Annotated in this window: 39 protein-coding genes and 3 tRNA genes; 21 read left to right on the forward strand and 21 right to left on the reverse strand. The window is 67.5% G+C overall.

The genetic code is table 11. The features are described 5' to 3' along the window. On the forward strand, nucleotides 1-207 hold a 207-nt coding region (locus VQ042_RS15310; protein ID WP_331820798.1), incomplete at its 5' end, for an EAL domain-containing protein. A gap of 151 nt (nucleotides 208-358) precedes the next feature. Then, a complete protein-coding gene (locus VQ042_RS15315) occupies nucleotides 359-583 on the forward strand; it encodes a hypothetical protein (protein ID WP_331820800.1) in 225 nt (74 codons plus the stop codon). 1447 nt (nucleotides 584-2030) lie between these two features. On the opposite strand, the gene VQ042_RS15320 is transcribed toward VQ042_RS15315, so the two are convergent. Then, nucleotides 2031-2106 (reverse strand) — tRNA-Phe (locus VQ042_RS15320). Between the two features lie 380 nt (nucleotides 2107-2486). Here VQ042_RS15320 and VQ042_RS15325 point away from each other — a divergent pair. Next, nucleotides 2487-2561, forward strand: a tRNA-Thr gene (locus tag VQ042_RS15325). Between the two features lie 12 nt (nucleotides 2562-2573). On the opposite strand, the gene VQ042_RS15330 is transcribed toward VQ042_RS15325, so the two are convergent. Further along, entirely contained in the window at nucleotides 2574-3737 is a 1164-nt protein-coding gene (locus VQ042_RS15330; RefSeq protein WP_331820801.1) for a glycosyltransferase family 4 protein, read from the reverse strand. 227 nt (nucleotides 3738-3964) lie between these two features. On the opposite strand from VQ042_RS15330, the gene VQ042_RS15335 reads away from it, so the two are divergent. Further along, the gene (locus VQ042_RS15335) at nucleotides 3965-5395 is read left to right on the forward strand and encodes a phosphomannomutase (protein WP_331820803.1); all 1431 of its coding nucleotides are present in this window, start codon (nucleotides 3965-3967) and stop codon (nucleotides 5393-5395) included. Nucleotides 5396-5517: 122 nt separating this feature from the next. Here VQ042_RS15335 and VQ042_RS15340 read toward each other — a convergent pair whose 3' ends face one another. Then, on the reverse strand, nucleotides 5518-6939 hold the full coding sequence (locus VQ042_RS15340; RefSeq protein WP_442880096.1) for a mannose-1-phosphate guanylyltransferase/mannose-6-phosphate isomerase: 1422 nt from the start codon (nucleotides 6937-6939) through the stop codon (nucleotides 5518-5520). 278 nt (nucleotides 6940-7217) lie between these two features. On the opposite strand from VQ042_RS15340, the gene VQ042_RS15345 reads away from it, so the two are divergent. The 3 genes from VQ042_RS15345 (at nucleotide 7218) to VQ042_RS15355 (ending at nucleotide 10577) form a co-directional block, all read left to right on the forward strand. Beyond that, nucleotides 7218-8276: a sugar phosphate isomerase/epimerase family protein gene (locus VQ042_RS15345; protein WP_331820807.1), complete on the forward strand. Its 1059-nt coding sequence runs from the start codon at nucleotides 7218-7220 to the stop codon at nucleotides 8274-8276. A gap of 13 nt (nucleotides 8277-8289) precedes the next feature. Then, nucleotides 8290-9459, forward strand: coding sequence for a Gfo/Idh/MocA family protein (locus VQ042_RS15350; protein ID WP_331820809.1), 1170 nt, complete (start codon nucleotides 8290-8292; stop codon nucleotides 9457-9459). Between the two features lie 89 nt (nucleotides 9460-9548). After that, nucleotides 9549-10577 (forward strand): LacI family DNA-binding transcriptional regulator, encoded by a 1029-nt coding sequence (locus VQ042_RS15355; protein ID WP_331820811.1) that lies wholly within the window; start codon nucleotides 9549-9551, stop codon nucleotides 10575-10577. 392 nt (nucleotides 10578-10969) lie between these two features. On the opposite strand, the gene VQ042_RS15360 is transcribed toward VQ042_RS15355, so the two are convergent. The 3 genes from VQ042_RS15360 to cpdR form a co-directional block, all read right to left on the reverse strand. Beyond that, on the reverse strand, nucleotides 10970-11110 hold the full coding sequence (locus tag VQ042_RS15360) for a hypothetical protein (protein WP_331820813.1): 141 nt from the start codon (nucleotides 11108-11110) through the stop codon (nucleotides 10970-10972). Between the two features lie 268 nt (nucleotides 11111-11378). Next, nucleotides 11379-11453, reverse strand: a tRNA-Val gene (locus tag VQ042_RS15365). A 244-nt stretch (nucleotides 11454-11697) separates the two neighbouring features. After that, nucleotides 11698-12063: a cell cycle two-component system response regulator CpdR gene (gene cpdR / locus VQ042_RS15370; RefSeq protein WP_009208652.1), complete on the reverse strand. Its 366-nt coding sequence runs from the start codon at nucleotides 12061-12063 to the stop codon at nucleotides 11698-11700. Nucleotides 12064-12220: 157 nt separating this feature from the next. Here cpdR and VQ042_RS15375 point away from each other — a divergent pair, with 157 nt between their 5' ends. Beyond that, complete coding sequence (locus VQ042_RS15375) at nucleotides 12221-13120, forward strand: N-formylglutamate amidohydrolase (RefSeq protein ID WP_331820821.1); 900 nt, start codon at nucleotides 12221-12223, stop codon at nucleotides 13118-13120. 644 nt (nucleotides 13121-13764) lie between these two features. Beyond that, nucleotides 13765-14538 (forward strand): histidinol-phosphatase, encoded by a 774-nt coding sequence (hisN, locus tag VQ042_RS15380; RefSeq protein WP_331820823.1) that lies wholly within the window; start codon nucleotides 13765-13767, stop codon nucleotides 14536-14538. 117 nt (nucleotides 14539-14655) lie between these two features. On the opposite strand, the gene VQ042_RS15385 is transcribed toward hisN, so the two are convergent. Then, a complete protein-coding gene (locus tag VQ042_RS15385) occupies nucleotides 14656-15630 on the reverse strand; it encodes an alpha/beta hydrolase (RefSeq protein ID WP_331820825.1) in 975 nt (324 codons plus the stop codon). A gap of 739 nt (nucleotides 15631-16369) precedes the next feature. On the opposite strand from VQ042_RS15385, the gene VQ042_RS15390 reads away from it, so the two are divergent. Beyond that, nucleotides 16370-16837, forward strand: coding sequence for an Hsp20 family protein (locus VQ042_RS15390; RefSeq protein ID WP_331820827.1), 468 nt, complete (start codon nucleotides 16370-16372; stop codon nucleotides 16835-16837). 94 nt (nucleotides 16838-16931) lie between these two features. On the opposite strand, the gene VQ042_RS15395 is transcribed toward VQ042_RS15390, so the two are convergent. From VQ042_RS15395 to VQ042_RS15405, 3 genes are all read right to left on the reverse strand, one after another. Further along, nucleotides 16932-17333, reverse strand: a complete 402-nt coding sequence (locus VQ042_RS15395; RefSeq protein WP_331820829.1) for a DUF5615 family PIN-like protein — start codon at nucleotides 17331-17333, stop codon at nucleotides 16932-16934. Continuing rightward, a complete protein-coding gene (locus VQ042_RS15400) occupies nucleotides 17330-17974 on the reverse strand; it encodes a DUF433 domain-containing protein (RefSeq protein ID WP_331820831.1) in 645 nt (214 codons plus the stop codon). Before VQ042_RS15400 ends, VQ042_RS15395 begins: the two co-directional genes overlap by 4 nt. Before the next feature lie 460 nt (nucleotides 17975-18434). Further along, the gene (locus VQ042_RS15405; protein ID WP_331820833.1) at nucleotides 18435-18608 is read right to left on the reverse strand and encodes a hypothetical protein; all 174 of its coding nucleotides are present in this window, start codon (nucleotides 18606-18608) and stop codon (nucleotides 18435-18437) included. Nucleotides 18609-18748: 140 nt separating this feature from the next. Here VQ042_RS15405 and VQ042_RS15410 point away from each other — a divergent pair, with 140 nt between their 5' ends. The 3 genes from VQ042_RS15410 to VQ042_RS15420 are packed head-to-tail and all read left to right on the forward strand — an operon-like array spanning nucleotide 18749 to nucleotide 21845. After that, complete coding sequence (locus tag VQ042_RS15410; protein ID WP_331820835.1) at nucleotides 18749-19969, forward strand: HlyD family efflux transporter periplasmic adaptor subunit; 1221 nt, start codon at nucleotides 18749-18751, stop codon at nucleotides 19967-19969. Continuing rightward, a complete protein-coding gene (locus tag VQ042_RS15415) occupies nucleotides 19966-21138 on the forward strand; it encodes an FtsX-like permease family protein (RefSeq protein WP_331820837.1) in 1173 nt (390 codons plus the stop codon). Before VQ042_RS15410 ends, VQ042_RS15415 begins: the two co-directional genes overlap by 4 nt. Continuing rightward, the gene (locus VQ042_RS15420; protein WP_331820839.1) at nucleotides 21138-21845 is read left to right on the forward strand and encodes an ATP-binding cassette domain-containing protein; all 708 of its coding nucleotides are present in this window, start codon (nucleotides 21138-21140) and stop codon (nucleotides 21843-21845) included. The genes VQ042_RS15415 and VQ042_RS15420 overlap by 1 nt, the downstream gene beginning before the upstream one ends. A 77-nt stretch (nucleotides 21846-21922) precedes the next feature. Here VQ042_RS15420 and VQ042_RS15425 read toward each other — a convergent pair whose 3' ends face one another. Together VQ042_RS15425 and VQ042_RS15430 are read right to left on the reverse strand one after the other, a co-directional pair. Next, nucleotides 21923-22147, reverse strand: a complete 225-nt coding sequence (locus tag VQ042_RS15425; protein WP_331820841.1) for a ribosome modulation factor — start codon at nucleotides 22145-22147, stop codon at nucleotides 21923-21925. A 113-nt stretch (nucleotides 22148-22260) separates the two neighbouring features. Then, on the reverse strand, nucleotides 22261-23310 hold the full coding sequence (locus tag VQ042_RS15430; protein ID WP_331820843.1) for a threonine aldolase family protein: 1050 nt from the start codon (nucleotides 23308-23310) through the stop codon (nucleotides 22261-22263). Between the two features lie 538 nt (nucleotides 23311-23848). Between VQ042_RS15430 and gltB the strand changes: the two genes are divergently transcribed. The 4 genes from gltB to VQ042_RS15450 all read left to right on the forward strand — a co-directional run bounded on the left by gltB (nucleotide 23849) and on the right by VQ042_RS15450 (nucleotide 30799). Next, on the forward strand, nucleotides 23849-28561 hold the full coding sequence (gltB, locus tag VQ042_RS15435) for a glutamate synthase large subunit (protein ID WP_442880097.1): 4713 nt from the start codon (nucleotides 23849-23851) through the stop codon (nucleotides 28559-28561). 94 nt (nucleotides 28562-28655) lie between these two features. Then, entirely contained in the window at nucleotides 28656-28910 is a 255-nt protein-coding gene (locus VQ042_RS15440) for an antitoxin (protein WP_331820847.1), read from the forward strand. A gap of 9 nt (nucleotides 28911-28919) precedes the next feature. Continuing rightward, complete coding sequence (locus VQ042_RS15445) at nucleotides 28920-29321, forward strand: PIN domain-containing protein (RefSeq protein ID WP_331820849.1); 402 nt, start codon at nucleotides 28920-28922, stop codon at nucleotides 29319-29321. A 23-nt stretch (nucleotides 29322-29344) separates the two neighbouring features. Next, complete coding sequence (locus VQ042_RS15450) at nucleotides 29345-30799, forward strand: glutamate synthase subunit beta (RefSeq protein ID WP_331820851.1); 1455 nt, start codon at nucleotides 29345-29347, stop codon at nucleotides 30797-30799. A 274-nt stretch (nucleotides 30800-31073) separates the two neighbouring features. Here the strand turns inward: VQ042_RS15450 and VQ042_RS15455 are convergent, their stop codons facing one another. Beyond that, nucleotides 31074-32477 carry an SGNH/GDSL hydrolase family protein gene (locus tag VQ042_RS15455; protein WP_331820853.1) on the reverse strand — a complete coding sequence of 468 codons (1404 nt, stop codon included), beginning with the start codon at nucleotides 32475-32477 and terminating at the stop codon, nucleotides 31074-31076. A gap of 35 nt (nucleotides 32478-32512) precedes the next feature. Beyond that, nucleotides 32513-33742, reverse strand: a complete 1230-nt coding sequence (locus tag VQ042_RS15460; protein ID WP_331820855.1) for a lytic murein transglycosylase — start codon at nucleotides 33740-33742, stop codon at nucleotides 32513-32515. A 239-nt stretch (nucleotides 33743-33981) separates the two neighbouring features. Here VQ042_RS15460 and galU point away from each other — a divergent pair, with 239 nt between their 5' ends. After that, on the forward strand, nucleotides 33982-34887 hold the full coding sequence (galU, locus tag VQ042_RS15465; RefSeq protein ID WP_331820877.1) for a UTP--glucose-1-phosphate uridylyltransferase GalU: 906 nt from the start codon (nucleotides 33982-33984) through the stop codon (nucleotides 34885-34887). 89 nt (nucleotides 34888-34976) lie between these two features. Here the strand turns inward: galU and VQ042_RS15470 are convergent, their stop codons facing one another. Beyond that, entirely contained in the window at nucleotides 34977-36803 is a 1827-nt protein-coding gene (locus tag VQ042_RS15470; protein WP_331820857.1) for an outer membrane beta-barrel protein, read from the reverse strand. A gap of 203 nt (nucleotides 36804-37006) precedes the next feature. Here VQ042_RS15470 and VQ042_RS15475 point away from each other — a divergent pair, with 203 nt between their 5' ends. Beyond that, the gene (locus tag VQ042_RS15475; protein ID WP_331820859.1) at nucleotides 37007-37990 is read left to right on the forward strand and encodes a KpsF/GutQ family sugar-phosphate isomerase; all 984 of its coding nucleotides are present in this window, start codon (nucleotides 37007-37009) and stop codon (nucleotides 37988-37990) included. On the opposite strand, the gene VQ042_RS15480 is transcribed toward VQ042_RS15475, so the two are convergent. Continuing rightward, nucleotides 37991-38434: an NfeD family protein gene (locus tag VQ042_RS15480; RefSeq protein ID WP_331820861.1), complete on the reverse strand. Its 444-nt coding sequence runs from the start codon at nucleotides 38432-38434 to the stop codon at nucleotides 37991-37993. Nucleotides 38435-38439: 5 nt separating this feature from the next. Beyond that, nucleotides 38440-39468, reverse strand: coding sequence for an SPFH domain-containing protein (locus VQ042_RS15485; RefSeq protein ID WP_331820863.1), 1029 nt, complete (start codon nucleotides 39466-39468; stop codon nucleotides 38440-38442). A gap of 261 nt (nucleotides 39469-39729) precedes the next feature. Here VQ042_RS15485 and VQ042_RS15490 point away from each other — a divergent pair, with 261 nt between their 5' ends. Continuing rightward, the gene (locus VQ042_RS15490) at nucleotides 39730-40128 is read left to right on the forward strand and encodes a response regulator (RefSeq protein WP_331820865.1); all 399 of its coding nucleotides are present in this window, start codon (nucleotides 39730-39732) and stop codon (nucleotides 40126-40128) included. 83 nt (nucleotides 40129-40211) lie between these two features. Here VQ042_RS15490 and hemH read toward each other — a convergent pair whose 3' ends face one another. The 4 genes from hemH to VQ042_RS15510 all read right to left on the reverse strand — a co-directional run bounded on the left by hemH (nucleotide 40212) and on the right by VQ042_RS15510 (nucleotide 44289). Next, nucleotides 40212-41273 (reverse strand): ferrochelatase, encoded by a 1062-nt coding sequence (gene hemH / locus VQ042_RS15495; protein ID WP_331820867.1) that lies wholly within the window; start codon nucleotides 41271-41273, stop codon nucleotides 40212-40214. Nucleotides 41274-41430: 157 nt separating this feature from the next. Further along, the gene (locus VQ042_RS15500; RefSeq protein WP_331820869.1) at nucleotides 41431-41805 is read right to left on the reverse strand and encodes a hypothetical protein; all 375 of its coding nucleotides are present in this window, start codon (nucleotides 41803-41805) and stop codon (nucleotides 41431-41433) included. A gap of 162 nt (nucleotides 41806-41967) precedes the next feature. Beyond that, nucleotides 41968-42414 (reverse strand): nuclear transport factor 2 family protein, encoded by a 447-nt coding sequence (locus VQ042_RS15505; RefSeq protein WP_331820871.1) that lies wholly within the window; start codon nucleotides 42412-42414, stop codon nucleotides 41968-41970. Between the two features lie 429 nt (nucleotides 42415-42843). Then, complete coding sequence (locus VQ042_RS15510) at nucleotides 42844-44289, reverse strand: homospermidine synthase (protein WP_331820873.1); 1446 nt, start codon at nucleotides 44287-44289, stop codon at nucleotides 42844-42846. A gap of 202 nt (nucleotides 44290-44491) precedes the next feature. Here VQ042_RS15510 and VQ042_RS15515 point away from each other — a divergent pair, with 202 nt between their 5' ends. After that, a complete protein-coding gene (locus VQ042_RS15515) occupies nucleotides 44492-45481 on the forward strand; it encodes a small ribosomal subunit Rsm22 family protein (RefSeq protein WP_331820875.1) in 990 nt (329 codons plus the stop codon). Nucleotides 45482-45678 lie beyond the last annotated feature (197 nt).

The following is a 45678-nucleotide window of genomic DNA, read 5'->3' on the forward strand; positions in this document are numbered from 1 at the left end:
AAGACCCAGACAATCGTCGCAGGGGTAATCGAGACGGCTCGCGCTCTGGGGTTCACGGTAGTGGCTGAAGGAATCGAGGAGCAGGAAGTACTGGCAGTGCTCCGAGAGATGCGTTGCGACTTCGGCCAAGGCTATTATATTTCGCATCCCCTCTGGGACGACGATTTGTTGGGCTGGCTCGCTGAAAAACAGGCGCTTACGACGTAACCTGTCTCTCTGGCGCGCATCCGCTCTTTGCGCCTTGGCTCTGCGCGTCGGGCCCTAAGCGCAACTGGGAGTCCTCTTGCTCACTAGGCGATGTCAACTTCTTAGCAGTGAAAAAAAGTTTAGCAATAAACTTTTATACAGAAAGAGGCCGGTGCTGCAGCCAATCCGGCGTCAGCGTGCTGATGCTGCTGGTGGGGACGAACTTGGAATAGAACCGATCAATCATCTGCGTGGACGTGCCCGCGTTGCGGGCCAGCATGTGGACATCGACGCCACCATGGATCTGCTCGGTGATGTAGAGGTGGCGGAAGGAGAAACTGTCACGGCGACGACCCTCGCGGTTGAAGCGCAGTTTGGCCGCCTCCAGAAGCTCTAGCAGGCCCTTCTTGTAGGACGCGGCGCGAGCACCTTCACGATTGGTGAAGACGGGATCGTCGCTCTCGACGTCACGGCCCAGCNTTTGGCCGCCTCCAGAAGCTCTAGCAGGCCCTTCTTGTAGGACGCGGCGCGAGCACCTTCACGATTGGTGAAGACGGGATCGTCGCTCTCGACGTCACGGCCCAGCTCCATCGCGCAGATATTGCGGAGCACATTGAAGTAGGTGAGCGCTTCCGGCTGCGAGACCATCTCACGGCTTTTGCCCTTCCCTCGGACCTGCAGAACGATCGCGTCGGTTTTTGTCCCGCCTTTGATATCGAAGCGCCTGGCCTGGACATCACCCCAGTCCAAATTCTTCAATTCCGTGGGACGTAGCCCGGTGAAACCCGCGATCATGCAATACGCGTGCAGCTTGATGCGATCGAAATAGACACGCTGGTTACGGCCGCGTTCATCGTCTGCTTTGATCCTTTTCCCAGGCTTCCAATTTGGGTTAGCGGCGTACTCGGCGACCCGCGCCTCGCTCACCTTGGTGAGATGCGCAAATTCCTCCAGCGTGAAGCCCGGACGTGATCGATCTTTGCGGCTGGTGTCCTTTGGTGGCGCAATGACGGGTAGATGCTTCACATAGCCCGTACGCTTGCCGTGCTCGAACACCTGCCTGAGCAGCCAGCCCTCAAGCTTCAACGTCGAATGGGCGGGGGATTTCTCCTTCACCGGACGCACAATGCGCGCTGGTGGCCCTACATCGTCGCGCTTGCGGCGGTAGTAGACGATGCTGGGGTCCTTTGAGCCCGGACCGGTCAGCCAATACTCCCTGCGCCACTCCCAAAATTTCTCGATGTCAGCACTGGTGATCGCGCTCATCAGGCGCTTTCCAAAATAGGGGATGAAGAAGCGGCGAATCACCCCCGGATAGCCCTTCACCTGATATTCCGGCTTGTCCCCGCGCTCCACGGCACGGTGCAGCCCATCGATGAACTCCTGCGCGATGTCCTCGAACTTTTTGTTCGTCACCACCAAGCCGGCTTCGGCCAACGCCCTGCATTTGTAGAGCTCTGCCTGCGCCTTGGCGTGCGCGACGGTGATGTCCGCAGTTTTGAGAGAGACCCGTTTTTGGCCTTGGTCCGCAATCGAGAAGCGTACATTGATTTGCGGATTGCCCTGACGAGTAAACAGTTGGTACTCGTCACCGCTGTAAATGGTTGTCATAAGCAGAACCTGGCATGAAATCATGGGATGGGGCGCGTGATTGCGCCCCTATTGGCCAGGATAATTCCGAGTTATTTGCTAATCAAATGCGTTAACGCTGTGCTACCCAGTATTACGCTGGACAGCCTAACGCTTTGATGGAAAACGTGGTTAAAATCGAGCTGTGCTAGGCTGTGCTAGCAAAAAAGCCTTTCCTGGGACTAAGCGAAACGCAGCTAAGTGCTTGAAAGTAATGGTGCCCAGGGACGGAGTCGAACCGCCGACACTGCGATTTTCAGTCGCATGCTCTACCAACTGAGCTACCTGGGCGCCTGCTACCGGCGACGGCCTCGTGAGGCGTCCGGCGAAAGCTCGGGCCTTATAGAAAAGCTCCCGCCCCCTGTCCAGCGATCTTGCGGGCCCAAGGCGAAAAAGTCTCGGGGGCTTCCCAAGGACGTGTCAGTGGTGTCCGTGGGGCGGCAGGTCGGCTGGCCGCCAAGGGTCTGCCGCGGTGCCCCGCGACCGTCGCTCACGGGTGATCGCCGGTCGGCCGATGCGCCGGTGCCGGAATTCGGCGGGGCCGGGTCATGCCTCCAGCGTGGCGGCAGCGACGCAAAGCGCGGGCGGGCCGGATGCGGTGCAAAATCAATCGCCGAGACGCCAAGATGACGGTTGACGCGCGCACGGAAATCAAGGAAACAGCGCCCATCGCTGCCGTAGCTCAGGGGTAGAGCACTCCCTTGGTAAGGGAGAGGCCCGGGGTTCAAATCCCCGCGGCAGCACCATTTCCCAAAAATTCATTTCGTCCGTGACAGATCGCGGTAGAGGCCGGCGACCGCTCGCTTGAGGTCGGCGATCGTGTAGCCGTTCTCGACGCGGATGCGGGCGGAGGCGCCCATGCGGGCGGCGAGGTCCGGCTCCGCCGCGAAGCGCGCCAAAGCGGCGGCGAAGGCCCGCGGGTCGCCGGCCGGCAGCACGAACCCGTCCTGACCGTCCCGCACGAAGTCGCGGCAGCCCGGCACGTCGCTGGTCAGGAGCGGCCGGCCGCAGGCGGCGGCCTCCAGCAACGTGCGCGGCAGGCCCTCGCCGCCGCGCGAGGGCAGGCAGGCGATATGGTGCGCCGCCCAGACCGCGGCCACGTCCTCGGTGCGGCCATGCCACTGGATGAAGGGCTCGGCCGACCATGCGGCGAGGGTCTCGGCCGGAAAGGCGCGGGGATTGGACGGGTCGGGCGTGCCGTAGAGCGACAGGGTGACGTCGACGCCGCGGCGCCTGGCGAGCCGCACCGCCTCGACGATGGTGTCGATGCCCTTGGACCACAGCATGCGGGCGACGACGGCGACCTTCAGCGGCGGGGCGGGGGGCAGCGGCGCGGCGGCATAGACGGCCGGGTCGATGCCCGCGCCACCGACGAGGACGATGCGCGGCGTATCGGCGGGCAGGCCGAGAAAGCCGGCATCGCCGGTGTTTTCCAGGAGGAAGCGCGTGCGCCGGCCCGACAGCAGGCGGCGGATGGCAAGGCCGATGGCGAAGCGGATGGCGCGGCCCGTCCCGTCGCGGCGGGCGCCGAGATAGCCCAGGCCGGTGACGGCATAGATCCGCCGATGAATGCCGGCGAGCCGGGCCGCCGCGCCGCCGACGAGGATCGAGCGCAGTGCGATGCAATGGACGATGGCCGGCTTCTCGCGCCTCAGGATCGTCGTCATGCGGGCAAGGGCCGAGGCGACGGCGACGATGCCGACCTCGCGGCGCTCGGCGTCGAGCGGCACGATGCGCGCGCCCACCGCCGCGATCGCCGCGGCGTGGTTGCGCACACGGGTGACGACGACCGGCTCGAAGCCGGCCTCGCGCGCAGCCTCGGCCATCGGCAGGAAATGCGACACGAAAAACCAGTCCTCGGTGATGACGAAGAGCACCTTGGGGCGCGCGGGGGACGGCGTCGTGAGGTCGGGGCTTTCCAAGAAACGGGCTTCCCGTGCTATCGCCGCAGGGCGCGGCAGGTTTTATTCGGGCCGGCGCTGCGCGGGCCGTGCCGTCTGGCCCATAGATCAGTGCGGCGGTCCGGGCAAACCGGGGCGGCATGCGAGAGGTCGTTCGACGGGGCGCGGGACCTGCCGCAGGATGAGAGCGCAATGCGGGGCGCCGCATCGGCGGGGGCGCGCGGGCGCCGGGCAAGCGGGGACGTGAGATGGATTCGCTGAAATTCGGGACGAGCGGGCTGCGCGGGCTGGTGAGGGATCTCACCGGCTGGCCGAGCTTCGGCTACACGCTGGCCTTCCTGCGCCATGTGCGGGCGGGCGACACGGGCGGCGCCGAGCAGATGGTGTTCTTCGGCCGCGACCTGCGCGCCAGCAGCCCGGAGATCCTTCGGGCCTGCATCGCGGCGGCGCATCATGCCGGGTTCCGGGCGGTCGATTGCGGCGCGGTGCCGACGCCGGCCCTGGCGCTGGCGGCGATGCACCATCGCTGCCCGGCGGTGATGATCACCGGCAGCCACATTCCCGACGACCGCAACGGGCTGAAATTCTACAGCCGCGCCGGCGAGATCACCAAGGACGACGAAGCCGGCATCGCCGCGCAGTTCGCGGCGATCGCGGCCGCCACGCCGCGCCCGGACGCCGCGGCCGGCGGTCAGGCGGCGGCGAGCGACGCCATGGCGGCGTTTGCCGAGCGCTATACCGGCTTCTTTGTGCCCGATGCGCTTGCCGGGCTGTCGGTCGGGGTCTTCCAGCACAGTTCGGTGGCGCGCGACCTCCTGGTCGATCTCGTCACCGCGCTAGGCGGGACGGCGGCTCCGCTCGCCCGCTCGGACAGTTTCGTGCCGGTGGACACCGAGGCGCACCGACCCGAGGACGTGAAGCAGATCTGCGACTGGGCGGCGGCGGGGGACTTCGACGCGATCGTCTCCACCGATGGCGACGGGGACCGGCCGCTGGTCGCCGATGCGCAGGGCACGATCCTGCGCGGCGACGTGCTGGGGCTGCTGACGACCCGGGCGCTGGGGCTGCGGACCATCGTGACGCCGGTGACGTCGAGCTCGGCGATCGAGAGTTCGGGCATTGCGGAGAAGGTGGTGCGCACCAAGGTCGGCTCGCCCTTCGTCATTGCCGGCATGGCCGAGGCGGCCGGCGAAGGCGCCGAGGGAATCGTCGGCTTCGAGGCCAATGGCGGCCTGCTGCTGGGGTCAGCCGTGACGCGCGACGGGCGCAGCCTGCCGGCGCTGCCGACCCGCGACAGCGTGCTGCCGATCCTGGCCACGCTGGCGATGGTGCGCAGCCGCGGCACCGGGCTCAAAGGGCTGGTGGCGGAACTCAATGCCGGCCACGCGGCGGCGCACCGGCTGCAGGAGGTGCCCCAAGGGCAGAGCGCGGCGTTCCTGCGCCGGCTTTGCGAGGATCGCGCCTTCCGCGACGACTTCTTCGCGCCGGCCGGGACGGTGGCTTCCTTGGACGCGCTCGACGGGGTGCGGGTGATCCTAAGCGACGGGCCGGTGGTGCATTTCCGCGCCTCGGGCAACGCGCCGGAGCTGCGCTGCTACGTGGAGGCCGGGTCCGAGGCGAAGGCGGCGGAGCTGTTGGCCTGGGGGCTCGCCGCGGCGGAGGCGAAGGTGCGGGGGTGATCGCGCCGGCCGGAGGTCTGGCGGGCGCGATCGTCGGGGGCTCGGCGCCCGGCGCCTGGCTGTCGCCGGAGGGTGCCGGGCCGGCTGAAGGTCCGGCGGGACGCCGCCAGTGACGCCGACGGTCAGCCGCGGGCGTAGATGTCCTCGATGCGCACGATGTCGTCCTCGCCCGTATAGCTGCCGACCTGCACCTCGATGAGCTTGAGGTCGATCTTGCCGGGATTGTGCAGGCGGTGGACGCAGCCGATCGGCAGATAGGCGGCCTCGTTCTCGTGATAGAGCCGGACGTCCTCGTCGATGGTGACCTCGGCGGTGCCGTGGACGACGACCCAGTGCTCGGCGCGGTGGTGGTGGCGCTGCAGGCTGAGGCGGCCGCCCGGCTTGACGCAGATATGCTTGACCTGGAAGCGCGCGCCGATGTCGATGCGCTGGTACCAGCCCCAGGGACGGTGGATGCGCAGATGCTCGCTCGCCTCGCTGCGGCCGGACTGGCGCAGCAGCGTGACCAGCCGCTTGACGTCGGGCGCGGCATCCTTGGCGGCGACCAGCACCGCGTCGTCGGTGGTCACGACGACGATGTTGTCGAGGCCGAGGACGGTGGTCAGCACGTCGTCGCTGCGCACGAAGCTGTTGGTGGTGTCGAGGGCGGCGACATTGCCTTCGAAGACGTTGCCGTCGGCATCCTTGGCCTTGATGGCATGGAGCGAATCCCACGAGCCGATGTCCGACCAGCCGAAATCGGCGGCCAGCACGCCGCCGAGCCGGGTGTGCTCCATGACGGCATAGTCGATGGACAGGGTCGGCGAGGCGGTGAAGGCGTCGCGGTCGAGGCGGATGAAGTCGAGATCGGCCACGGCCTTGTCGAGGGCGCCCGTGGCCGCCGCCAGCACGGCGGGCGCATGGCTGCGCAATTCGTCGAGCATGACGTTGGAGCGGAATGCGAAATTGCCGCTGTTCCAGACGAAGCCCTCGGCCAGATAGGTTTCGGCCGTCTCACGGTCGGGCTTCTCGACGAACCGGTCGAGGACGTGTGCGCCTTCGGCGAGTTCCTCGTCGCCGGGGCGGATGTAGCCATAGGCGGTGGAGGGATGGTCGGGGGTGATGCCCAGCGTCATGATCCGTCCGCTCGCCGCCAGGCACGAAGCCGTCTGGACGGCAGACAGGAAGTCCGGCTCGTCGCCGATCACGTGGTCGGAGGCGAGCACGAGGCAGATCGTGCCCGGGCCGCGGCGCTCGGCCATCAGCGCGCCGATCGCCACGGCCGGCGCACTGTCGCGGCGCTCGGGCTCCAGCACGATGTCGGCCGCCACGCCGAGCGCGGCGAGCTGTTCGGCGCAGATGAAGCGGAAATCGATGTTGGTGACGATGATCGGCCGGGAAAAGCCCGCGCCGGCGACGCGCCGCACCGTGGCCTGGAACGGCGAGATGCCGTTCTCCAGAAGCGCGATGAACTGCTTGGGCATGGTGTCGCGGGAGATCGGCCAGAGCCGGGTGCCAGAGCCCCCGGCCATGATGATCGGCAGGACCTGATCGCACTGTTCCATCGCTTCCCCCATGGTACCCGGCGTTCGGGTAGCGCTGCCGCGCCCGCCGCCGGCGCCCGGCACGGCAGTCTTCGAAGATTGTCCTCTCGTATCACGTCGGGGCAAGGGCCGGGGCGAGGATTGCGAGGCATGGTTGATGGCGGGCAGGGCGCGGCCCGTCGATCGCGGGCGGCGGCGGGGCGTTTTGACACTCGTACCTCAAACGGCTTCTATGGCGCCGGGCCGGGGACCGGCGCAGGACCGACGGCGCGGGGAGGCGCCGGACACGGGAGGTTGGAATGAAGACCATGCAGGGGCCCGGGATCTTCCTGGCGCAGTTTCTCGGCGATTCGCCGCCGTTCGACGATCTGGCCTCCATCGCCGGATGGGCGGCGGGCCACGGCTACAGGGGCGTGCAGTTGCCGACCTGGGACACGCGGCTGATCGACCTGGAGAAGGCCGCCGGATCGAAGGATTATTGCGACGAGATCACCGGCATCTGCCGCGAGGCCGGCGTCGAGATCACCGATCTGTCGACGCATCTTCAGGGGCAGCTCGTCGCCGTGCATCCGGCCTTCGACGAGGCGTTCGACGGCTTCGCCGTGCCCGAGGTGCGGGGCAACCCGGCCGCGCGCCAGGCCTGGGCGGTCGAACAGATGAAGCTGGCGGCAAAAGCCTCGGCGAATTTCGGCTTCACCAGCCACGTGACGTTTCCGGGCGCACTGGCCTGGCCGTTTCTCTATCCCTGGCCGCAGCGGCCGGCGGGGCTGGTCGACACGGCCTTCGAGGAACTGGCCAGGCGCTGGGTGCCGATCCTCGACGCCTTTGACGCGGCCGGCTGCAATGTCGGCTACGAGATCCATCCCGGCGAGGACGTCTTCGACGGCGCGACCTTCGAGATGTTCCTGGAGGCCTGCGGCAACCATCCGCGCTGCCAGATCAATTACGACCCGTCGCATTTCGTGCTGCAGCAGCTCGACTATGTCGCCTTCATCGACATCTATCACGAGCGGATCTGCGCCTTTCACGTCAAGGACGCCGAGTTCAACCCGACCGGACGGCAGGGCGTCTATTCGGGCTACCAGCCCTGGACGAAGCGGGCCGGACGGTTCCGCTCGCTGGGCGACGGCCAGGTGGATTTCGCCGCGATCTTCTCCAAGCTCGCCGAATACGACTATGATTCCTGGGCGGTGCTGGAATGGGAGTGCTGCCTGAAGAGCCCCGAGCAGGGGGCGGCCGAGGGCGCACCGTTCATCGCGGCCCACATCATCGAGGTCACCGACAAGGCCTTCGACGATTTTGCGTCCGGCGGCACGGACGCGGCGGCGAACCGGCGCATGCTGGGCATCGAAGGCTAGAGGGGAACGAGCCATGACCATCGAGGGACGCGACGAGACGCGCGGACGGCGCATACGCCTGGGTATGGTGGGCGGCGGGCAGGGCGCCTTCATCGGCGGGGTGCACCGCATCGCCGCGCGCATCGACGACCGGTTCGAGCTGGTGGCGGGCGCGCTGTCGTCGACGCCGGACAAGTCGCAGGCGTCTGCCGCCGAGATCGGCCTCGACCCGGTGCGCAGCTACGGCTCTTACGTGGAAATGGCGGCGACGGAGGCGGAGCGGCCGGACGGCATCGAGGCAGTGGCGATCGTCACCCCGAACCACATGCATTTTCCGGTTTCCAAGACGTTTCTGGAGGTCGGCATCCACGTCATCTGCGACAAGCCGATGACGACGACGCTGGCCGAGGCGCGCGAGCTCGCCGAGATTACGGAGGCGTCCGGAAGACAGTTCGTGCTGACCCACAATTATACCGGCTACCCGATGATCCGGCAGGCGCAGGCCATGGTCGCCGCCGGCGACCTCGGCACGATCCGGGTGGTCAACGCCGAATACATCCAGGACTGGCTGGCCGAGAAGGCCGAGGATTCGGGCTCCAAGCAGGCGGGATGGCGGGTCGACCCGGCCAAGGCCGGCGCCGGCGGCGCGATCGGCGATATCGGCACCCATGCCCACAACCTCGCCTGCTTCGTGACCGGGCAGCGGGTGGAGAGCCTGTCGGCGGATCTGTCCTCCTTCGTGGAGGGCCGCCAGCTCGACGACAATGCCCATATGCTGCTGCGCTTTTCCGGCGGGGCGAAGGGCATGCTGTGGGCGAGCCAGGTTGCGGTCGGCAACGAGAACGGGCTGACCTTGCGCGTCTATGGCGACAAGGGCGGGCTGGAATGGCGGCAGGAGGAGCCGAACCGCCTGTGGTTCACGCCGCTGGGCGAGCCGAAGCGGCTGCTGACCCGCGGGGGCGCCGGCGCGAACGACGCCGCGGCGGCGGTGTCGCGCATTCCGGCCGGCCATCCGGAGGGCTATCTGGAAGGCTTTGCGACGATCTATGCCGAGGCGGCCGAGCTGATTCGCGCCGCCGACGAAGGCCGCGCCCCGCCGGACGGACTGGCGCTGCCGACGATCGCGGACGGGGTGGACGGGCTTGCCTTCATCGAGGCCTGCGTGGCGTCGTCGGAGAATGACGGGGCCTGGACGCCGCTCTGACGGCCGGCCACAGCCGCGGACCTTTCCAGGATGCGGGCGGCCAGCCGCGCGAGCCTTGACGCGGACATGACCAGAATGGGCCAGGCGCGATGAGCCGTGCGACGATCCGGGACGTGGCCCGCGCGGCCGGGGTGAGTCTCGCCACGGTCGACCGGGTGCTGAACCGGCGCGCCGGGGTGCGCGCGGCGACGGTGCAGCGGGTCGAGGAGGCGATGCGCCGCCTTGATTTCACCCGCGACCTTGCTGCCGCGAACCTGTCGAAGAAGCGCCGCTACCGGCTGACGTTCCTGCTGCCGGACGGGGCCAACAGCTTCATGCGCGAGCTGGAGGCGGCGGTGCAGGCGACCTCGCGCCAATCGTCGATGGAACGCGCCGAGGTGACGGTCGCCATGGTGCCGGCCTTCGACGGGCCGGCGCTGGCGAAGGCGCTGGACGGCATCGACCGCGCGGCGACGGACGGCGTGGCCGTGGTGGCGACGGAATCGGCGGAGGTGCGCGCGGCGATCGACCGGCTACGCGCCGACGATGTCCGCGTCGTCACACTGGTCAGCGACCTGCCGGCCTCGACGCGCGACCGCTTCGTGGGGATCGACAATGGCGTGGCGGGGCGCACGGCGGCCGGGCTGCTGGGCCGGTTCTGCCCTGCGGCGCCGGGCAGGGTCGCGGTCGTCGCCGGCTCGATGCTGCTGCGCGACCATGCCGAGCGCCGTTCGGGATTCGAACAGGTGATGCGGGCGGAATATCCGCATCTGACGGTTCTGGCGCCGCTGGAAGGGCTGGACGATGCCGAGCGCGTGGCCGCGCTCCTGGGCGAGGCGCTGGCGGCGGACCGGGACATCGTCGGGCTCTACAGCCTGGGCGCGGGCAATCGCGGCGTGGTGACGACGCTGGCGGCGGCCGGGCTGGGCGGCCGGATCCGCGTGGTCGCCCACGAGTTGAGCCCGCATGCGCGCGCGGCGTTGCGGGACGGAACATTCGATGCGGTGATCAACCAGGATGCCGGGCACGAGGCGCGCAGCGCGGTGCGGATCCTCAAGGCACTGATCGACGACCGGGCCCTGGTGGAGGCGCAGGAGCGCATCCGCATCGAGATCTTCATGCGCGACAATTTGCCTTAACGACAATCTGCGTTGACTCAGAGGATCTTGGGCTGCGGTGGAAGCCCGCTTCTTCGCTCACGCAAAAAATCCGGGGGTTTTGACGCTCCGACGGATTGACGTTCGGTAAGCTTGGGTTAGCGTGTGTCGTCTTCCCTGGGTGGGCAATCCCGGAGGGGAAGATATCAGCGGCCCGGTGCGCTCCCAACGTGCCGGGCCGCCGCTGCCGGTCAGGAACCGGTCGCGCGGCGGGGCGGGCAGCGGGCCGGATCGTCTGCAGCATCTGACCGAACATCGGGCTCGATTTTCGGTCAACGCTATTCGTACACTCAACGCGTTGGAACGTCTCATGTGCGCCCTGTCGGGCGCACGGCGCTCCAGTGGGGGCGAACGCCCCGGACCGATCGGGTCGATCAGCCCTCGATGCGCGAACGGGCCTTGTCGTCCATGTGATAGATGCGGACGCGGGCAATCTCGCGCTCGACGGACCGGAAGCGGGCGTCGACGAAGGCGTTGTACATGCGGCGCATCGTGCTCGGGCGGGTGGTGGTCATGTCTTTTCTCCAATCATGTTCGGGCTGTCCGGCTTGTCCGGCGTCGTTCCGATGACTGGGATATAGGCGCTCACGCTGCGCTGCGGTATCGGGATGCTTGCAGGTGAGGCATGCAGCTAGCGCATGGGTCGCTAGGGCTGCGCCTAAGGTTCCGTCAGGGATTTGCGGCGGCCAGAGCTCGGCGCAAACGCCGCGAGACGGTCCGGCGGGGCGCCCGGGAACGCTGGGCATGGACTGCGGCAGACGATGATCTGGCGATGAGTCCGGATGGTGGGCGTGACAGGGATTGAACCTGTGACCCCTTCGATGTCAACGAAGTGCTCTCCCGCTGAGCTACACGCCCATCCGACGACGCGGCTTTGACCACAGACCAAAGCGGTCGTCAATAGGTTTTGCGGCTGGCCGCGGGACGGATCTGCCGGACATAGCGGCGAGTCCCGGCGGCGGTTTGCCGCAGGGTGGATCGGCGTGGACGGCCGGGGAAAACACCTCACCCGCCGGGCGCGAGCCCGGCCGTCAGGCCGCAGGCCGGCAGCGGGACCGGCTGCCGATTCTGCCTGCGGACAGGACTCGCAGACGCTGGCCGGTCAGGCGGCGTCCTCGAGCATGCGCGCGACCTCGTCGACGAGCTCGCGCAGATGGAACGGCTTGGACAGGATCTTGGCGTCCTTGGGAGCCTTGGAATCGGGATTGAGCGCCACGGCGGCAAAGCCCGTGATGAACATGACCTTGAGGTCCGGATCGAGCTCGGTGGCGCGGCGCGCCAGTTCGATCCCGTCCATCTCCGGCATCACGATGTCGGTCAGGAGCAGCGAGAAGGGCTCCTCGCGCAGGCGCTCATAGGCGCTGCCGCCATTGTCGTAGCTGACCACTTCGTAGCCTGCCCGCTCCAGCGCCTTGGCGAGGAAACGGCGCATATCGTTGTCGTCTTCGGCGAGTAGTATCTTTGACATTCACGTTATCCGGATACGCCGGGCGCAACGATGCCGGCGGCTGTTCATTCAGGCATCAAGTGCATAGCAGAATGCCGGAACATTTTCTAAAAGGATTCAGGGCCCGATCGCGGCCTGCGGATTTTTTCGGCGCGCCATCCAACCGGAAGGGGACAGTTTGGCGAACATACCCACGATCACGACGGCTGGCGGGCGGATTCCCGCGTTCGAGGTCGTCGAGCCGGACGAGCCGAAAATCCCCTTCGTCTTCTGCTCTCCCCACAGCGGCCGCGACTATCCGACGGACTTCCTGGAGGCCACGCGGCTGTCCGGTGATTCGATCCGGCGGTCCGAGGATCTGTTCGTCGACCAGCTCTTCGAATGCGTACCGGCGCTGGGCGCGCCGCTGATCCGGGCGCGGTTTCCCAGGGCGTTTCTCGACGTCAACCGCGAGCCCTACGAGCTCGACCCGCAGATGTTCTCCGGGCCGCTGCCGGACTACGTCAACATCGCCTCCGTGCGGGTGACCGGCGGGCTCGGCACGATCCCGCGGATCGTCGCGGAGAACGAGGCGATCTACGCCAAGCGGCTGTCGGTGGCCGAGGGGATCGGACGGATCGAGACCTTCTACAAGCCCTTCCACGACCTCTTGGAAGAGCGCCTGCGCCAGACGCGGGCGCGATTCGGCATGGCGATCCTGATCGACTGCCATTCCATGCCCTCCAGCGTGCGGGCGCTGCCGGGCGGGCGGCGGCCCGACATGGTGCTGGGCGACCGCTACGGCACCAGCGCCGGCGCGCGCCTGGTGACGGTCGCCACCGGACGGCTGGCGCGGCTCGGCTACGACGTGGCGCGCAACAAGCCCTATGCCGGCGGCTACATCACCGAACGCTACGGCCGGCCGGCGATCGGCCAGCATGCGCTGCAGATCGAGATCAATCGCGGGCTCTATGCCGACGAGCGCAGCTATCGGCCGCATGCCGGGTTTCCGCTCCTGGCCGAGCGGCTGGCGACGTTCGTGGCGGGCTTCGCCGAGGACGTGGACGCCGATTACGCGCTGCCGGCCGCCGCGGAATAGCGGGCGGCCACTTCCCGACGCCAGGCAAAAAAAACCGCACTGCGGGAGGGCAGCGCGGTCTGAGTCTAGGGAGGAAACGCCCGTAAGGGCCGCGGTACATCAGCACCGCAAGAACCACAATATGCTGCGCTGCGAGAGGATGCAAGCGAAATCTGCATGGAATTCGTGCAGAGTGGAATAGGGCCGCATAATGAGGCAGAATGGTGTGCTCGCTGCCGATATCTTGACCAGGGCGCGCGGGGCGGAGGGTGGATTCCAACGGATCCGGCATTTACTGGCGGATGATTCGGTAAGGGGCTCATCGGCTTTCGGGGCTGGTGCCCGATCGGCGCGGTCCTTACCCCCCCTCTGCCCTGCCGGGCATCTCCCCCACAAGGGGGAGATCGGCGCTTCGCCGTCCGTGCTTCTTTGCCGAACGGGACGCGTTGGCGACGTCGACGCTTCGTCGTCCGTGCCCGAACGCTCTAATCTGTCCCTCCGGGGCAACGTCTTCGCCGCCGGGTAGAAGACTGCGGCGGCATCGGCATCAGCCGCTTGGGGGGGGCATGCCGGGCCGTGACGGCGCGAAAGCGGCTTTCGGCTTCGCGCGCGCTCGCGCGATCCGCTAGGATCGGGCTCCCGCCATTCCTGGATGACCGAGCCGCATGCTTCTTCCCGATGTCGCCTTCCTGTCGCAGCTGGCCGATGCGGCCGATGCCGAGACGCTGCCGCGCTTTCGCACCGGCACGGCGGTGGACAACAAGCGGGCGGCGGATTTCGACCCGGTGACCGAGGCCGACAGGGCCGCCGAGCGGGCGATCCTGACCGCGATCGCCGCGCGCCATCCCGAGGACGCGGTGTTGGGCGAGGAATTCGGCGCCAGCGGCAAGGGCGACCGGCTGTGGGTGATCGACCCGATCGACGGCACGCGGGCCTTCATCTCCGGCGTGCCGGTGTGGGGCACGCTGATCGGCTTCTGCGAGGCGGGGCGCGCGCGGGCGGGCATCATGTCGCAGCCCTTCACGGGGGAGCGCTACGTCGCCGACGGCGAGGCGGCCTGGTGCCTGCATCGCGGCGTGCGGACGCGGCTTGCCGTGAGCGCGGTACGCCTCGTGGAGGAGGCGACCCTGTTCACCACCTCGCCGCGGCTGTTCGCGGCCAGGGGCGCGCCGAATTTCGAGGCGCTGGAGGCCCGGGCGCGGCTGACGCGCTTCGGCACCGATTGCTACGCCTTCTGCATGCTGGCGGCGGGGCATGTGGACCTGGTGGTGGAGACCGGGCTGAAGCCCTACGACATCGTCGCGCTGGTGCCGATCATCGAGCAGGCCGGCGGCATCGTCACGCGCACCGATGGCGGGCGCCCCGAATCGGGCGGCGACATCGTGGCGGCGGGCACGCGCGAGTTGCACGAGGCGGCGCTGGCGATCCTGAACGGCTGAGCGGGCGCCGGACGGCGGGGCACCGAACCCGAGAACCGCGATCGATGTTCGGCGGGCACGATGCGCGGGTTCCACCTATCAGAGCAGCCTCGTGCGCCCGGTCGGACGCGGGGTGCCCTATTCGAGAGGCAGGGCGCCGGCGGTGAAGGATTCGAACGCTTCCAGGAAGGGCGCGCGATAGCGGTCGGCCTCCTGCAGCAATTCGTGGCGCGCATAGGGGATGGTCAGGCTGGAGCCCGAGCGCATGCGCCAGGCCAGCCGCTCGGCGGTGCGGCTGTCGACGACCGAATCCTCGCCGGCGGTGACGATGAGCGTGGGCACGCCGAGCCGAGCGATGTTGTCGGAATCCTCCAGCCGCCGCATGGCGCCGGTGACCGCGGCCAGCCAGGACACCGTCGGCTTGTCGAGGAACAGAAAGGGCGCGGCCTCGGCCAGTTCGCGGTTGCGCGCCAGGCGGCCGGGATCGCTGCTGAGGGCGCGGCTCGCCGCACGCGCCCGGATGCCGGGCAGCAGCGACGGGGCCACCGACATGCGCCCGAGGCCGAGCCAGCGGGCGAGCCGGGCGAGGCGGTGCAGCCCGCGCGTGCCGATGAGGCGCGTGGGCGGGAAGGCGACGAGGGGGGCGCTGAGGACCATGCGCTCGACCGTGTTGACCAGCCGGGGCGATGCGGTCAGGGCGACGAGGGCGCCCATGGAATGGGCGAGGATGACGAAGGGGCCGCGGCAGTCGGGCAGGACGATGTCCTGGATGAAGGCGTCCAGGTCGTTGACGTAGGCCCCGAACTTGCGGACGTAGCCGCGCCGGCGGTCGCGCAGCATGCGCTCGGAGCCGCCCTGGCCGCGCCAGTCGAAGGTCGCGACCATGTAGCCCAGGCGGTTGAGCTCGCCGATGGTCTCGAAATATTTCTCGATGGTCTCGTTGCGGCCCTGCAGCAGGATGACCGTGCCGCGGGTGCGCTCCAGCGCCGAGGGCGAAATGGCGTAGCGCAGGCGCTTGCCGTCGGGGGCGCGCAGGCTCGACGCGGCGATCCCGGCGGGCGCCGGATTGGTCTCGGTGACGACGAGGTCGTTCGGGTTGAAGGCTTCGTTCATCGCACATCCGCTTCGCCCGGACCGGCCGCGCCGCGCGGGGCGATGCAGCGGCGAGAGCCGTCCGGCGCTTGTAGATTCCGCGGCGGGGCGGGTCAAAGCTTTCCGCGACGCCGCGCCGGGGAGGATGGGGGACCCACGCGCCTGACGGGCCCGGGGACGCGACCTGACCGAACGGGTCGGAAGGGGGTCGAGCGGGCCCCCCCTTCGAGGGGCCCGGGGGGGGGGGGGCCAACGCTTTCCGCGACGCCGCGCCGGGGAGGATGGGGGACCCACGCGCCTGACGGGCCCGGGGACGCGACCTGACCGAACGGGTCGGAAGGGGGTCGACCGGGAACCTCTTTCGAGGCTCCCGGTCGGAGCGGTCACAGCGGAAGGGACGGGACGCTGCGACCGTTTGGCGGGCCGCCCGTCGTCGGGGCGGCTGAAATCTGACGCCACCATGGCCCCGGGCACATGAACGGCCCCGGAAGGCCATGTTCATCTGCGGTTCAGGCGGAAGGTACCGGCAACGCGGCCGTGATCAGCCGCAGGGAGGACGGGCGCAAGCGGCGCGCGCGGGCGCGGAAAGGGGCGAAAAAAATCTGCACGGGGGCTTGCCGGCGCTCTTGAACGGAAAAAATCGCGGCACCATTTTTTTCTTGCGGTCGCCAAGACGGGGCCGTCCGCCGGGCCGCATCGCCATCCGGGATGCTTGCCGGGCGACTTACGCAAACCTCGTTGCTTCTGAATGGAGAACATCATGCGTCATGTCGATTTTGCCCCCCTGTATCGTTCCACCGTCGGTTTCGACCGCCTGTTCTCGCTGCTCGACAGCCAGACGGTCGCCGACAACAGCCAGACCTATCCGCCCTACAACATCGAGCGCACCGGCGAGAACGCCTATCGCGTGACGCTCGCCGTCGCCGGATTCGGCGAGGAGGAACTGTCGATCGAGGCGCGCGAGAACGTGCTGACGGTCAAGGGCGAAAAGGCCGAGGCCCAGGAGAGCGACCAGTACGAGACGCTGTATCGCGGCATTGCGGGCCGGGCCTTCGAGCGCCGGTTCCAGCTGGCCGAATATGTCGAGGTGAAGGGCGCCGTGCTGAAGAACGGGCTCCTGCACATCGACCTGCAGCGGGTAATCCCGGAGGCGATGAAGCCGCGCCGGATCGCCATCACCACGCCCGACAACATCAACGAGAAGCAGATCGAGGCGAACGCCGCCTGATCCTGCGGGTCTCGGGACGATGATGGAGCGGCGCCGGAGACGGCGCCGCTTTTGTTTTGGGGGTGGCGGTCGCGTAGGGGCACCCCGGCACTGATCAACGGTGGATGCGGATCCACCTATCTCCGAGCGTGATGTGTAGGCCGTGCTTTTGATCGCCCAGTCGATCCCACTCGGCTTCGATCAATCCGATCGCCTCCACGATGCGCGCGGGGGAGTTGAACTGCCTGCACTCAAGGAGAACGCGGCAAAGGCGGTCGGTCTGTCGCTCCTTGCTCTCGTATTTCTGAGAGATCGAGCGGAAATGCTTCACGTTGTGGGTGAAGAGCACAAGCCCTTGCTCTCGGCAGGCTGCTGCCACGACAGGATCTGGCGAGTCGCGGAGCATTCGGTCTCGAAGGCGCACCACTGTATGGCTATACTCTTGAAGCGCTACGCCAACCCCATCGGGGACGTCATTGTCTGTGAAGAACGGGATTGGTGTTCGCTTCGGCTTCAAGCGGCCTCTTTAAGCCATTTTCGCGCGGCGCTGATATCGCCTGACTGAAGGTCGGGGAACTGATCGATGATGGCGGGGTCCGAATACCCCGCCCGAATGTAGTCGGCTATGGCATGCACCGGGATGCGCGTTCCGGCGAAGACAGGTTCCGAAGAATGGACATGCTTCCGGCGCTCAATGCGGCCGACTGTGTCGCCGTTTCTCTCGTTGAGCTTCTGAATGTCCTGCCGTGCATCGGTAGTGACGACTTCCAGCGCGATTTCAGCAACGAACTGCCTGCTCGCAACCTCGCGTTTGCGAAGGGACTCCGGCTCCACGAAGACGACGCGCCGATTGTGAACCCACAATGTCTGCGATGTCCATTTTTCGTCGCCCATATGCGCCAGTTCGCGCTCGACACGCTCAAGCTCATGCATCGGGACGTTGTGGTGATTGCGAAGCTGGTTGAGGACACGGAGTTTAAGCAGGTCTTTAAACGAGTAAATGTAGGTGAACGACTTGCGGTCTCCGTCCTCGGATTTAAACTCTGGCCGGATGAAGCCGCGTCGGTTCCAAGCTCGCAGTTGCGCACGCGATAGGCCGGTGAGCATCGCCACCTGCTCCTCGCTGAAAGCACCTATGATGTTTGTCGAAGCGGTCATGTCACAGTCACCTTAGCCGATCCCGTTCGGCCATGCAGGGTCATTTCATTTAAACTAACTAACTAAGAGACCGCGCGCACAAAAAAACGCGATGGCCGAGGTCGTCGCGCATTTGATCCGTCGTGACGGCGCCGTCTCAGCTTCGTGCGCGTTGTGATGGTCGAGATCCTCCAAGCTCGGGACGTCGAGACAGCGGCCCAACAAGGCCGGATTCTTGGGTCCCGGAAGGCGGCGAGGAATCCGACGACTGGGTGACAGCGATCAAGCGCCCCCGGCGCCGTCTCGGCTCGCTCCAGCCCGTCCAGCATTCGATGCCGCTTGTCTCCGCGGCGCCACCGACCATGCGCTAGATCAATGATGCCTCGCGCGGGCTGGTTACACTGGGATTGTTGGGGAACCCGCAAGACAGCGCGCCGCGATGTGTCGGCGGCCGGAGTGGAGGCTGACATGATGATTCATCTCAAGACATGGCGATGCAATGTCCTGCGTTCGCTCCGGCCATGCTCCTCGTCTTCGCGGGGATCGTCGTCATTCCGGTCGGGATGATTTTCTCGAAAGCCGGGTACTCGAAATGGCTCAGCGTCTCGATGCCGCTCGTGAACGTCATCACGCTGTACCAGCTTGCCTTTTCCATCGGGCCGAGCCTCCGGGAGCATGGCTGACCAAGCCGGGCAACGCGCCTGCGGCCACGACCGGGCAGGCCTTCGCGAGGGCCGTGTCGAAGGCGTGGCCCAACGCGGTCGATCCGCGCTCTGACACGTTCAAGGGATCAGCATGACAGGGACGGATGACAAGACGCTGCCGCTGGATCTCGAACTGCCGGACGCACCGCGACAAGCGCGGCGGCGCTGGTTCCGCAAGCGCTACCTGCTGGTTCTGCTGATCCCGGTCTTCATGTTCTCCGGCGCGGTGATCGGCATGTATTTCCAGCCGCCGGCGCTACAGAAATTCTATGCCCTGACGGGCCTTCAACCGGGCGCCGGGACCGAGACGCCCATCGCCCTGCCGCCCGAAATCGTGCTGCCGCAGGAAATGGTCGAGACCATGCTGCCGACGGACGTCGTGGGTCTGGCGCGGATCATGCCGCGCGGCGACATCGCGATCGTCGCCGCGCCCTACGGCGCCGGGGATGCACGGGTTGCCGAGATCCTCGTGGCGATCGGCGAGGTGGTGGAACGCGGCGCGCCGCTCGCCCGGCTGGACAATCGCCAGGCGCTGGAGGGGGCGGTCCTGCAGGCAGAGGCGAACCTTGCGGTGCGGCAGGCGACGCTGGCGCAGACACGCAGCGCCATCGCCGCGAGCCGCGCCGAGGCGCAGGCGACGCTCGACCAGGCCCGCGCTGCCGCACGCGAAGCCGCGATCAGCCTGACCCGGGCGGAAGACCTGTTCGAGCGCAACGTCTCCACCGGCGCCACGCTGGACGCAGCACGGACGGCGGCCGAGGATGCGGCTCTTGCGGTTGCCCGGGGTGAGGCGACCTTGACCCGCTTTTCTTCCGGTGACCTGGAAGACCAGCCCGATGTCGTCGTCGCGTCCCGCAACGTCGCGGCCGCCGAGGCCGAACTGGCCCGCGCCCGGATGGATCTCGGCCGGTCCGAGGTGCGTGCGCCCATCGCCGGCATGGTTCTCGACATCCGCGCCACCCCCGGCCAGCGCCCACCCGCCGACGGCATCATGGACATGGGCGATACCACCCGGATGATGGTCGAGGTCGAGGTCTGGCAGGACCGCATCGCCAGCGTCGCGCCCGGCCAGCCGGTCGAACTTGCGGCCGAAGCCCTGCGGCAGAACCTGCGGGGCACGGTGGAAAGCATCGGGCTGACGGTGGGGCGGCAGGGATTGATCTCGGACGACGCCGCGGCGAACACCGATGCGCGGGTGATCCGCGTCCTGGTGGCGCTGGACGCCGGGTCCACGGAGATCGCGGCGCGCTACACCAATCTCGAGGTGGTCGCCCGGATCGACACCGGCGCCGGGGTGCGCGCGGCGCAATGAGCCGCCTTCTGCAATGGATCTTCGGCCGACTGCCGATCGGCTGGCTGCAACTGACCCACAAGCGCGGGCGTTTCGTGGCTGCGCTGTCGGGCGTCGCCTTCGCCAACGTGCTGGTGTTCGTCCAGCTCGGCATCATGAACTCGATGGCGACGGCGACGCTGCGCCCCTACGAGTTTTTCAGCGCCGACATCATGATCTCGGCCGGAGATTCCAGTGCACTGGACGAGGGCGGAAACGTCGCGCGGCAGTGGATGCTGCAGGCCCTGGCCGACCCGGATGTCGCCGACGGCGCCCGGATGTTCATCGGCAACGTGCCCTGGGATCGCGCCGAGCAGGACATCGTTCTGAAGGCCTTTGCCATCGATCCGGCCCGACCCGCCTTTTTCTCGCCCGACATCGTGACGGACGTCGCGCTCCTGCAGATGCAAGGCACGGCCATCCTCGACCGGCTGGCGCGCGGCCTGCCGCGCGACCTGGCCGCCGCGATCCGTCCGCAGACACCGCTGTCCTTCGAGACGGAGGGCCGCACGTTGACGGTGCTGGACACCTTTGCAGGTGGCGGCGGGTTCGGCGTGGACGGCTACCTGTTCGTCTCGGACCAGACCTTCCTGTCGCTGTTTCCGTCGCGCAGTTCGGCCGCGCCGGACCACATCCTGCTGCGCCTGCGGCCCGGCGCCGATGTGGCGGTCGTCGTCGAACGATTGCGCGGTCTGATCTCGGACAAGACACTGCGGATCCGCAGTCATGCCGAAGCGGCCCAGGAGGAGTTGCGCTACCAGCAGACGCAGCGCCCCACCGGAGTCATCTTCGGCTTCGGCGTCGTGATCGGCGTGCTGGTGGGGCTGGTCATCGTCAATCAGGTCCTGTCAGCCGACGTGTCCGATCATCTGCCCGAATACGCGACCTTCAAGGCCATGGGCTATGGGCCGCGCTTCTTCCTCGGCATCGTCATCGAAGAGGCGCTGGTGCTGGGCTTTCTGGGATTCCTGCCGGGCCTGGCGGTGGGAACGGCGATCCTGACGCTGATGGGCAAGGTCACGACCCTGCCGCTGGAGATGACGACGACCATGGCGGTCACGGTCTTTCTCGGGACGGTGGTGTTCTCCGCCATCTCGGGCGCGCTCGCCACGCGGAAACTCGCCGCCGCCGATCCGGCGGATCTGTTCTGATGGCGAACACCATCGAACGCGACAGGATCGTCGAGGCGCGCGGGCTCAATCACTGGTTCGGTTCCGGCGATGCGCGCAAGCAGGCGCTCTTCGACATCGACCTGACGCTGGAACGCGGGAGCTTCACCGTGCTGATGGGGCCCTCCGGATCGGGAAAGACCACATTGCTGACGCTGATCGGCTGCCTGCGCGCGGTGCAGGACGGCACGGTGCGGCTGATGGGTCACGAACTGAACGGCGCGAGCGAGGCGGACCTGACCGCGCTTCGCAGACGGCTCGGCTTCATCTTTCAGTCCCACAACCTGCATGAAAGCCTGACGGCGACGCAGAACGTCATCATGGGGGTTCAGGTCCGGGGACGCGTTTCCGACAAGCTTGCGCGGCAAGCCGCGGCTCGGGCGCTGGGGCTGGTGGGTCTGTCCGACCGGCTCGACTATCGGCCCGGCAACCTGTCCGGCGGGCAGAAACAGCGCGTCGCGGTTGCCCGCGCCCTGGTCGGCAATCCCGCCATGGTCCTGGCGGACGAGCCGACCGCCGCGCTCGACAAGGACAGCGCGGCAGATGTGATCGACTTGCTCAAGCGTCTCGGCGCGGAGCGGGGCACGACGACCCTGCTCGTGACCCATGACAACCGGATCCTCGACCGGGCCGACCGAATCCTGACCCTGGAAGATGGCCGGATCGTCGCAACCACGGAGGTGTCATGAAACTGCGGTTGCCGCGCAAAAAAAAACGCGACGGCCGGGGCCGTCGCGTGGGCTGGATCAGCCGTGACTGCGCCGCGTCAGGATTCGTGCGGCGCGTTGTGGCGGTCGAGATTGGTCGCGATGCGGGCGTCACGCATCAGCCCGGCATGCTGGCCGGCCCCCGTGGGCGCGGCGTTGCGGGCCTTGGTCCAGCCCTCCATCCACGCAGCGCGCAGGGAGGAGCCGGCCGGATATTCGCAGGACGACATCGGGAAATTGTTGCGGAAAGCGAGTTCGCCCTGGTGAAACGCGTCTGTGGACATGACGTTCTCCTCTGGCTGTGAACCTACGCTACGGGAATCCCGCCCGCGGTCAACCGTTCCGAAGAATTTCGGCCGTTCGGAAGAAATCCGTTCGCTCGATCGTCCGCCGCCGGTCAGGCCAGCAATTCGCAGAAGCGGTCGACCTCGTCGAGGGTGGTGGACCAGCTGGTGACCAGGCGGACCAGGTGTTCGTTCTCGCCGACGATGTCGTGGAAGCCGTGGGGCGGGTTCCAGTCGTAGAAGACCGCGCCCCTTGCGCGCAGGGCCTCCGCCCGGTCGGCCTTGAGGATGGCGAAGGTCTCGTTGGTGTGCGTCGCCCACGCCTGGCGGGCCTGGTTGCTGGCGTCGAGCCCGGCGCGCAGGCGGTCGGCCATGCGGTTGGCATGGCCGCCGAGCTCCAGCCACAGACCGTCTTCCAGATAGGCCATGAACTGGGCCGCCACGAAGCGGGTCTTGGAGAAGAGCTGGGCGCCGCGCTTGCGGATATAGGGGAACTGGCTGGCCTTGGCGGGATCGAAGAAGACCACGGCCTCGGCACACCAGCAGCCGTTCTTGGTGGCGCCGAAGGACAGGATGTCGACGCCGCGCTTCCAGGTCATCTCGGCTGGGGTCAGTCCGGTGGCGGCCAGGCCGTTGGCAAAACGCGCGCCGTCCATGTGCAGGGCGAGATTGCGGCCGTGGGCAATCTTGGCGATCGTCTCGATCTCGTCCGCGGTGTACAGCGTGCCGGCCTCGCCGGGCTGGCTGATCGACACGGCCATGGGCTGGCCGGCATGGACGAAGTCCGGCTTGAAGCGGGCGATCTCGCGGGTGAGATTGGCGGGATCGATCTTGCCGTCGGCGCCGTCGATCGGCGCCATGCGGGCGCCATGGGTGAAGAATTCCGGCGCGCCGCACTCGTCCTCGATGACGTGGGCCTCGCGGTGGCACAGCACGACGCCGCCCGGCCGGTTGACCGCGGCGAAGGCGAGGGAGTTGGCGGCGGTGCCGGTGCCCACGAAGAACACGGCGACCTCGCGCTCGAACAGCTCGTCGAAGCGGGCTTCGACCCGCTTGTCGAGGTCGCTGGCGCCATAGGCGGCGGCCATGCCCCCGCCATGGGCGGTGAGTGCTGCGTTGATCGCCGGATGGGCGCCGGACCAGTTGTCGGATGCAAAAATCATGGCGCGGGCATTATAATGCGGCGCAGCCAAGGGCAAGCGGATCGGCGCGCATCTCGTATGCGCGGCGGGCATGGGCCGGGACACTCCCGGTACGGGCGGCCGGCCCAGTGCGACTGGCCGGAACGGGTGCGACGCGGCGGCCGGAAGGCGTGCTGGCGCCGCGCGCGAAGCCCGATACGTCAGGTGGCCTTGTGACGGGCCGGGCATTCTGTCATATTACCGCCGATAGGACAGTGATGCTGCCATAAATCGACTGAGATAAAGCCGATTTGGTTCGGCGGCGCGCGGAAAAGACGCGCCCGGGTTCTATCCTGACGCCAGCGGCCATGCGAAAAGCCGGCGGAAACGAGACATTGTCGCTCGGGTTCGGCGCGAACGCCCAGGGGATCTTCCCCGAGGCGGACTGCGCGGGGCCGGGGCCAAGGTCGCGCCTGAAACGGACGCGACGGGATGCGCGGCCGGCCATGGCGGCGCGACGACGGGAGACGACGCGATGACGAAGCTGACGCCATCCAACGCCGGGACGTTCGAGACCGCGATCTCGAGCGATGCCATCGTTGCGACCCAGGGCGCCGCGAGCGAGGCGACCACGACCGCCCCGGTCCAGCCGCGCCGGATGCCCGACGCGATCGGCCTGTATGATCCGCGCAACGAGCACGATGCCTGCGGCGTCGGCTTCATCGCGCACATGAAGAACCAGAAGTCCCACTCGATCGTCGAGAAGGGGCTGCAGATCCTGCAGAACCTGACCCATCGCGGCGCCGTCGGCGCCGACCCGCTGATGGGCGACGGCGCCGGCATGCTGGTGCAGATTCCGGACCGGCTGTTCCGCGAGGAGATGGCGGCCCAGGGCGTGAGCCTGCCGGCGGCGGGCCAGTACGGCGTCGGCCATGTCTTCATGCCGCAGGACGCCGAAAAGCGGCGCCACATCGAGGCGGTGTTCGAGGAGGTCGTGCGCGAGGAGGGCCAGACAATCCTCGGCTGGCGCGACGTGCCGGTGAGCAACGAGCAGCTGTCGAAGGCGCCGGAGATCGTGGCGACCGAGCCGGTGCACCGGCAGGTCTTCATCGGCCGGGCGCCGGCGCTGACCAGCGACGACGATTTCGAGCGCCGGCTGTTCATCCTGCGCAAGGCGGTGTCGAACCGCGTCCATCTGGAGACCGAGGGCCGCGACATCGGCTTCTATGTCGTGTCGCTGTCGGCCCGCACCATCGTCTACAAGGGCATGTTCCTGGCCTATCAGCTGGGCGCCTATTACGCCGACCTGACCGATCCGCGATTCGAGAGCGCGCTGGCCCTCGTGCACCAGCGCTTCTCGACCAACACGTTTCCGTCGTGGAAGCTCGCCCATCCCTACCGGATGGTCGCCCATAACGGCGAGATCAACACGCTGCGCGGCAACGTCAACTGGATGGCCGCGCGCCAGGCCTCGGTCGATTCGGAGCTGTTCGGCAACGACATCTCCAAGCTGTGGCCGATCTCCTACGAGGGCCAGTCAGACACGGCCTGCTTCGACAATGCGCTCGAATTCCTGACCGAGGGCGGCTATCCGCTGACCCACGCCATGATGATGCTGATTCCGGAAGCCTGGGCCGGCAACAAGCAGATGCCGCCCCAGACCAAGGCCTTCTACGAATATCACGCCGCGCTGATGGAGCCGTGGGACGGCCCGGCCGCCGTCGCCTTCACCGACGGCCGCCAGATCGGCGCGACGCTGGACCGCAACGGCCTGCGTCCGGCCCGCTACATCGTGACCGACGACGACCTGGTGATCATGGCGTCGGAAGCCGGCACGCTGGAGGTCGACGAGGCCCGCATCGTCAAGAAGTGGCGGCTGCAGCCCGGCCGCATGCTGCTGATCGACCTGGAGAAGGGCGGCATCGTCTCGGACGAGGACATCAAGCGCGAGATGGCCTCGGCCAACCCCTATGGCGACTGGCTGAAGAACACCCAGATCATCCTGGAGAACCTCAAGCCGGTGGCACCGCGCGCCTCGCGCTCGGACGTCTCGCTGCTCGATCGCGAGCAGGCCTTCGGCTACACGCTGGAGGACACCCGCACGCTGATGGCGCCGATGGCCACCACCGGGCAGGAAGCCATCGGCTCGATGGGCACCGACACCCCGATCTCGGCCATGTCGTCCCAGTCGAAGCTGCTCTACACCTATTTCAAGCAGAACTTCGCCCAGGTCACCAACCCGCCGATCGACCCGATCCGCGAGGAGCTGGTGATGAGCCTCGTCTCCTTCATCGGGCCGCGGCCGAACATCTTCGATCTCGAAGGCTCCTCGCGCCGCAAGCGGCTGGAGGTGCGCCAGCCGATCCTGACCAATGGCGACCTGGAGAAGATCCGCAACATCGGCCACACCGAGGACCGGTTCGACACCAAGACGATCGACATGACCTATGCGGCGGAAGCCGGCGCGGCGGGCATGGCGGGCGCGGTGGAGCGCCTGTGCGAGCGCGCCGAGGCGGCGGTCGCCGGCGGCTACAACATCATCATCCTGTCGGATCGGCAGGTCGGGCCGGACCGCATCCCGATCCCGGCGCTGCTGGGCTGCGCGGCCGTGCATCACCATCTGATCCGCAAGGGGCTGCGCACCGCGGCCGGCCTGGTGGTGGAATCGGGCGAGCCGCGCGAGGTGCATCACTTCGCCTGCCTGGCCGGCTACGGCGCCGAGGCGATCAACCCGTACCTGGCCTTCGACACGCTGCTCGACATGCACCGGCGCAAGGAATTCCCGCCGGAGGTCGACGCCAACGAGGTGGTGACCCGCTACATCAAGTCGGTCGGCAAGGGACTGCTGAAGGTGATGTCCAAGATGGGCATCTCGACCTACCAGTCCTATTGTGGCGCGCAGATCTTCGACGCGGTCGGCCTGCAGTCGGAATTCGTCGAGCGCTATTTCACCGGCACGGCGACGACCATCGAGGGCGTTGGCCTGGAAGAGGTGGCGCGCGAGACGGCCGAGCGCCACGCCCGGGCCTTCTCCGACGATCCGATCCTGCAGCGCTCGCTCGATATCGGCGGCGAATATGTTTACCGCATGCGCGGCGAGACCCACATGTGGTCGCCGGACGCGGTGGCGACGCTGCAGCACGCGGTGCGCACCGATTCCTGGGACAAGTACCAGGACTACGCCAAGATGGTGAACGAGGCGGCGGTCGAGAGCTCGACCATACGCGGCCTGTTCCACATCAAGATGGCCGAGGAGGCCGGCCGCCAGCCGGTGCCGCTGGACGAGGTCGAATCGGCCAAGGACATCGTCAAGCGCTTCTGCACCGGCGCCATGTCCTTCGGCTCGATCTCGCGCGAGGCGCACACGACGCTGGCGCGGGCGATGAACCGGATCGGCGGCAAGTCGAACACCGGCGAGGGCGGCGAGGAATCGGACCGTTTCCTGCCGCTGCGCGACGGCTCGGCCAATCCCGAGCGCTCGGCGATCAAGCAGATCGCCTCGGGCCGCTTCGGCGTGACGACGGAATATCTCGTCAATGCCGACATGCTGCAGATCAAGGTCGCCCAGGGCGCCAAGCCCGGCGAGGGCGGGCAGCTGCCGGGCCACAAGGTCGACGCGACCATCGCCAAGACCCGGCATTCGACGCCGGGCGTCGGCCTGATCTCGCCGCCGCCGCATCACGACATCTATTCGATCGAGGATCTGGCCCAGCTGATCTACGACCTGAAGAACGTCAATCCGGCGGCCGACATCTCGGTCAAGCTGGTGTCGGAAGTGGGCGTGGGCACGGTCGCGGCGGGCGTCGCCAAGGCGCGCGCCGACCACATCATCGTCTCGGGCTATGACGGCGGCACCGGCGCCTCGCCGATGACCTCGATCAAGCATGCCGGCAGCCCGTGGGAGATGGGCCTGGCCGAGACCCAGCAGACGCTGGTGATGAACGGGCTTCGTTCGAGAGTCTGCCTGCAGGTGGACGGGGGCCTGCGAACCGGCCGCGACGTGATCGTCGGCGCGCTGCTGGGAGCCGACGAGTTCGGCTTTTCGACCGCGCCGCTGATCGCCGCCGGCTGCATCATGATGCGCAAGTGCCACCTGAACACCTGCCCGGTCGGCGTCGCCACCCAGGACCCGGTGCTGCGCAAGCGCTTCAAGGGCACGCCGGAGCACGTCATCAACTACTTCTTCTATGTCGCGGAAGAGGTGCGGATGATCATGGCCGAGATGGGCGTGCGCACCATGGCCGAACTGGTTGGTCAGTCGCAGCTGCTCGAGAAGAAGCCGATGATCGAGCACTGGAAGGCCCGCGGGCTCGACTTCTCCAAGGTGTTCTACAAGCCGGCGGCGCCGGCCGACGAGGTGCGCTGGACGAAGCTGCAGGAGCATCCGATCGTCGACATCCTCGATCGCCGGCTGATCGCGCAGGCCGAGCCGGCGCTGGAAGCGCGCCAGCCGGTCACCATCGAGACGGCGATCTCCAATGTCGACCGCTCGACCGGCGCGATGCTGTCGGGCGAGGTGGCCAAGCGCTACGGCCTGAAGGGGCTGCGCGACGACACCATCACGGTGAAGCTGACCGGCACGGCCGGCCAGAGCTTCGGCGCCTTCCTGGCGCGCGGCGTCACCTTCGAGCTGACCGGCGACGGCAACGACTATGTCGGCAAGGGCCTGTCGGGGGGGCGCATCGTGGTACGGCCGCGCGAGGAGACCCGCATCGTGCCGGAGGAGTCGATCATCGTCGGCAACACGGTGCTCTACGGGGCGATCTCGGGCGAGTGCTATTTCCGCGGCATGGCCGGCGAGCGCTTCGCCGTGCGCAATTCGGGCGCCGTGGCGGTGGTCGAGGGCGTCGGCGACCATGGCTGCGAGTACATGACCGGCGGTGTCGTCGTCATACTGGGCCAGACCGGACGCAACTTCGCCGCCGGCATGTCGGGCGGCGTCGCCTATGTCTATGACGCGGTCGGCGACTTCGCCGAACGCTGCAACATGGCCATGGTCGACCTGGAGCCGGTGCCGGAGGAAGACGACATCATGGAGAAGCTGCACCACCATGGCGGCGATCTCCAGTACAAGGGCCGGGTCGACCTGTCCTCGGACATGACCAGCCACGACGGCGAGCGGCTGTTCCAGCTGATCTCCAACCATCACCACTATACCGGCTCGCGCCGGGCGGCGGAGATGCTGGAGAACTGGGAGGAGCACCGTCCGAAATTCGTCAAGGTCATGCCGGTCGAGTACCGCCGCGCGCTGCAGGAAATGGAGCGCATGCGCCTCGGTGTGGCGGCTGAGTGAGCCGCGCGCGAAACCAACCGCCCCGCGCCTCGGGATCGTCTCCCGAGGGGCAACGGGGGGCGGTGCAGGGGCGACAGGACAGGGAGGTGTCGTGATGGCGACGGAACGGACAGCGGAGAAGGAAGTCAGCGTCTTGCGGGACGGACGCAGCCAGGCGATCCGGATCCCCGAGGAATTCGAGATCGCGTCGGATCGCGTGATGGTGTCCCGGCAGCCTAACGGGTCGCTGCTACTTCGCCCGTCCGCGCCTCGGATGTCGCTCGTCGAGGCGCTGGACTGGCTGAAGGAGCAGGGCCCGCTGGAAGACTTTCCGGGCGATCCGGGCCGCCGGACTGCTCGATCTGGATGACTTCAAGCTTTGACGCGGTTTCTGCTGGATACGAACATCATCTCCGATGTGTTCCGCAATCCGGCGGGCCGGGTTGATAAAGCACTGCGGGAGCGTCAGAACGCCGAGATAGGGACTAGCCTGATCGTCATCGGAGAGATTCTGTACGGGCTGAAGAAGAACCAGAACGTGCGCGGTCTGCAGCGGTTTGACGTGTTCACCCGGTCGATATCGGTATGGCCACTGGAACCGCCCGTCGAGACGATCTACGGCGAAGTGAGGCATATCTGTGAGAGCATCGGGAGGAGCGTGGGCCCGAACGATCTGTGGATCGCGGCGCACGCCATCGCTCTCGACGCCCCCCTGGTCACGGACGACAGAGCCTTCGAGCACATCTCGGCTCTGACTGTTGAAAATTGGTTGCGCGCCTAGGCGCCCGAAGAGTTGAGAAGAATATGGGTAAGGTCACCGGATTTCTCGAGATCGATCGGCAGACGCAGAAATATCAGCCGGCGTCCGATCGAATCCGCCATTTTCGCGAGTTCACCCTGCCGATGTCCGACGCGGAGGTCGGCAAGCAGGCGGCGCGCTGCATGGATTGCGGCATCCCCTACTGCCACGGTCCGACGGGCTGCCCGGTGCACAACCAGATCCCCGACTGGAACGACCTGGTCTATGCCGGCGACTGGGAGACGGCCGCCCGCAACCTGCACTCGACCAACAATTTTCCCGAGTTCACCGGCCGCATCTGTCCGGCGCCCTGCGAGGAAGCCTGCACGCTGAACCTGGAAGACACGCCGGTCGCCATCAAGACCGTCGAGCAGGCGATCGCCGACAAGGCCTACAAGCTGGGCCTGATCCGGCCGCAGCCGGCGAAAATCCAGACCGGCAAGACGGTGGCGATCATCGGTTCGGGGCCGGCGGGCCTGGCCGCCGCGCAGCAGCTCGGCCGTGCCGGCCATGCGGTGCATGTTTATGAGCGCGAGTCGCGCCCCGGCGGCCTGCTGCGCTACGGCATCCCCGACTTTAAGATGGAGAAGCACTGGATCGACCGCCGCGTCGAGCAGATGGAAGGCGAGGGGGTGACCTTCCATTGCGGGGTCAATGTGGGCGTCGACAAGACCGTCGAGGAACTGCGCGGGACACATGACGCGGTGCTGTTCTGCGGCGGCTGCGAGCGGCCGCGCGATTCCGGCATTCCCCATGGCGGCCTGTCCGGGGTCTACGACGCCATGCCCTATCTGGTGCAGCAGAACCGGCGCGTCGGCGGCGAGCCGGTCGACAGTGCCGGCTGGCCGAGCGAGGAAATCTGGGCCGGCGGCAAGCATGTCGTCGTGGTCGGCGGCGGCGATACCGCCTCGGACTGTGTCGGCACCGCCTTTCGCCAGGGCGCCGTGAAGGTGACGCAGCTCGACATCCGGCCGCAGCCGCCCAAGACCGAGAACAAGCTGGAAGTCTGGCCGTACTGGGCGACCAAGATGCGCACCTCGTCCAGCCAGGCCGAAGGCGCGATTCGCGAGTTCCAGGTGGCGACGCTGGAGTTCGTGGGCGAGGACGGCGTGCTGACCGGCGTGAAATGCGCCGAGGTCGACGCGGCCCGCAAGCCGATCGCCGGCACGGAATTCGTCATCAAGGCCGATCTCGCCTTCATCGCCATCGGCTTTGCCGGCCCGTCCGAGACCGGCTTCATGGGCGAGGTGGGCGACAGCCTGCGCATCAACACCGACCGCCGCGGCAATGTCTCCATCGCCGCCGACGATCTCGGCTACCTGACCTCGGTCGACAAGCTGTATGTGGCCGGCGATTCCCGGCGCGGCCAGTCGCTGGTGGTCTGGGCCATCCGCGAGGGCCGGCAGGCGGCGCGGGCGATCGATCTCGACCTGATGGGCACCACGACGCTGCCGCGCTGAGGCGCTGAGGCAGCGCGGCGCTGCCGCGTCCGTGTGGGATGATGGTGCGGTAGCCTGTGTTGGCGTAGCGCGACATCTGCCGCCAGGGCCGGACCTCTGCGCGGGGCAAGCCCGAGGATGACGCCCGTGATGGATGGTTTCGCCAGCCGTCGCCGTCGCGACGGCCGGCAATAAGCCCCTGTTCGCCGGTCGCCGTCTGGTGGCGTGGCCCGTTGACGCCGCACGTCGTCGATCCGCGGCATCGTCGCCGCCGAGCAAGACCTCGGCTGCCCGGTCAGCGCTGCGGGGCGGTGCCCGATGCTTCGTCGCCCGAGCGGGACCAGTCCTCGACGATGGCGTCGAGGAGCGAGGGCATCTCCTGCGGCGGCTCGATGCCGTCGCTTTCGCGCAGGCGGCTGAGGTCCACGGACCCGCGAGAGGCGATGGACGGGCCGCCCGGCGTGACGGCTGCGCGCTTCTCGCTCCAGGCAAAATCGTCGGCCCGGCCCTCGATGTTGCCGGTGCTGTTGCCGTTGAGCACGAGCCGGTCGCGGGGCGAGGGCTCCAGCGTGAAGCCCTGCACCGAGCCGCCGCTTCCCAGCAGCCGATCGGCGCCGTCCAGCGACGGGTCGTCGAGCCCCACCGGCGCCGCGGTCACGGCGTTGGCGGCATTGCTGATCGGCGGAAGCTGCATGTTCGGCAACTGCTCGGCACTGAGCGAGAAGGCGGCGCCGGGGGCGACGGAGGGATTGCGCAACAGCCGGGTGATCGCCCGTTCGGCGAAGAAGGCCAGCTTGTCGGCGCCGTCGGAGGTCATGGTGATGCCGTCGGAGCCGCGCAGCTGCACCTTCTGGCCGCTGACGCCGGGGCCGGAATAGACGAAGCCGCCATTGGCGTCGACGAAACCGTCCCACACGTCGACGAACTCGCCGGAGACGCTTGCCACGCCCTTGCGATACAGATCGTTGAGGAAGACCATGTCCTCGCTCATCCGGTCGAACTTGAAGGACGGCACGCCGACCCAGACGAGCGGCACGCCCTTTTCCTTGACCGTGCCGGCGATGGCGGCGATCCGCTTTTCGTACTCGGCGACCCATGCGTCCGAGCGCAGCGACGCGCTGGCGCCGCCGGTGTCGATCTGCTGGCGGTCGTTGGAGCCGACCATCATGACGACAACCGCGGGCTTTTCTTCCTCGATGATCGGACCGAGGCTGGTCCGCCAATTGTAGAAATCCTCGCGCACCAGACCCGACGAGCCGTTTGCGCGCGCCTTGACGACGACGTCGGCATTGTCCTCGTAGACATCGGTCAGGCCCTTGGCGAGGCTGTCGGCCATGAAGTCGCCGACGACGAGGACGGTCTGTGCCGTGTCGTTCTTGTCAGGCGCCGGCGCGGCGGCGGGCGATGCGGCGGCGGCCCGCGAGGGGGCGCTGCGCTTGGGTGCAGCGGAGCGCGAGCGGCGGGTCTGCCGCTTGCGCGGCGCCGCGCGCTTGCGGATGACGCGGCGGGGCGGCGGGGCCGCCTCACGGGCTTGGTTGCCGAACAGCATTTCCAGGACCGTGCGTGGGCGCTCCTGTGCCAAGGCGGCCGATTCCGGCACCAGGGCGGTCACGACGACGGCGAAGGCCGCCAGCGCGGCGACCGTCGCCCTGGCGAGCCAGCCCCGGCGGGGATTGCCGCTGTGTCGTGCTCCCGGCATCGGGTCTCCGTGCATTTCAGTTGCGCCGCGGCAGGTCAGTTGCGCCGCAGGAAGTCCAGCAGCGCCTTCGAGGCATTGCCATCCTGGGCCATGCCGGCCCGACCCTGCAACACCATGATGGCCGATTTCGATCCGTCTCCGATCTTACCATCGATCTTGCCGTCATACAGCCCGCGCGAGGCGAGGTGCTTCTGGAGTTCGTAGCGCTCCTGTGACGACAGCGGCGTGTAGCCCCGCGGCCAGTCGCGCTGCGGACCGCCATAGCCGGCGATGCGGTCGGCGAGGAGACCAACGGCTAGCGCGTAGGTGTCGGCATTGTTGTAGTTCTTCAGGACGAAGAAGTTCTTGGTCATCAGGAAGGCCGGGCCGTCGTCACCGGCAAGCCGCACCAGGTTCGCGCGATCCGACGGATGGGCGAAGCCCGTGCCGCTCGGGCGCTGGAAGCCGAGGCCCTGCCACTGTGCCAGGGTGCGGTTGTCGCGCTCGAGCTTGCCGCGGTACTGGCTCGGGACGTTGACCTCGTAGCCCCAGGTCCTGCCGCTCTGCCAGCCATTCTTGCGCAGGAGATTGGCGGCGGTCGCCAGCGCGTCCGGTACCGACTCCCAGATGTTGGCGTGCCCGTCGCCATCAATGTCCGCGGCGAAGGCCCTGTAGCTGGTCGGGATGAACTGTGTGTGCCCCATGGCGCCCGCCCACGAACTGGTCAGCTTGTTCGGCGCGACATGGCCCGCCTGGACGATCTGCAGTGCGGCGATCAGCTGCTGGCGGGCGAACTTGGCGCGTCGCTTGTCCGCATAGGCGAGCGTCGCCAGCGACCGCGGCAGGCTCTTCATCACGCCTTCGCGGGTGAGGGCCGCGCCGTAATTGGTCTCCACCGACCAGATCGCCAGCAGGACGTGGCGGTCGACGCCGAAGCGCTTCTCGATGCGGTCGAGCCAGCTGGCGTATTTCACCGCCATGGCGCGCCCTTCGGCGATGGCTTCGTCGTTGACGCGGTTGTCGACATAGTCCCAGACCTTGGCCCGGAACTCTGGCTGGTAGGCAGCCTTTTCCAGCACCTCGGGATCGGGCGACGTGACCCCCGCGAAGGCGGCGCGGTAGACGTTGCGATTGATGCCGTTGGAGGCCGCCACGGATTCGAACTCGGCGATCCAGCGCTGGAAGCCGGCATCCGCCGAGGCCGGGGCCGCCGCAAGAAACGACAGCAACAGGGCCAAAAGGACCGAGCCCAGCCAGGTCTGGCCGATTGCGGACGCTCGCTGCATGTGTCTTCTCCTCAGTTGTGATCGCTGCGCAAAGCGGGAGCCTAGAAGCATCTCGTTAAGCGATCGTTCACCAAAGTGGCGGATGGGCAGCCGAATGCCGCACGCGGCGACGGGCGAACTGGCCGGACCGACTTATGCCGCTATTTCAGGGCGAAATGGCGGCGGAGGCCCATCGTCACAAGGTGGTGAGGCCGGACGTGATACAGATCGACAATCTCGTGGATGAGGACGGTTCGAGCATGAAGAAAGTCAGAAAAGCGGTGTTTCCGGTGGCAGGACTGGGTACGCGGTTCCTGCCGGCGACGAAGTCGATCCCCAAGGAGATGCTGACGGTCGTCGACCGGCCGGTGATCCAGTACGTGGTCGACGAGGCGCGCGAGGCAGGCATCGAGCACCTGATCTTCGTGACCGGACGCAACAAGGGCGTCATCGAGGACTATTTCGACATCCAGGTCGAGCTGTCGAACACCCTGGCCGAGCGCGGCAAGTCGGCCGAACTCGATCTTCTCGACCGGCTGCAGCCCAAGCCCGGCACGGCGAGCTTCACCCGCCAGCAGGCCCCGCTGGGCCTGGGACATGCGGTCTGGTGCGCGCGCGACCTCGTCGGCGACGAGCCCTTCGCGCTGCTCCTGCCGGACATGATCATGCAGTCCGAGAGGGGCTGCCTGGCCGAGATGGTCAAGCTGTACGAGGAGACCGGGGGCAACGTCATCTCGGTCGAGGAGTGCGACCCGCAGGAGACCGACAAATACGGGATCGTCGGTCGCGGACAGGACGTGGGCACGGGCTTTCGCCTGGAAGGCATGGTGGAAAAGCCCAAGCCGGCCGACGCGCCGTCGAACTACTACATCTCCGGCCGCTACATCCTGCAGCCGCAGATCTTCGACATCCTGGAAACCCAGGAAAAGGGCGCCGGCAACGAGATCCAGCTGACCGACGGCATGCTCAAGCTCGCCGACCAGCAGGATTTCTACGCCTATCCGTTCCACGGACGGACCTTCGACTGCGGCTCGAAGGAGGGCTTCATCGAGGCCAATGTCGCCTTCGCCCTGTGGCGGCCGGACATCCGCGACAAGGTCATCGGCAACATGGAGCGGCTGATGGACACGGTGAAGCCGAAGCCCGCCACCGAGGCCGCCGAATAGCCTGTCGCCGATCGGACCTTCGCGCCGGCGGATCTGCCCTGAAGGGCGGCCGCCGGCGTTTTTGCGTCCGGATGCTGCGACGGTCGTGCCTAGCGCTGCAGCGTCATGCCGAAGCGGATCGTGTCGGAGCCGTAATCGCCCGTGCTGGTATCGGTATAGAGCTCGCGATGGCTGTAGAGGCCGGTGACGGCGAAGCCGCGATGAAGCCAGTAGGTGAAGCCCGCCTCGCCGACCAGCAGCAGCTCGTCGTCCTCCGGCACGGTGGAATCGGTGTATTCCGCCAGCGCCGTCGCGGTCAGCTCGGTGCGCGTGTTCAGGGCATGGCGCAGGCCAAGCGAGCCTTCATAGGCGACGTCCGTCGAGCGGCCTGAGCTTTCGGGCTCGAAGCGCGTGCGGGCGGCGGCGGTCAGCTCGGTGCCGCGCTGCGGCGACCAGACGAGGCTGGCATCCAGCGTCGGTGCGCTGGTGTCCTCGCCGCGTGCGTCGTCGGGCCGGTTCCAGGCATAGCCAAGGGCGGCTTCGCCGCGCAGCTTCTCGGTGAAGTCGAAGGCGATGCCGCTGCGCAGGGCCGGCAGCAGCGCATCGCGGTCGAAGGCGCCGCCCGCCTCCTGGCCCTCGACATCGAAGATTCGCCGTCCGACGCTACCTTCGAGGAAGGGCGCAATGGCCGGTGAGATCTCGTAGCCGGCCCGCAAGGTCGCGGTGAGGGTGGTGTAGTCCTGGTCGATCGCGCCCACGGGCAGATCGGGATAGACGCTGCGGGCGACGGTGCCGGTGCCGCTGAGCACCAGCCGGCCAAAGCGGCGTTCGAGCTGGCCGGCGAGCGAGCCCTGGAGCCGGTCGGCCTGATCGGTCCCGGTGAGGAAATCGGCGGTGCCGTCGGCGTCCTCGCGGGCGTAGTCGACGGCGCCGCGCAGGGTGGCGGTGGTCATCCGGTCGATGTCGAGGCGCAGGCGCCCGTCGAAGGCGGCGCGGGGGTCTTCCGGCCTGTCGCCGGCGAAGTTGCGGCGATAGGTGAGGCTGCCGTTCAGTTCGGCTTCATGGCGGGACCAGTCCGACAGGAGCCGGGCCGAGATCGTCGTCTCGCTGAACACGCCGGCCTCGCCGTCCGGTTCGTCGTCGAGATTGGTCGAGGCGCCGAGGGTCTGGATCAACTGCGGAAACAGGATGAAGCGGCCGGCGCGCAGACCGAGCGGGGCGAAGGGATCCGCCTCGGCCACGGCGACCGGTGCGCGCCCGGGCAGGATCGCGGTGCGCGTGGTGCGCAGCGGGCTGTCGACCGCCAGAGCTTCGTCGGCGAGGCCGGCGGCGAGCGGCGGATTGCCGGGCGACACGGCCCGGATGCCGGTGGCCGGCCCGGTGGGCAGGGGCCTGGGCGAAAAGGTCGGCTCGCGCGGCACCGGCTCCTGCGCCAGCAGGTTTTCTTCGGTCTCGTCCAGTTCGGGGCGTGGTTGGAAGGCGCGGGCCGGTTCCACCGGGAGGCTGCCGGCGTCGCGGGCGTCGCGGCCTTCCGGTGCGGCGGCGGGGCCGCCGAAGAGGTCGAAATCCCGGGAGGAGGCATCGTCCGGTAAAGGCCCGTCCCGCGGGTCGGGCGGCAATTGCCCGCCGGCCGGCGGGTCGGCACGGGTCACGCCCCGGCGCCCGTCGACGCCGCCCGGATCCTCGCCGAGGCCGGATTCTTCGAGCCGGTCGATGAGGGACGGATCGAGGCGGCCGGCGCTCAGAGGCGTGCTGCGCAGCGCGTCGCGATCAAGCGACCGGGGCTCGACGCCGTCATCGGTGCGCAATTCGGGAAACAGTGGCGACTGGGCGAGGGCGGGGACGGCGATCTGCGGCGCCGACAGCACGAAGCCCGCAACGCCGAGAAGCGCGGCGGCGGCGAGGGTGCGTGCGGATCGGCGGGGGGTCGAAACCATGTCGGCTGGCCTTGCACACTCCTTGCCCGTGCCCGGCAGGCGCTGGTTGCCAAACCGTAAATTTTTCTGGTTAAGAACTGGTTGACATTTGCGACGGTGACCGGAACTCCGGAGACAAGGCCTTGTTTTGGCCGGAACGAACTGGTCATTGGTTCGTCATCCTGAAACCGAACAGTGATTCCCGCGCCGTGATCGCCAGCCCCATGCCCCAGTCCGTCGCTCCGAGTGCCGGTTCGCAGTCTGCAGTCCGTACCGTCACCACCGAGGCGGAGGGCCTGCGCGCCCTGGCTGCGCTGCTGGAAACCGACATGGCCGAGCCGTTCGAGCGGGTGCTCGACCTGATCTCCCGCGTGACCGGGCGGCTGATCATCACCGGCGTCGGCAAGAGCGGCCATATCGGCGCGAAGATCGCCGCGACCTTCGCCTCGACCGGAACGCAGGCCTTCTTCGTGCATCCGTCCGAAGCCAATCACGGCGATCTCGGCATGATTGGCCGGGACGACGCGATCCTGGCCATGTCATGGTCCGGCGAGACGACCGAGCTGAAGGGCATCGTCGCCTATTCGCGGCGCTTCAAGCTGCCGCTGATCGCGATGACCGCGCGCGCGGACTCGACGCTGGCCCGCGAGGCGGACGTGGCGCTGGTGCTGCCGCGGGTGGCCGAAGCCTGTCCGCACGGCCTTGCCCCGACCTCCTCGACGACGATGCAGGCGGCGCTGGGCGACGCGCTGGCGGTGGCGCTGCTGGAGCGGCGCGGCTTCACGCCCGGCGACTTCCACGTCTTCCATCCGGGCGGCCAGCTGGGCGCGAGCCTCGTCCATGTCGGCGACCTGATGCATGTCGGCGAGGCGATGCCGCTGGTGGCGTCGGGCACGACCATGGCCGAGGCGATCATCGTGATGTCGCGCAAGAGCTTCGGCTGCGCCGCCGTGGTCGATGCGAGCGGCTGCCTGATCGGCATCGTTACCGACGGCGACCTGCGCCGCCATCTGGGGCCGGATCTCCTGGCCGAGACGGTCGACACGGTGATGACCGCCAACCCCAAGACGATCACGCCGGAGACGCTGGCGGCCAAGGCGTTGGAGATGGTCAATTCCTCCAACATCACGGCCCTGATGGTGGTGCGCGACCGCCGCCCGGTCGGCATCGTCCACATGCACGATCTCCTGCGGATCGGCGTCGCCTGATCAGGCGGCTTCCACGACCAGCATCGAGCCATCCGCGCCGACGATCCGTACATGGGTCGCGACCGGCAGGTCCGGCCCGGTGACGGTCCACCAGCCATCCTCGATGGCCACCCGGCCGCGGCCGTCCACTATTGCTTCCGTCAGCACGGCCTGACGGCCGATCAGCCGCGCCGTGCGCCGGTTCAGCTGGTCGGCGTCGCCGACTTCACTCTTGGAGCCATACCAGCGACGCCCGAGGAGCGCCGCGGCGGCCGACAGGATGACGAAGGCGATGATCTGCTGCTGCCAGCCGAACCAGCCGGTGCCCAGGACGAAGACGTTCATCCCGACGATCAGCGCGGCGATGCCGAAGAACACCAGGAAGACGCCGGGCAGGGCGAGTTCGAGGGCCAGGAGCACGAGGCCGAGAATCCACCAGCCATAATCGATCAGAAACTCGGGCATGCCGCTCAGACCTCGCTGCCGCCATAGGGTGTCTGGGGCACGCGCGACCGTGTCGTCTTCGGCGCCGGCGGGCCGGCCTGGGGCCGCGCGCCGGCCGTGGCCTCGTCGCCGAAGGTCGCGCGCGCGATCTCGCCGATGCCGGCGATGGAGCCCATCAGGGACGACGCCTCCAGCGGCATCAGGACGACGCGCTGGTTGGGCGCGGAGGCGATCTTGGCCAGTGCCTCGGTGTATTTCTGCGCCACGAAATAATTGATCGCCTGGACGTCGCCGGCGGCGATCGCCTCGGAGACGAGGCGGGTGGCGGTGGCTTCGGCCTCGGCCAGGCGCTCGCGGCCCTCGGCCTCGCGATAGGCGGCGTCGCGCCGGCCCTCGGCCTGCAGGATCTGCGACTGCTTCTCGCCCTCGGCGCGCAGGATCGCGGCATTGCGCGAGCCTTCCGCCTCAAGGATCTCGGCGCGCTTCTCGCGCTCGGCCATCATCTGCCGGGCCATGGAATCGACGAGGTTCTTCGGCGGATTGATGTCCTTGATCTCGATGCGGGTGATCTTGATGCCCCAGCTGCTGGCCGCCTGGTCGACGACGCGCAGGATCTTCTCCGAGATGGCGTCGCGGTTGGACAGGAGATCGTCGAGATCCATGGAGCCCATGACCGAGCGCAGATTGGTCATCACGAGATTGAGGATGGCGTTTTCGAGCCCCGACACCTCGTACGCCGCCGCTGCCGCGTCCAGCACCTGGTAGAAGGCGACGCCGTCGGCGGCGACCGAGGCGTTGTCGCGGGTGATCACCTCCTGGGTCGGCACGTCCAGTACCTGCTCCATCATGTTGAGCTTGCGGCCGACACGCTCGATGAAGGGCACGATGATGTTGAGGCCGGGGGTGAGGGTGCGGGTGTAGCGGCCGAAATTCTCGACGGTGTAGTTGTAGCCCTGCGGCACGATCTTGATCGTCGACAGGAGGACGAGCACCGCCACGAACAGGACGACGAGGACAAGGATGCCCGTTCCCGACAGGAAATCGCCTGGGATCATGAAAACCTCCTCGGCCGAGACCGGCCCGCATCGTGCAGAGCCGCGTCGGGCGATGGGGGCATATCAGGGGAGACGGGCGCCGAACGCAAGGCGTGTGTGGCATGGCGATTGCGCACAGGGTTCTGCCGGCGTTGCGACGCCCTCCCGACACCGGCGATGCGGGTTTTCTGTCAGTTCCACCACCTGCCGGATTTATTTCCGATTGAACGGAACCGAACCGGCAGCGTACGCTTCCTTTCAATGTTGACGGAAGGGAACGGCATGGTGCGGGCAAACAGACCACGGGTGCTCATCGTCGAGGACGAGCTCCTGATCGCCCAGGACCTGCAGACCATGCTCGAAGACAATGGCTACGAGGTCGCCGGGATTGCCCGGGATTTCGGCCAGGTCAAAAAGGCGATCCAGAACGGACACGTCGATGTCGCCGTGGTCGACGTCCAACTGCGACGAGGCCCCGATGGCGTGGCCGTAGCGCAGTGGCTGCGCCAGGAATACGACATCCCCTCGCTGTTCGTCAGTGGCCGCATCGGCGATGCCGTCGTGACGCAAGCGCTGGCAGCCCGGCCGATCGGCTTCGTCGACAAACCCTATTCCGAGACCTGGCTGATCGGCCCGCTGCATGCGGCGACCGGAATGCAGAGCGAAGGCCTCAGCATCTGACGCGCCGCGGGTGAGGCGACCGCGCCGCGCCCGACATCGCCACCCTGCGAACGCGGCGACCGTCCGGTGCCGCGCCGTGCCGGTCAGTCGATCCAGCCGCGCAGTTCGCGCCGGACCATCGCCTCGATGACGTCCATGCCGGGGTCGCTGTCGTTGAGGCAGGGGATATGGGCGAATTGCTCGCCGCCGGCCTCGTGGAAGATCTCGCCCGCCTCGCCGGCAATCTCCTCCAGCGTCTCCAGACAATCCGACACGAAGCCGGGATTGAGAACGGCGATTCGCTTGATGCCGTCCTGCGCCAGCTTCTCGACTGTCTTGTCGGTATAGGGCTGCAGCCATTCCTCGGGACCGAAGCGCGACTGGAAGGTGGTCATCAGCCGGCCCTTGGGCCAGCCGAGCCGCTCTTCGAGGAGCCGCGAGGTCTTCTGGCAGTGGCAGTGATAGGGATCGCCCTTGCGGAAATAGCTCTGCGGGATGCCGTGATAGGAGCAGATGACCCGCTCCGGCTCGAAATCGAGGGTGGCGAGATGCGTCTCGATCGAGCGGGCGAGGGCGTCGATGTAGACCGGCTCGTCATGATAGGCGGGCACGGTGCGCACGGCCGGCATCCAGCGCTTGCCCACCATGTGCTCGAAGAACTTGTCGTTGACCGTGGCAGTCGTCGAGGCGGCATATTGCGGATAGAGCGGGTAGACGAGGATGCGCTCGCAGCCCTTTTCCATCAGCGCGTCGGTGCGCTCCGCGATGGACGGCTTGCCGTAGCGCATCGCCCAGTCGACGACGACGGATGTGTCGCCGGCCATGCGCGCGGCGAGCTTCTCGCCCTGGGCACGGGTAAAGGTGCGCAGAGGCGATTCGTTGCGCTCCTTGTTCCAGATCTCGGCATAGGCCGCGCCGGACTTCTTGGGGCGGGTGTTGAGGACGATGCCGTAGAGGATCGGATACCAGGCGGCGCGCGGCCATTCGATGACGCGCTTGTCGGAGAGGAACTCCTTCAGATAGCGCCGCATCGGCTTGAAATCGGTACCATCCGGCGTGCCGAGATTGACCAGAAGAACGCCAACCCTGGGCTGCTTCACGGGCGGATGGCCCTCGGGGAGAGGACCGATCGAACGTTCGGCAATCGTCTTGGTCAGGGCATTCATCGGCAGGTCCTTGCATTGACGGGCGAGCGATCGGCCACTTGCCACGCTTCACGCCGAACGGCGCGGCGGACATGCGGACCAACCTCGTGCAAGGCCATATAGGGGTATTTGCCGGCGGCTGGAACCGCCGGCAAGCGCGTCAGGGTGCGACCGATTTTCAGGCGCGTGACAGGCTGAAGGTCGAGCCGTCCGAGGAGGTGCAGACCATCTGGCCGCCGCCATGGTTGCAATTGGCGGCGATCTGGACGCCGCGCTTGATCGAGGTGAAGTTCAGCTGGATCTGCGAGGAGCCGCTGTTGGTGTAGTTGCCTTCGGCCAGGAGGCCGTTGGTGTCGCGCTCGGCCGAGGTGAAGCGGCCGTTCTGGAAGACTGCCGTATAGGCGATCGGACCTCCATTCGACGCCCAGCGGCCTTCCACGCCCTGCGGGTAGGAGGGCGCCTGCGGCAGGGGCCGCGACATCTGGGCCCGCTCGCTCTGGCAGGCGCCCAGAGCAAGGGCTGCCAGGCAAAGGGTGACGGCAATACGACGCATGATACGACCTCGACTTGAGCGCGGCACTCCGGCGATCGCCGATCCGCTAAGGCGACAATGTTCGCGTGGCGGCGACAACCTACGCCGCGACGCTTCAGACACATGCCAAGCTATCCCAATTTGGCACGGCTGTCATGACGGCGGGGCCGCCTTCGGCAGGGTTCAGGCGCCGCTCTCGCTCTTGCGCAGCGGAATGACCGAATGGATCGACCCGATCGTCTCTATGGAGCGGATCCGCCCGTCCGAGGTGAAGCCGAACCAGTACATGGTCGAGCCGGTGATCAGCGTGCCGGTCTTCTCGTCGCGGCGGGTCCAGTCGCAGCGGCTGGCGGCGTTGTCGTCCTCGCAGACGATGCCGCGCATTTCGTAGGAAATGTAGGTGGTGCGCTTCAGCATCTCGTCGAAGAAGGCACGCGTCTCGTTCTCCCCCTGCAGGCGGAACTCGCCCTCCATGCGGCCGAACCACGGCGAATCGGACATTGCCGCGTTGCTGCGCTGGGACACCATGGCGCCCGGCGCGAAATGCAGCGCGATGGAACCGGCGGTGCCGGCCATCACCGCTTCCATCACTTCCTCGACGATCCTGCGCGTGGCTGCCTTGTCGACCATCAACTGCTCCAAGTGGGAACCGAATCATTCCGGCTACCCGCGTTTCAAAGGGATGACGGAACATCCCCGACCGACAAACCTCGGATAACTATACGAAAAATCAAGCACTCACGGCTTTCGACCCGCTGCAGTGCACAGGAATCTACCCAAGCGATACGACGATGGCGACAATTTCGCGGCAGGGTTGCGCAAACGGGTGCCGAGAAGCGGCTTTGCGTGCATCTCGTGCCACGATCGCGCGATGGGCCGGGTGACGCGGCGACCGCACCCTGGCAGGCGAAGCGGCTGGCGCGGTTGCGGACGTCCGTGACGTCGGTGCGGGGCAGCGCGGGTGCCCTTGGTCCGGCGCGACAGGGCAGAACGGGCTCCGCCGGCAGGAGGCCTGCCGGCGGAGCGTGATGTCGGGCTTTCAGTTCACCGGGACGGCGTTCAGCGCACCAGGATGTTGCGGAACTGCCAGGGATCCTTCTCGTCGAGATCCTCCGGGAAGAGACCCGGACGATCGGTCAGCGGCGTCCAGTCGGTGTAGTAGCCCTTGACCGGTCCGAGGTAGGGCGACTGCACTTCCAGGCAGCGCTTGTAGTCCATCTCGTCGGTCTCCACGATGCCGGCTTCCGGGTTCTCGATGGCCCAGACCATGCCGGCCATGACCGCCGAGGTGACCTGCATGCCGGTGGCGTTCTGATAGGGCGCCAGCTTGCGGGTCTCTTCCAGCGACAGCTGCGAGCCGTACCAATAGGCGTTCTGGTCGTGGCCGTAGAGCAGGACGCCGAGCTCGTCGATGCCGTCGACCAGCTCGTTCTCGTCGAGGACATGGTGGACCGGCTGGAACTTGCCGGCTGCGCCGAACAGCTCGTGCAGCGACAGCACGGCGTCGTTGCAGGGATGATAGGCGTAGTGGCAGGTCGGCCGGTAGGTGACCTCGTCATCCTTGTTGCGGTGGGTGAAGTAGTCGGCGATCGAGATCGCCTCGTTGTGGGTGACGAGGAAGCCGTACTGGGGACCCGGGGTCGGGCACCAGGTCCGCACCCGGGTGTTGCCGCCCGGCTGCTCCAGATAGATTGCAGACTGGTGGCCCTTCTTGTGGGTGCGGGCGTTCTTGGGCATCCACTTCTCGTGGGTTCCCCAGCCCAGTTCCGACGGCTGCACGCCTTCCGACAGGAAGCCTTCCACCGACCAGGTGTTCCAGAACACGTTCATCGGCTTGGGGTTCTTGGTGCGCTGGGTGTCGCGCTCGGCGATGTGGATGCCCTTGACGCCGGACTTCTTCATCAGCCGGGCCCAGCCCTCGCGATCGTCGAAGGCCGGCTCGGTGAACTCGACGCCGACCTTGGTGGCGACATCGACGAGGGCCTGCTTGACGAACCAGGAGACCATGCCCGGATTGGCGCCGCAGCAGGACACGGCGGTGGTGCCGCCGGGGTTCTTGCGCTTCTCCTTGCGGACGGTCTCGCGCAGCGCGTAGTTGGTGCGCTCGGCATTCGACATGCTCTCGTCGAAATAGAAGCCGAGCCACGGCTCGACGACGGTGTCGATGTAGAGGACGCCGAGCTTGCGGCAGAGCTTGATGAGGTCCAGCGAGCCGGTGTCGACCGACAGGTTCACGCAGAAGCCCTGGCCCTCGCCCTCGGTCAGGAGCGGCGTCAGCAGTTCCTCGTAATTCTTGCGCGTCACCGCCTCCTTGATGAAGCGCACGCCGCGCTCGTCGAGGAGACCCTTGTCGGCATCGTTGGGATCGATGACCGTGAAGCGGCTCTTGTCGTAGTCGAAATGGCGTTCGATCAGCGGCAGGGTGCCCTTGCCGATCGAGCCGAAACCGATCATCACCACGGGGCCGGTGATCTTGGCGTGGATCGGATGGTCTGCATTGGCCATGGCGGAGTTCCTTCGGTTCAACTGGGAGCCGGTCAGCGTGACGGGGTGTTCGGGCAAGCCGCTAGAACAGTTCCGTGACAATTGAAAGTGCCGATGGCGCCGCGAGAGCGGACGCCGGCGGGCGAGGCCGGACCTATCGGCGCACGCCTTGTCGGTTTGATGGCACGAACCCGACGGAATTTCTCACAGGCAGGAGGGTCCCATGCAGCTTCCCCCGGTCCTGCGCGCGGCGCTGGCAGATCGCCTCGACGCCCAATCCCTCGACGATCTGCGCGTCGCCGGATCGCGGCTGACCGAGCGCTACCGGGCCGAGACCCGCGACGGACGACAGCACCTGAACGGCGAGGCGGCGGTGCTGGCCTATCTGGCGGCGCGCCTGCCGGCGACCTTTGCCGCTATCCGCGCCAGCCTCGATGCCGTGGCGGAGCGGCGCCCGGAGTTTGCACCGGCAACGCTGCTGGACGTGGGGGCCGGGCCGGGGACGGCGCTGTTTGCCGCCCGCGACGCGTTTCCCGGCCTGGCGCGGGCGACCCTGGTGGAAGCCAGCGCGCCTGCGATGACGGTGGGCGCGGCGCTGACGCGGCGCTGTTTCGCCGGGGACGAGAACGGGGGTGCCGGCCTGGCGATGGACTGGGTGCAGGGGGACGCGGGGGTGGCGCTTGCCGGGCGCCGGCCGGCCGACCTCGTGACGCTGGCCTATGTGCTGGACGAGCTGGCCCCGGCGATGCTGGCGCCGCTGGTGGCGAAGCTGTGGAAGCTGACCGCCGGCATCCTCGTCATCGTCGAACCGGGGACGCCGGCGGGATGGCAACGGATCCTGGCGGCGCGCGGGCACCTGCTGGAGGCGGGCGCGCGGATCGTGGCGCCGTGCCCGCATGCGGCGGCCTGCCCGGTCGTGGCGCCCGACTGGTGTCATTTTGCCGAGCGCGTCGAGCGCTCGCGCACCCATCGCCTGACCAAGAGCGGCACGGTGCCCTACGAGGACGAGAAATTCGCCTATCTGGCGGTCGCCCGGTCACCGGTCGCGCCACCGGAGGGGCGGGTGCTGGCACCGGCCCGCAAGGGCAGCGGCAAGGTGGCGCTCAAGCTGTGCACGGCAGGCGGGACCGTCGCGGAGCGGCTGGTGACGAAGCGCGAGGGCGAGACGTTCCGCACCGCGCGCCGCCTCGACTGGGGCGACGTCCTGGAGTGATGGGGCAGTCGGCAGCAAACACCACCTATCGCGCCTACCGCCGGGCTTGTTCGGGACGGGAAGCAAAAGGCTGCTTTGGGTCGGAGAACGAACCCGCTTCCGCGGGATGGGCGGCGGCTTCGTTGTTGGCGGACTGACGCGAGCGCCTTGCGCTGATTGAGCGTTGCCCGGTGCGGGCGGACGATCCTGGCTCCTTC

Origin of the sequence: Aurantimonas sp. A2-1-M11 (assembly GCF_036549475.1) — a bacterium.
In the GTDB taxonomy this organism is placed as follows: Bacteria; Pseudomonadota; Alphaproteobacteria; order Rhizobiales; family Rhizobiaceae; genus Aurantimonas.

Excerpts from the sequence above, each read along its gene's own strand:
- VQ042_RS15335 (WP_331820803.1), top strand. The coding sequence starts at position 3,965 with ATGGATTCGCTGAAATTCGGGACGAGCGGGCTGCGCGGGCTGGTGAGG.
- VQ042_RS15340 (WP_442880096.1), bottom strand. The coding sequence starts at position 6,939 with ATGGAACAGTGCGATCAGGTCCTGCCGATCATCATGGCCGGGGGCTCT.
- VQ042_RS15345 (WP_331820807.1), top strand. The coding sequence starts at position 7,218 with ATGAAGACCATGCAGGGGCCCGGGATCTTCCTGGCGCAGTTTCTCGGC.
- VQ042_RS15350 (WP_331820809.1), top strand. The coding sequence starts at position 8,290 with ATGACCATCGAGGGACGCGACGAGACGCGCGGACGGCGCATACGCCTG.
- VQ042_RS15355 (WP_331820811.1), top strand. The coding sequence starts at position 9,549 with ATGAGCCGTGCGACGATCCGGGACGTGGCCCGCGCGGCCGGGGTGAGT.
- VQ042_RS15360 (WP_331820813.1), bottom strand. The coding sequence starts at position 11,110 with ATGACCACCACCCGCCCGAGCACGATGCGCCGCATGTACAACGCCTTC.
- cpdR (WP_009208652.1), bottom strand. The coding sequence starts at position 12,063 with ATGTCAAAGATACTACTCGCCGAAGACGACAACGATATGCGCCGTTTC.
- hisN (WP_331820823.1), top strand. The coding sequence starts at position 13,765 with ATGCTTCTTCCCGATGTCGCCTTCCTGTCGCAGCTGGCCGATGCGGCC.
- VQ042_RS15385 (WP_331820825.1), bottom strand. The coding sequence starts at position 15,630 with ATGAACGAAGCCTTCAACCCGAACGACCTCGTCGTCACCGAGACCAAT.
- VQ042_RS15390 (WP_331820827.1), top strand. The coding sequence starts at position 16,370 with ATGCGTCATGTCGATTTTGCCCCCCTGTATCGTTCCACCGTCGGTTTC.
- VQ042_RS15400 (WP_331820831.1), bottom strand. The coding sequence starts at position 17,974 with ATGACCGCTTCGACAAACATCATAGGTGCTTTCAGCGAGGAGCAGGTG.
- VQ042_RS15405 (WP_331820833.1), bottom strand. The coding sequence starts at position 18,608 with ATGGAAAAGGCAAGCTGGTACAGCGTGATGACGTTCACGAGCGGCATC.
- VQ042_RS15410 (WP_331820835.1), top strand. The coding sequence starts at position 18,749 with ATGACAGGGACGGATGACAAGACGCTGCCGCTGGATCTCGAACTGCCG.
- VQ042_RS15415 (WP_331820837.1), top strand. The coding sequence starts at position 19,966 with ATGAGCCGCCTTCTGCAATGGATCTTCGGCCGACTGCCGATCGGCTGG.
- VQ042_RS15420 (WP_331820839.1), top strand. The coding sequence starts at position 21,138 with ATGGCGAACACCATCGAACGCGACAGGATCGTCGAGGCGCGCGGGCTC.
- VQ042_RS15425 (WP_331820841.1), bottom strand. The coding sequence starts at position 22,147 with ATGTCCACAGACGCGTTTCACCAGGGCGAACTCGCTTTCCGCAACAAT.
- VQ042_RS15430 (WP_331820843.1), bottom strand. The coding sequence starts at position 23,310 with ATGATTTTTGCATCCGACAACTGGTCCGGCGCCCATCCGGCGATCAAC.
- VQ042_RS15440 (WP_331820847.1), top strand. The coding sequence starts at position 28,656 with ATGGCGACGGAACGGACAGCGGAGAAGGAAGTCAGCGTCTTGCGGGAC.
- VQ042_RS15450 (WP_331820851.1), top strand. The coding sequence starts at position 29,345 with ATGGGTAAGGTCACCGGATTTCTCGAGATCGATCGGCAGACGCAGAAA.
- VQ042_RS15455 (WP_331820853.1), bottom strand. The coding sequence starts at position 32,477 with ATGCCGGGAGCACGACACAGCGGCAATCCCCGCCGGGGCTGGCTCGCC.
- VQ042_RS15460 (WP_331820855.1), bottom strand. The coding sequence starts at position 33,742 with ATGCAGCGAGCGTCCGCAATCGGCCAGACCTGGCTGGGCTCGGTCCTT.
- galU (WP_331820877.1), top strand. The coding sequence starts at position 33,982 with ATGAAGAAAGTCAGAAAAGCGGTGTTTCCGGTGGCAGGACTGGGTACG.
- VQ042_RS15470 (WP_331820857.1), bottom strand. The coding sequence starts at position 36,803 with ATGGTTTCGACCCCCCGCCGATCCGCACGCACCCTCGCCGCCGCCGCG.
- VQ042_RS15475 (WP_331820859.1), top strand. The coding sequence starts at position 37,007 with ATGCCCCAGTCCGTCGCTCCGAGTGCCGGTTCGCAGTCTGCAGTCCGT.
- VQ042_RS15480 (WP_331820861.1), bottom strand. The coding sequence starts at position 38,434 with ATGCCCGAGTTTCTGATCGATTATGGCTGGTGGATTCTCGGCCTCGTG.
- VQ042_RS15485 (WP_331820863.1), bottom strand. The coding sequence starts at position 39,468 with ATGATCCCAGGCGATTTCCTGTCGGGAACGGGCATCCTTGTCCTCGTC.
- VQ042_RS15490 (WP_331820865.1), top strand. The coding sequence starts at position 39,730 with ATGGTGCGGGCAAACAGACCACGGGTGCTCATCGTCGAGGACGAGCTC.
- hemH (WP_331820867.1), bottom strand. The coding sequence starts at position 41,273 with ATGAATGCCCTGACCAAGACGATTGCCGAACGTTCGATCGGTCCTCTC.
- VQ042_RS15500 (WP_331820869.1), bottom strand. The coding sequence starts at position 41,805 with ATGCGTCGTATTGCCGTCACCCTTTGCCTGGCAGCCCTTGCTCTGGGC.
- VQ042_RS15505 (WP_331820871.1), bottom strand. The coding sequence starts at position 42,414 with ATGGTCGACAAGGCAGCCACGCGCAGGATCGTCGAGGAAGTGATGGAA.
- VQ042_RS15510 (WP_331820873.1), bottom strand. The coding sequence starts at position 44,289 with ATGGCCAATGCAGACCATCCGATCCACGCCAAGATCACCGGCCCCGTG.
- VQ042_RS15515 (WP_331820875.1), top strand. The coding sequence starts at position 44,492 with ATGCAGCTTCCCCCGGTCCTGCGCGCGGCGCTGGCAGATCGCCTCGAC.